This window comes from Bacillus sp. AG4(2022) (assembly GCF_031844465.1).
GTDB classification, from domain to species: Bacteria; Bacillota; Bacilli; order Bacillales; family Cytobacillaceae; genus Bacillus_AB; species Bacillus_AB infantis.
On the sequence record NZ_JAUZVH010000004.1, the window covers coordinates 395218 to 452888 of the forward strand.

At 46.0% G+C, this 57671-nt stretch carries 40 protein-coding genes (2 of these 40 only partly in view); 28 read left to right on the plus strand and 12 right to left on the minus strand.

Going from position 1 to position 57671, the window contains the following annotated elements:
- On the plus strand, window positions 1-335 hold the final stretch of the coding sequence (locus Q9R36_RS13680) for a sodium:solute symporter family protein (protein WP_009792663.1). It extends 1336 nt beyond the left edge of the window; the window shows 335 of its 1671 coding nt (coding positions 1337-1671); its start codon lies beyond the left edge, outside the window; its stop codon occupies window positions 333-335.
- Window positions 336-425: 90 nt separating this feature from the next.
- Here Q9R36_RS13680 and Q9R36_RS13685 read toward each other — a convergent pair whose 3' ends face one another.
- Entirely contained in the window at window positions 426-1106 is a 681-nt protein-coding gene (locus Q9R36_RS13685; RefSeq protein ID WP_311225323.1) for a LysM peptidoglycan-binding domain-containing protein, read from the minus strand.
- Between the two features lie 732 nt (window positions 1107-1838).
- Here Q9R36_RS13685 and spoIIID point away from each other — a divergent pair.
- The 3 genes from spoIIID to mreB all read left to right on the plus strand — a co-directional run bounded on the left by spoIIID (window position 1839) and on the right by mreB (window position 3554).
- The gene (gene spoIIID, locus Q9R36_RS13690) at window positions 1839-2111 is read left to right on the plus strand and encodes a sporulation transcriptional regulator SpoIIID (RefSeq protein ID WP_009792667.1); all 273 of its coding nucleotides are present in this window, start codon (window positions 1839-1841) and stop codon (window positions 2109-2111) included.
- 208 nt (window positions 2112-2319) lie between these two features.
- The gene (locus tag Q9R36_RS13695; RefSeq protein WP_311225324.1) at window positions 2320-2529 is read left to right on the plus strand and encodes a hypothetical protein; all 210 of its coding nucleotides are present in this window, start codon (window positions 2320-2322) and stop codon (window positions 2527-2529) included.
- A gap of 23 nt (window positions 2530-2552) precedes the next feature.
- A complete protein-coding gene (gene mreB / locus Q9R36_RS13700) occupies window positions 2553-3554 on the plus strand; it encodes a rod shape-determining protein (protein ID WP_009792669.1) in 1002 nt (333 codons plus the stop codon).
- Between the two features lie 168 nt (window positions 3555-3722).
- Here mreB and Q9R36_RS13705 read toward each other — a convergent pair whose 3' ends face one another.
- Complete coding sequence (locus tag Q9R36_RS13705; RefSeq protein ID WP_311225325.1) at window positions 3723-3998, minus strand: hypothetical protein; 276 nt, start codon at window positions 3996-3998, stop codon at window positions 3723-3725.
- 166 nt (window positions 3999-4164) lie between these two features.
- On the opposite strand from Q9R36_RS13705, the gene Q9R36_RS13710 reads away from it, so the two are divergent.
- The 6 genes from Q9R36_RS13710 (at window position 4165) to Q9R36_RS13735 (ending at window position 7759) form a co-directional block, all read left to right on the plus strand.
- Complete coding sequence (locus tag Q9R36_RS13710; protein WP_311225326.1) at window positions 4165-5004, plus strand: flagellar hook-basal body protein; 840 nt, start codon at window positions 4165-4167, stop codon at window positions 5002-5004.
- A gap of 49 nt (window positions 5005-5053) precedes the next feature.
- Window positions 5054-5878 carry a flagellar hook-basal body protein gene (locus Q9R36_RS13715; protein ID WP_311225327.1) on the plus strand — a complete coding sequence of 275 codons (825 nt, stop codon included), beginning with the start codon at window positions 5054-5056 and terminating at the stop codon, window positions 5876-5878.
- Window positions 5879-5893: 15 nt separating this feature from the next.
- Complete coding sequence (locus Q9R36_RS13720) at window positions 5894-6160, plus strand: DNA-directed RNA polymerase subunit beta (RefSeq protein ID WP_009792673.1); 267 nt, start codon at window positions 5894-5896, stop codon at window positions 6158-6160.
- Window positions 6161-6257: 97 nt separating this feature from the next.
- A complete protein-coding gene (gene fabZ, locus Q9R36_RS13725; RefSeq protein WP_009792674.1) occupies window positions 6258-6692 on the plus strand; it encodes a 3-hydroxyacyl-ACP dehydratase FabZ in 435 nt (144 codons plus the stop codon).
- A 231-nt stretch (window positions 6693-6923) separates the two neighbouring features.
- Complete coding sequence (locus tag Q9R36_RS13730; RefSeq protein ID WP_009792675.1) at window positions 6924-7259, plus strand: hypothetical protein; 336 nt, start codon at window positions 6924-6926, stop codon at window positions 7257-7259.
- Window positions 7260-7369: 110 nt separating this feature from the next.
- Entirely contained in the window at window positions 7370-7759 is a 390-nt protein-coding gene (locus Q9R36_RS13735; protein WP_306010198.1) for a hypothetical protein, read from the plus strand.
- A 30-nt stretch (window positions 7760-7789) separates the two neighbouring features.
- Here Q9R36_RS13735 and Q9R36_RS13740 read toward each other — a convergent pair whose 3' ends face one another.
- Entirely contained in the window at window positions 7790-8221 is a 432-nt protein-coding gene (locus Q9R36_RS13740; RefSeq protein WP_311225328.1) for a YwpF-like family protein, read from the minus strand.
- A 265-nt stretch (window positions 8222-8486) separates the two neighbouring features.
- Here Q9R36_RS13740 and ssb point away from each other — a divergent pair, with 265 nt between their 5' ends.
- Window positions 8487-8852, plus strand: coding sequence for a single-stranded DNA-binding protein (gene ssb / locus Q9R36_RS13745; protein WP_009792678.1), 366 nt, complete (start codon window positions 8487-8489; stop codon window positions 8850-8852).
- An 80-nt stretch (window positions 8853-8932) separates the two neighbouring features.
- On the opposite strand, the gene Q9R36_RS13750 is transcribed toward ssb, so the two are convergent.
- Window positions 8933-9082, minus strand: coding sequence for a hypothetical protein (locus Q9R36_RS13750; protein WP_156917030.1), 150 nt, complete (start codon window positions 9080-9082; stop codon window positions 8933-8935).
- Window positions 9083-9292: 210 nt separating this feature from the next.
- Here Q9R36_RS13750 and Q9R36_RS13755 point away from each other — a divergent pair, with 210 nt between their 5' ends.
- Window positions 9293-13189 carry a S8 family serine peptidase gene (locus tag Q9R36_RS13755; protein ID WP_311225329.1) on the plus strand — a complete coding sequence of 1299 codons (3897 nt, stop codon included), beginning with the start codon at window positions 9293-9295 and terminating at the stop codon, window positions 13187-13189.
- 129 nt (window positions 13190-13318) lie between these two features.
- Here Q9R36_RS13755 and Q9R36_RS13760 read toward each other — a convergent pair whose 3' ends face one another.
- Complete coding sequence (locus Q9R36_RS13760) at window positions 13319-13729, minus strand: helix-turn-helix domain-containing protein (RefSeq protein ID WP_009792681.1); 411 nt, start codon at window positions 13727-13729, stop codon at window positions 13319-13321.
- Between the two features lie 201 nt (window positions 13730-13930).
- Here Q9R36_RS13760 and Q9R36_RS13765 point away from each other — a divergent pair, with 201 nt between their 5' ends.
- Window positions 13931-14347 (plus strand): hypothetical protein, encoded by a 417-nt coding sequence (locus Q9R36_RS13765; RefSeq protein ID WP_306010196.1) that lies wholly within the window; start codon window positions 13931-13933, stop codon window positions 14345-14347.
- Window positions 14348-14350: 3 nt separating this feature from the next.
- Here Q9R36_RS13765 and Q9R36_RS13770 read toward each other — a convergent pair whose 3' ends face one another.
- On the minus strand, window positions 14351-17179 hold the full coding sequence (locus Q9R36_RS13770) for a DEAD/DEAH box helicase (protein WP_311225330.1): 2829 nt from the start codon (window positions 17177-17179) through the stop codon (window positions 14351-14353).
- Window positions 17172-18794 (minus strand): SWIM zinc finger family protein, encoded by a 1623-nt coding sequence (locus Q9R36_RS13775; RefSeq protein WP_094769185.1) that lies wholly within the window; start codon window positions 18792-18794, stop codon window positions 17172-17174. The genes Q9R36_RS13770 and Q9R36_RS13775 overlap by 8 nt, the downstream gene beginning before the upstream one ends.
- A gap of 427 nt (window positions 18795-19221) precedes the next feature.
- Between Q9R36_RS13775 and Q9R36_RS13780 the strand changes: the two genes are divergently transcribed.
- Window positions 19222-20334: a hypothetical protein gene (locus Q9R36_RS13780; protein WP_311225331.1), complete on the plus strand. Its 1113-nt coding sequence runs from the start codon at window positions 19222-19224 to the stop codon at window positions 20332-20334.
- 136 nt (window positions 20335-20470) lie between these two features.
- Here Q9R36_RS13780 and Q9R36_RS13785 read toward each other — a convergent pair whose 3' ends face one another.
- Window positions 20471-21040: a transposase gene (locus Q9R36_RS13785; protein ID WP_311225332.1), complete on the minus strand. Its 570-nt coding sequence runs from the start codon at window positions 21038-21040 to the stop codon at window positions 20471-20473.
- 357 nt (window positions 21041-21397) lie between these two features.
- Here Q9R36_RS13785 and Q9R36_RS13790 point away from each other — a divergent pair, with 357 nt between their 5' ends.
- The 9 genes from Q9R36_RS13790 (at window position 21398) to Q9R36_RS13830 (ending at window position 43545) form a co-directional block, all read left to right on the plus strand.
- The gene (locus Q9R36_RS13790; protein ID WP_311225333.1) at window positions 21398-26251 is read left to right on the plus strand and encodes a bifunctional 2',3'-cyclic-nucleotide 2'-phosphodiesterase/3'-nucleotidase; all 4854 of its coding nucleotides are present in this window, start codon (window positions 21398-21400) and stop codon (window positions 26249-26251) included.
- 186 nt (window positions 26252-26437) lie between these two features.
- Window positions 26438-27316: a helix-turn-helix domain-containing protein gene (locus Q9R36_RS13795; protein ID WP_009792689.1), complete on the plus strand. Its 879-nt coding sequence runs from the start codon at window positions 26438-26440 to the stop codon at window positions 27314-27316.
- Window positions 27317-27378: 62 nt separating this feature from the next.
- The gene (locus tag Q9R36_RS13800; protein ID WP_022544488.1) at window positions 27379-27510 is read left to right on the plus strand and encodes a hypothetical protein; all 132 of its coding nucleotides are present in this window, start codon (window positions 27379-27381) and stop codon (window positions 27508-27510) included.
- Window positions 27511-27779: 269 nt separating this feature from the next.
- Window positions 27780-32180 (plus strand): S8 family serine peptidase, encoded by a 4401-nt coding sequence (locus tag Q9R36_RS13805; protein ID WP_311225334.1) that lies wholly within the window; start codon window positions 27780-27782, stop codon window positions 32178-32180.
- Between the two features lie 310 nt (window positions 32181-32490).
- Complete coding sequence (locus Q9R36_RS13810) at window positions 32491-33882, plus strand: N-acetylmuramoyl-L-alanine amidase (RefSeq protein WP_022544486.1); 1392 nt, start codon at window positions 32491-32493, stop codon at window positions 33880-33882.
- Window positions 33883-34055: 173 nt separating this feature from the next.
- A complete protein-coding gene (locus Q9R36_RS13815) occupies window positions 34056-35978 on the plus strand; it encodes a S8 family peptidase (RefSeq protein ID WP_311225335.1) in 1923 nt (640 codons plus the stop codon).
- A 198-nt stretch (window positions 35979-36176) separates the two neighbouring features.
- Window positions 36177-37178, plus strand: coding sequence for a C40 family peptidase (locus Q9R36_RS13820; RefSeq protein WP_022544485.1), 1002 nt, complete (start codon window positions 36177-36179; stop codon window positions 37176-37178).
- A gap of 141 nt (window positions 37179-37319) precedes the next feature.
- Window positions 37320-39290, plus strand: coding sequence for an S-layer homology domain-containing protein (locus tag Q9R36_RS13825; protein WP_311225336.1), 1971 nt, complete (start codon window positions 37320-37322; stop codon window positions 39288-39290).
- 448 nt (window positions 39291-39738) lie between these two features.
- Complete coding sequence (locus Q9R36_RS13830; RefSeq protein WP_311225337.1) at window positions 39739-43545, plus strand: S-layer homology domain-containing protein; 3807 nt, start codon at window positions 39739-39741, stop codon at window positions 43543-43545.
- Between the two features lie 98 nt (window positions 43546-43643).
- Here Q9R36_RS13830 and Q9R36_RS13835 read toward each other — a convergent pair whose 3' ends face one another.
- On the minus strand, window positions 43644-47885 hold the full coding sequence (locus tag Q9R36_RS13835) for an S-layer homology domain-containing protein (RefSeq protein ID WP_311225338.1): 4242 nt from the start codon (window positions 47883-47885) through the stop codon (window positions 43644-43646).
- Window positions 47886-48421: 536 nt separating this feature from the next.
- On the opposite strand from Q9R36_RS13835, the gene Q9R36_RS13840 reads away from it, so the two are divergent.
- The 3 genes from Q9R36_RS13840 (at window position 48422) to Q9R36_RS13850 (ending at window position 51943) form a co-directional block, all read left to right on the plus strand.
- Entirely contained in the window at window positions 48422-49903 is a 1482-nt protein-coding gene (locus Q9R36_RS13840) for an S-layer homology domain-containing protein (protein WP_311225339.1), read from the plus strand.
- 296 nt (window positions 49904-50199) lie between these two features.
- Window positions 50200-50751 (plus strand): sigma-70 family RNA polymerase sigma factor, encoded by a 552-nt coding sequence (locus Q9R36_RS13845; RefSeq protein ID WP_148975732.1) that lies wholly within the window; start codon window positions 50200-50202, stop codon window positions 50749-50751.
- Complete coding sequence (locus Q9R36_RS13850; protein ID WP_311225340.1) at window positions 50711-51943, plus strand: DUF4367 domain-containing protein; 1233 nt, start codon at window positions 50711-50713, stop codon at window positions 51941-51943. The genes Q9R36_RS13845 and Q9R36_RS13850 overlap by 41 nt, the downstream gene beginning before the upstream one ends.
- A gap of 41 nt (window positions 51944-51984) precedes the next feature.
- Here Q9R36_RS13850 and murJ read toward each other — a convergent pair whose 3' ends face one another.
- The 3 genes from murJ to csaB form a co-directional block, all read right to left on the minus strand.
- Entirely contained in the window at window positions 51985-53514 is a 1530-nt protein-coding gene (gene murJ, locus Q9R36_RS13855; RefSeq protein WP_148975734.1) for a murein biosynthesis integral membrane protein MurJ, read from the minus strand.
- Window positions 53515-53593: 79 nt separating this feature from the next.
- Window positions 53594-54766 (minus strand): glycosyltransferase family 4 protein, encoded by a 1173-nt coding sequence (locus Q9R36_RS13860; protein ID WP_148975735.1) that lies wholly within the window; start codon window positions 54764-54766, stop codon window positions 53594-53596.
- Window positions 54767-54779: 13 nt separating this feature from the next.
- A complete protein-coding gene (gene csaB, locus Q9R36_RS13865; RefSeq protein WP_311225341.1) occupies window positions 54780-55889 on the minus strand; it encodes a polysaccharide pyruvyl transferase CsaB in 1110 nt (369 codons plus the stop codon).
- Between the two features lie 346 nt (window positions 55890-56235).
- Here csaB and Q9R36_RS13870 point away from each other — a divergent pair, with 346 nt between their 5' ends.
- The gene (locus Q9R36_RS13870) at window positions 56236-57510 is read left to right on the plus strand and encodes a nucleotide sugar dehydrogenase (protein WP_311225342.1); all 1275 of its coding nucleotides are present in this window, start codon (window positions 56236-56238) and stop codon (window positions 57508-57510) included.
- A 24-nt stretch (window positions 57511-57534) separates the two neighbouring features.
- Window positions 57535-57671: the start of a WecB/TagA/CpsF family glycosyltransferase gene (locus Q9R36_RS13875; RefSeq protein ID WP_148975738.1), read on the plus strand. Its footprint extends 577 nt past the window's final position; the window shows 137 of its 714 coding nt (coding positions 1-137); the start codon lies at window positions 57535-57537; its stop codon lies beyond the right edge, outside the window.

Here is a 57671-nt window from a genome sequence, read left to right on the forward strand (position 1 = left end):
CAGGAACCTTCTTCCCGGCACTCGTTCTTGGCGTCTGGTGGAAACGTTCCAATGCAAAAGGGGTCATCTCCGGGCTCCTTGTCGGTCTGGGAGTGACCCTGGCTTATATCTTTGCCGCAAAATACGGCGGCTTCACTATCCTGGGCATTATCGATACAGGAGCGGGCGTCTTTGGGGCAGCAGCAGCCTTCTTGACCAATATTATTGTATCGAAGGCCACCGAAGCTCCATCCAAAAAGATTCAGGAGGAAGTAATCAATCTGCGCTATCCTGAACAGATGATCTATAAAGATGGGGAAGTGTGGATGGATGAGGGGAAATCCAAATCCGTTTAACAGATTGCATAATAAGGCTGTACGGCTCTCTTTTCTAAAAGAGAAGCTGTACGGCTTTTTTTGCGCCATCGACAAATTTCTCGGGAAATATTATTTTTTCATAGAAACAAGAGCGCCGTCTTTAAATGAAATAGAAACTTTTTGTCCTGAGAGCTTCTGATAGTCCAGGGCAGTTCCATATGCCACTTTTAAAGCAATATATCCATCCTCTGTCTTGAATTCCACCGTGAAGTTATCTGCTGCCCCAACCACTTGTGCATCCACATAAGGAGTCTCCTCATGTATGATCAGTCTCTGGCCGATCAAGAGGAAATTGCTGTTCAGGCCGTTAAGCCTTTTGATCGTCTCTATCGGGGTCTGGAAACGCTGTGACAGCTCCCAGAGAGTGTCTCCTGCCTGCACAGTATAGACGGAAACATCTGCACGTGTCTTCCGGTCAGATGCCGGTGGTTCTGCCGTTCTGTCTGCTTCAGGTATCTTCAATTCCTGCCCTGGAAAAATAAGATTAGCATGAAGCTTATTTGCTGTTTTCAGCTCAGAAACAGAAACGTCATAGGTTCTTGCGATTTTATAAAGAGAATCTCCCTTTTTCACGCTGTATACCGTTTGTTCCTCGGCCGCTGCATAGCTGGTGCCAGCCGCCATAAAAGAAGACAAAGTCATGGCCGCTGACAGGGAAATGGCAGCACCCTTCTTTTTGCCTTTATGCTTGTCTTTTTTCCTGCTTGCTTCTATACGTTCCTTTCTCGTTATCGTAATTGTATGTTCCATTGATTAACCCGCCTTTTTATATAGTTTGGATAAGTTTGGATGTGCAACCAAATTTATGAACGCTGAGCCAGAATTCATTTTATGGTAATCAATACCCTCCGGCAATAGGGATAAACTCATGAATAAATGCTGGGCTCTATCCTGCTGGAAGAACCATTCTTTTTCCTGCATAGGAGGATTTATGCCCAGTTCTGAGCAGATTATCTCTAAAAATATAGAGCAAAATGATTAAAGATTTTCCTATTAAGAGGAGCAGGCGGATAAAAGATAGACAATTCACGCAGGGCAGAAACACCCAGAGAAATGTCGGGTTATGTCGAAAAAAGGTTATTTCGCCCTTCATAGTCCAAGGGACAAAGGGAGGAGGAATCTGGATTGTATCTCCAGAGGAGACTTATAAGAGAATAGTGAATGTCCGATTTTTCAAATAATTTCAGGTATGCCTTGTCCTTATTGCCGTAATCGTGCATATAATCTCAACCAAGCTAATAAACTGTTACAAACCTTACACAAAAGAGAGAGTATGAGGTGCAGAGTCGTTTTGACACCAACAAAGAGCAGGCCCCAAAGGACATGTTTATTCCCTGCAGTATTAGAGAGCACAGCTTTCTGCCGCAAAAAAAGCCGATTCTACCAGCTGTTGTATCAGAATGTGCGGAATGGAGAATTTCGAAAAAGCGAAACGGGTCTCATTTTACACTCCTCACAACCAATTTAGGGAGGGCGAGTGGTGTGCACGATTACATCAAAGAGAGAACTATCAAGATTGGAAAGTATATCGTGGAGACGAAAAAAACAGTTCGCGTGATTGCGAAAGAGTTTGGCGTATCCAAAAGTACAGTCCATAAAGATCTGACAGAAAGGCTTCCTGAAATCAATCCTGATCTTGCAAACGAAGTAAAGGAAATACTTGATTACCATAAATCGATCCGCCACCTGCGCGGGGGAGAAGCAACAAAAATGAAATACAAGAAAGAGGAACTGGAAGGCGAGCCTGTTCAGTAGGCTATGAATTGAATATGAGAGAGGAAGAAAGCGCAGCCGACAGGATTTGTGCTTTTTTCTGCTTTATTGGAAATGTAGCGACAAATTTTGCGGGAATGCTACATAATTTTTACAAAATGTTTCTAGTTACGGTTTGATTGTGATAAAATAAACAATTAGGATAGAACTTGGAAAAAAATATTTTGCAGCTTCGTCAGCCGCCGAAACCTTGAATTGGAAAGGCTTCCTTAATGGAAGGATTTACGGCGGTTTAAAGCTATTGCATAAAGGCCGCCTGGCCGAACCTGCTTGGCAGCTTCCGCCAAAAAGCAGGATAGGCGCAGGAGGCATCCATAAAAAATATGAAGCAGCGGCAACTGGCCAGCCAGGAAAAATCGTTATTGACTTCATTCAGGAGCCGGAAGCCCGCGCTGGCTAAGTGCAGGGAGGAAAAAAAGTAAAATGTTTGCTAGAGATATTGGAATTGACCTGGGTACTGCCAATGTACTGATTCATGTAAAAGGCCGGGGAATTGTGTTGAATGAGCCATCTGTAGTGGCGATTGACAGGAACAATAATAAAGTGCTGGCTGTCGGCGAAGAAGCGCGCCGCATGGTAGGGCGTACGCCCGGCAATATTGTCGCCATCCGCCCGCTGAAGGACGGCGTCATTGCCGACTTTGATGTGACTGAAGCTATGCTGAAGCATTTTATCAACAAATTGAATGTAAAAGGATTCTTATCCAAGCCGCGCATCCTGATCTGCTGCCCGACCAATATTACAAGCGTCGAACAGAAAGCAATCAAGGAAGCTGCCGAAAAAAGCGGCGGCAAGAAAGTCTACCTTGAGGAAGAGCCGAAGGTCGCTGCAATCGGCGCCGGCATGGACATCTTCCAGCCGAGCGGAAACATGGTTGTCGATATCGGCGGAGGAACTACAGATGTAGCTGTTCTTTCAATGGGCGATATCGTTACATCTTCTTCCATCAAGATGGCCGGCGACAAATTTGATGCCGAAATCCTCAACTATATCAAGCGTGAGTACAAGCTTCTGATCGGTGAGAGGACTGCCGAAAACATCAAGATCAATATCGCAACTGTATTCCCGGATTCGAGGGATGAAGAAATCGATATCCGCGGCCGTGACATGGTATCAGGCCTCCCAAGGACGATCACAGTCCGTTCCGGCGAAATCGAACAGGCGCTCCGCGAGTCCGTCGCGGTCATCGTCCAGGCTGCCAAAACAGTCCTGGAAAGGACACCGCCTGAGCTCTCAGCCGACATCATCGACCGCGGTGTCATCCTCACAGGAGGCGGAGCCCTTCTGCATGGCATCGACATGCTGCTGGCAGAAGAGCTTAAAGTGCCGGTCCTTGTGGCTGAAAACCCGATGGATTGCGTAGCAATCGGAACCGGCATCATGCTGGACAATATCGATAAACTGCCTAAGAGAAGATTGGGCTAATGGAAAAAGCGTGCGGGGGTCCGTGCGCTTTTTTTTCTGGCTTGGAGCGGGACTTGGGGTGGTATTGAGTCAGACTTGCTGTATTCTGATTGGGAATGGCAGAAATTTGAGCATTTATCGAGGAGATGTCATTAAAATGGGTGGTGTGCATTCCTTCTTGGAGGCGGTTCATCCAACTTGTGAAGAGATTGTGCCGGAATTTCGGATAATCATTCCGGATTTGCTGATAATCATGCCGGTTCCGGCAAAAATCATACCGGTTTTGCCAATAATCATGCCGGTTTCAGCAATAATCATTCCTAATACCATAGATTTACAAATCAACAAGCTGAGCCCGGCATCTGGCCAGCATAAAACAAAAAGCCAATCTCCTGCAAGGTACTGCCTCCCACTGCTCCATCCCCCTCTAAAATTACTCTCCGCTCTGAAAATACCAACCTCCATACCCCAAAATCCCCTGTTTTTTTCACAAATTGACACTTTTCTGCAAAAATCTGCTGTTTCTTGTGCGGATTTTTTTTATAATAGAAAGTAGTGCAAGAATAATTGTATGTCCCTTTTGATGGTGAAATGATGTCCGGTCTTTGCCGGCAATATATAGAGGTGGAACATGTTTAGAGGGTTTTATACGGTAGCTTCCGGGATGCTGTCCCAGCAGCGCAGGACGGAAATGCTGACGAATAATATGGCAAACAGCAATACTCCAGGTTTTAAGGCAGATCAGTCCTCGATGAGGGCATTTCCGGAAATGCTGCTCCAGAGTGCAGGACAGCTGGAAATCCCAGTTCAGAACAGGCTTAAGCTGCCGCTGAACAAGGAAATCGGCAGCATCAACACAGGTGTTTATATGCAGGAGAACACACCTAACTTCCTCCAGGGGGACCTGAGGGAAACCGGGCAGAATACAGACCTTGCTCTTGTGGACGTGAATATGCCGGCTGATGCAGAAACAGGTATCAGCGCTTCGGTATTTTTCAAGGTGTCAGGAGCAGACGGTGAGCCGCGTTATACGCGTAACGGCGACTTCACGCTTGATGGAGAAGGCTTCCTGACAACCGCTTCAGGTTTGTACGTTCTGGACGGGCAGGATAATCGTATTCAGCTGGAAAGCGATCGCTTCACTGTCACCAGCGCAGGTGAAATCACAGGCGAAAACGGCGAAACTGCCCAGCTTGGATTCGGTTTCTCTGAAAATCCGGCAGAGCTGATCAAAGCAGGCGACGGCCTGTTCCGGACTGAAGATGGAGCGCCGCTCGCAGAGGCCGCAGATAATCCGGAAGCCGGCTTCGCGCTGCAGCAGGGATTCCTGGAATCCTCAAATGTAGATGCAAGCAGGACGATGACCGATATGATGACAGCCTACCGGGCTTTTGAAGCTAACCAGAAGGTTTTGCAGGCTTATGACCGCAGTATGGAAAAAATGGCGAATGAGGTCGGCCGCATCGGATGATGGCCGCCATCGGCTTTCCGAATAACAGCAGCCCGATAAGGGGGATATTATGAGCAGAATGATGATTACAGCCACCAATACGCTGGCCCAGCTGCAAAAGCAGATGGATATAACAAGCCACAATATGGCGAATGTCGATACGACCGGCTACAAGCGCAGGGAAGCCACGTTTACAGACCTGCTTGTGCAGCAATTTGCCAATCAGCCGAACTCGGCTGATGAAAACAGGCTGACGCCTAATGGGCTGAGGCAGGGCACCGGGGCGATGCTGGCCCAGTCGCAGATCGTGATGGCGCAGGGCAGCATTAAAACGACGGACCGCCAGCTGGACACGGCTTTTACGAAAGAGAATCAGCTTTATAAAGTTCTTGTCCAGACAGAGACAGGCTCAGAGGTTCAATATACACGGGATGGTGCGTTCTATTTGACGCCGGTATCCGACACAGAAAGCATGCTTGTCACCAGCGCCGGCAACGCATTCCTGGATGAGAATGATAATCCGATTTACATCAATGGGCAGCCCGGTGAATTTGCCATTACAGAGAACGGCATCCTGACAGCAAAGGACAGCACCGGCCAGGAGCAGGAATTCAGCCTCGGCATTGTCAGAGTCAATAAGCCTCAGTTCCTGCAGCAGCAGGGAGGCAATCTGCTGGCACTGGCAGCCGGCGCGGATGGGATCGATGTATTGACTGATTTGACAGGCGCACTGCGCGGCGAGGCAGGTGTCCAGCAAAGGGCGCTTGAGCAGTCGAATGTGAATATGCAAAAAGAAATGACTGATCTTATTACCGTACAGCGTGCCTATCAGTTCCAGTCACGCGCCATTTCAATGGCAGACCAGATGATGGGGCTTGTAAACGGGATCAGGTAAAGGGGATTAAAATTGATGCTAGTGAAGAAAAACCAGGAAGCGGCCAACACGCGTGAACAAAAGAAAAAACAAAAAGCGGAAGAGAAAGCGGCCGGCAAAAGGATCATCCGCATACGCCTTGTCCCGATCTGGCTTCGAGTCATCATTGTGCTGATTTTAATCGCCGGAAGCCTCATCCTCGGAGCATTTGTGGGCTACAGTGTAATGGGCGGCGGCAAAGCATCCGATATTTTTGAAAAATCGACCTGGATGCATATCAAGGATCTGGTTGAAAAAGAATAAATTTTTGCCGGGAAGGGGATTTGCCCTTCCTTTTTTCTGTTCTTTTACAGTACAATAAAGACATATGATACCTATTATTAGTAGGAGGTACTAAATTATGCTGGATATAAACCAAATCAAAGAAATCATTCCCCACCGCTATCCTTTCCTGCTCGTGGACCGCATCCTTGAGGTTGAAGAGGCGCAGAGGGCAATTGGGATAAAAAATGTGACGGCGAATGAGGAATTCTTCAACGGGCATTTCCCGGACTACCCGGTTATGCCAGGAGTGCTGATTGTTGAAGCTTTGGCGCAGGTCGGTGCCGTGGCCATGCTCAAAAAAGAGGAAAACCGCGGGCGCCTCGCCTTCTTTGCAGGCATAGATAACTGCCGTTTTAAAAGACAGGTAAAGCCGGGCGACCAGCTCCGTCTTGAAGTTGAAATGACACGTGTAAGAGGAGCCATCGGAAAAGGGAAAGGCACCGCAACAGTAGATGGGGAGCTTGTCTGCGAAGCAGAGCTGACGTTTGCCCTTGGAGATAAGCAGGAATAAATTCAGAATGTCCGGCTGCCGGACATTCTTTTTTAATATGCCGAAAAAACAAACTAACACGTTTAGCTTGTCCCATATACGTGTATGTATATAATATCCTGGCCAGCAGGTGACAACTTGCATATAAAAATCCCCCTAAAATAATTTTTTATATGCAAGTTGTTTCTTTTTTTGGACATCATATGAAAAGACCAAGGTCAATATAAACAACCAGAAGGGAGCTTTTTACTTATGAAGAAAAGGCTTTTAACATTAATTGGCGGATCGGTGCTTTCAGCTATGGTATTGGCAGGATGCAATAATGACCAGGAGCCGCCTCCGGAAGACGATAACACGCCGCCTGTTGAAGAAGGCGACATGAACGGAGAAAACGGCGACATGAATGGCAATAACGAAGACAATGGCAACATCAGCGAAGATGACAACGGCGTTATCGACGATAATGGCGAAAACGGCGACATCAACACTGACGAAGACAAGGATATGATGGAAGATAATAATGATCCTGGCGAAGATGCGGTCGAAGACGATCTTGACATGCAGGATGACGATAATAAAGATAAATAATGAATGAGAAGGGCAGGGGAACCTGCTCTTTTTTCGTGCAGTTTATACTATGAGGCAAATATGGTATGATGCTTGTGGAGACAGAATTTACTGGGGGGTACTTTATTTCCATGTATAAAGATTTATCACCAGGAGTGAAAATTAGCATATCAAGATCAATCTCAACATCATTCGAACAATATATGAATAAAATCGGCTGGAATGAAGATAAATTCAATCTGCAGGAATTTGTCGACAGCTGGAAGGACTATATTACAAATCATGCCTCCTGGTACGCGCAGCTCAGTGATGAGACAAAGGCAGATCCGGAGTTTCATGAACAGCTTGCCGGTAAAATAAATAAAACGATTGAAAAGATCCTTTCGGAAGAGCCTTCCAAGGAGCAGATGGAAGAAATTGAACATCTCCAGGCTGAAATAGGTGAAGAATACAATTATTCATGTAAGACAGAGGCTAAACAGCTGATTGAGAAACTCAAGAAAAGAACAAAACAGAAATAAAGAAAAAATCTCCTGGCAGAAGGAGATTTTTTATTTTTTAACAGCAGCAAGTCCTGGTTTGCTTTTCATCTTAGTTTTAAATTCACTCAGCAGCACATCGCCCTCCATGCCTGATTGAAGGAGACTGTCCAGCAGCAATTCTGCATAATCACTTTTAGTTCTTTTAAGGCTGCCCTCAAGCAGAACGCTAATGTGATTTTCCAGCTCTTTAATGGATGAAACCTTGGTCAGGAAGGCAGCAGGATCATTTTCCTTTTTTGTGATGACGGCCTGGACAACCAACTCTTTTTGCTGGTCAAGAGCGTCGGAGAAATAACGGGTATAAGATTTGTCTGTATAAGCCTCAATAAGCCAGTTGCTGTACTCATCCTCTTTATTGATGATCAGGCCGTCATCGAGAGCGATTTCCTTCAAGCCATCTTCTTCAACAACCTGCAGTGAGATCAACTTAAAAGTCTTCATAATGGCCTCCCGGTTTTATTAGATTATTTTGTTTTAAATTATAGCATAGCAATATATGAAAGCGAATTTTTCTCCTTGTCGAAAAAAAAATGCCAGATAGGCCAAATTCCCCTTTTTGATAAGAAGAGATTGGTGAAAATTGCATTTTATGCTGATTTTCCTATTTGGGAGGCCGCTAAACTATCACCATAACACCTTTTTATCCTTTTTACGCAGTCAGTGATTCATCATAAACTGGACATATCACAAAGAGAGGAGATGAGACATGATCAACCAGGCTATCTTAGTAGGAAGGCTAACAAGAAATCCAGAGCTGAAAATTACAGCAGAGGGTGTTTCGGTTACAAATATTACTCTGGCTGTGAACAGGCAGTACCGCAATCAGCAGGGTGAAATTGAAGCAGACTTTGTTCAGTGTACTCTATGGAAAAAAACAGCAGAAAACACAGCCCAATATTGCCGGAAAGGATCTCTGATCGGGATAACCGGCCGAATCCAGACAAGAAATTACGATAACCAGGATGGCAGGAAGGTTTATGTGACCGAAGTGATTGCTGAAACAGTAAGATTCCTTGAGCCGAAACGGGAAATTGCCGCCGGCAGCAGCGGGAAGGAGCTGGTAAGCCAGTGAGGCAGCAGCCTGAATGTAAATCCAATACTGAAGCGCTGTTAGAAACTCTGATTAAAATGGTAGGAAGGAGCAATCAAAAATCAGAAGAGCTGGCAATCAGAATTAAACAGCTCGAGTGTATGCTCATTGAAATACACACAGATGCTGAATCCGGAATAAGCAAAGATCTCCGATTGGCTGCATCGCAGTAGCCCGATTTCAACCCCCTCTTCCTCATTATAGAAAATCAATCACCCCCTCCATCACTCCATTTTCCGACATTTTCTGTCGGATTTTTTCTTTTAATGGAAAGGTGTGTAGATTCCTGCGTTAGGAAAAAAGCAAGTGGAAAAATTGTCTAACAAATAGGTATTAATACCCATTTCTACTGTCTTGACACTATGTTAATTTAGTAGAGTATTAAAAAGATTCAGAATAAATAGGATGCAAGGGGGAACGACATGAAGTCTGCTAAGAAAATTTTAGCATTATTCACACTATTTTTATTGGTTTTCTCATCTTCTGTATCAGCAGCCGCTTTGCCTGAGAAGGCAAGAAGCACAAAAGGCCAGCAGAATCAAAAGTCCATTCAGGAAATCAAGAAGGCGGACCTTGAAAAGCAATATAAAAACACGGATATGGTCCGTGTTATTGTTGAAATGAAAGGCGAGCCTGCCATTTCTTATGCACAAAAACAGAATAAGAGATTTAAAGAGCTTCCGGCTGCAACCAAGAAGCAGCTGAGCAGCCAAAAGCTTGCCGAGCAGCAGAAGGTTAAAGACTCGGTCAAGAAAAGCAGGGTAAAGCTTATTGAGCGTGAAAGCTTTACAACTGTAGTCAATGGCTTCAGTGCAGATGTAATGTTCGGAGATATCGAAAAAGTGAAGGAAGTCTCCGGAGTAAAAAGTGTACAGATCGTCCACGAATATACACGCCCTGAAGAAAAGCCTGAGATGCTCTACAGCAAAGAGCTCGTACAGGCCCAGGAAGCATGGAGAGAGTATGATTTCAAGGGTGAGGGAATGATCGTTGGTGTCATTGACACAGGTGTAGATCCGTCCCACCGTGATATGATTCTTTCCGATGAAACTGAAGAGGAATTGTCCAGTGCAGAAGTTCAAACTTTTATTAACACCAATGGACTTCCAGGCAAATTTTATACTGAAAAAGTACCCTATGGCTACAACTATATGGATGAAAATGATACCATCCGCGATATCGGTCCTGATGCTTCCATGCACGGAATGCACGTTGCCGGAACTGTTGGAGCCAATGGTGACGAAGAAAACGGCGGAATCAAGGGTGTGGCGCCTGAAGCCCAGATCCTTGCATTGAAGGTTTTCGGTAATGACCCGGAAATGCCAAGCACTTATAGTGATATCTATGTAAAAGCAATCGATGATGCCATCGTATTAGGCGCAGACGTCCTGAATATGAGCCTTGGTTCTACAGCAGGCTTTGTTTCTCCAGAGGACCAGGAGCAAAAAGCAATCGAGAGAGCTGTGGATAATGGCATTTTAATGTCTATTTCTGCAGGCAACTCAGCTCACTATGGGAATGGCCATGCCAACCCATGGGCTTCTAACCCTGATATCGGGGTGTCAGGTTCCCCAGGTGTGAGTTATGACTCACTTCAAGTAGCTTCCATTGAGAATTCTTACATGGATCTTGATGCAGTGAACTACACATTTGGTGATGAAAGCGGAAAGGCAGCCTTCTTATCAGCCAGCAGCGTACATCCGAATGATGTATCACAAAAGACATATGAAGTAGCTTACGGCGGCTTAGGCAAGCCTGCCGAACTTACAGGAGTGGCGGGAAAGTATGCCCTTATCAAGCGCGGCGAATTGGCGTTCACCGAAAAAGCGCTGAATGCCCAGGCTGCAGGAGCGGTTGGCGTTATTATCTATAACAACGCTGATGGGTATGTAAACATGCAGACAGATCCAGCCATCACCATCCCGCAGCTCTTCATGCTAAAGCAGGATGGAGATAAACTGGCTGAAGCAATTAATGGAGGAGAGACTGTAACAATCTCCTTTAATGGTGAAAAAACAAAATCAGCAAATCCTGAAGCTGGCAAAATGAGTGCCTTCACTTCATGGGGGTTAACGCCTAACCTGGATTTCAAGCCTGAAATCACAGCCCCGGGCGGACAGATTTATTCTACACTTGAAAACAACCAGTACGGAATGATGAGTGGTACTTCCATGGCTGCGCCTCATGTATCTGGAGGATCTGCACTTGTTCTGGAACGTGTTGACAATGAATTTGGCGTAACAGGCTTCGACCGTGTAAACGTAGCGAAAAATCTGTTGATGAACACAGCTAAGCCTGTTATTGATCAAGGGGTTGTTAACAAAGGTGAAGGGTGGGAGCTTCCATACTCGCCACGTCGCCAGGGCTCAGGGATCATGCAACTGAACTCGGCACTTCAAACTCCGGTTATTGTAACGGAAGCAGAAAGCAATGAAGGTAAGGTTGCCCTTAAGGAAGTCGGGGACACTTTCGAATTCACTTTAAAAGCTGAAAACTACAGCGATGAAGAAGCTGTATATGACGTGAAAGCTAATCTCCAGACTGACTTTGCGGCTTATGGAGAGCTTGGCTGGGCAGCAGATGGATTGGAAGCACAGGAAATCCATAATTCGTCAATTAAGGTGGAAGGCCAGGATACAGCAGAAGTCACTGTACCGGCAAATGGATCTGTCACTTTTAAGGTAACGGTTGATGTGAGTGATGCTAAGGTTATAGAGCCTAGTATTACTGGCGACTGGGAAACGAAGGTGGACATTGACGAAGTATTCCCGAACGGCTACTTTGTAGAAGGCTTTGTCACATTGACAGACTCAAATGATGTAAATGCAGAACTGTCTGTACCTTATGTCGGCTTCAAGGGCGAGTGGGATAAAGCGCCAATCCTTGATGGCATGAAATATGATGATCAAGAATCATTCTATGGTATGGCAGGGGCTGTTTATGAAAGTGGAGACAGTTACAGCTATTTAGGCTACAATCCTGTTGCTGATGCATTTGAGAGCGAAGCAATCGCCATTTCTCCAAATGGGGATAAAGTAAAGGAACAATTGATCCCGGTTCTTTCATTCCTGAGAAATGCAAAGAAAGCTGAATTCTCTATTGTTGATGAGAGCGGCAAGGTTCTAAGGAAGCTGAGGACCGAAAACGATCTTCGCAAGCATTATTACGATGGCGGAGCCGCAGCAAATTATTCACTTACTCCTGCCAGAGGCTGGGACGGCAAGCTGAATAACAAAATTGCCGCCGATGGGCAGTATTACTATGAAATCAAGACTAAAATAGACTTCCTTGATGCTGAATGGCAAAGCGTCAAGATTCCTGTTAAAGTCGATACTGTAGTGCCAAGCGTTAAAGCTGATCTAGTGGATGATAATACAAAGCTGTCCATTCAAGCAGCTGATAATGCAGGAGGTTCAGGAATTTCCTATCTTGATATCTATATCAATGACGAATCTATCCTGGAGATTCCTTTAAATGGCGATACTGCTGAGTTCGTTCTTCCGGAAGGACTTGAAGTTGGCGATACAGTAACGGTTGTCGCGGTCGATAATGCAGGCAACTACTCTGAGTCTACTGCTGAAGTTGGCAGCAAAGACAATACGATTCCATATGTTTACCTGACTGAGCCTGCAGCACTGGAAGTGTACAATAAAAATGACTTGAATGTTAAAGGAACAATCAAAGAAGAATCAGGCATAAAAGAATTCACCATTGACGGCAAATCAGTCGATGTCACTTATAATGAAGACAAGAAGCAATATGAGTTCTCTACTACTATGCATTTTGAAGATGGGGTTCATTCGTTTGTGGTTAAAGCAACAGACACAGCGAAAAACTCTATCTCCTTCAAGCGCACGATTCTTGTGGATGCAACCGGACCTTCAGTAGAGGTAAACGGACTACCTTCAACAAAATATGTCAAGCATGATGCCGACAACCCGGTTGTCAATGTCAAGGTAGCAGACAACTTTGATGAACTGCGCTTCTATTTAAATGGCAGCGAGCTCTTCTACAATGAATTTAAAGAGCCCTATGCAATGAGAAGCATTGAGAAAGTCTTTGAAAATATTGAACTAGAACTTGCGGAAGGTGAGAACCAGTTCGTCTTTGAAGCTGTCGACCTGGCAGGGAACAAGACGGCAAGGACAATAGAGCTTTATAAGCTGAAAGAAGGCGAAACACCGCCAGCAAAAGGTGAAACACCAGACAAAGGTAAAGACACGGAAAAAGGCAAGCCAATCAATCCGACACCTGTAAAACCAGATCCGGTCAAGATTAGGAAGCCATTGCCTGTCCAGCCTGGAAAACAAAAAATGTAGCAGTTAATAAGAAACCGGCAGTCTCCGAGTGGGATTGCCGGTTTTTATCATTTCTAATCTCCCTGCTGACTATTAAATCCTCCGCACAAAAAAGCACCCTTCCGCTAAAAGAGCGCCCAAAAATAATATTCACGTCATTCTCCTGAACTTTTTATGCTCTTTAATGACCGCTTTTAAAATTCCGGCAATATATTCATTCGTCCAGTTATCGAATAATGCCAATTCCAGCAAAGGTTCCTTCAAGGAAGGAGTCTGAGCGAGGAGACGGCGAATCATTTCCATGTCCAAATCTTCGGGATTTTCCTTTAGCACATAGGAAGTATTGGCGTTTTTCAGCATTTCATCCAGCTCTTCGATCAAGTATTCCTTATCCACCCCGAATATATCTGCAAATTGAAGGACGATCTGATAGGGAGGTATGCTTTTGCCGTTTTCATACCGGCTGATCGTTGAACGGTCAATCCTCATCAATTCAGCCACATATTCTTGTTTCCAGTTCCTCACATTCCGCAATTCTTTCAATTTATCCGCTAGGCTCATCTTGTCCACCCTCGTTCATCACTTTCCTTTAATCTAACGAGAATCGGGAATGAATAAATCATCTGTGAAAATGGTTCACACTTATAATAGTGAAAATCACGCACGTTAATAAAAGAGAAAAAAGAATAGAGGAAATTTGAAGAAAGCTGTCGAAATAGAAAAATGGAAACGAATACCAATGATAAGGAGTGTATTTTATTTATGGAGAAAAATCCAAAAAGGGTGGAACATCAGCTTTACTTTCAAACAACAGATGCGAGGAAAATCAACATTGATTTTAAACCAGGCTTTTTTGATGCCCTTCAGCTGCTGAAGCCCTACCCATCAGCCCACTTCTGCCAAATCCTCTTTGATCAAAACACCTCACACCGCATCTATTCCAGATTAAATCACACTGATATCAAGCAGCTGCAGTATGACAACGAGCCGGGCGGCCGGGAGAATCTTCTCCGTGAAAATAACGGAATCAACTATCGTCTCCTATCAAGCCTTCTGATAAAAACCAGCCGTAATAGTGTGTCATTTGCGATGCAGGTGCCTGACAGCCGGGTAAAAACCAAAGAAAAAAGCCCGCTGCCATCTCTTGTGGAATACAAAAGACAGAAACGGACTTTATAAAATTTAAGCCAGATGCACAAGATCACGGAGATCATCGGTGGACAGCTCCGTGATCCAGCTTTCGCTTTGGATTACCTGGTCGTTGAGCGTTTGCTTTTTCTCTAGCATCAGATCAATTTTCTCTTCCAAGGTTCCTGTGCAGATCAACTTGTGAACGTGGACGAAACGTTCCTGGCCGATCCGGTAGGCACGGTCTGTCGCCTGGTTCTCTACAGCCGGGTTCCACCAGCGGTCATAGTGGATAACATGGTTCGCTGCTGTCAGATTCAATCCGGTTCCGCCTGCCTTCAGGGACAGCAGGAAGACAGGGAACTCCCCATCCTGGAACCTGGTGATCATGCGGTCGCGCTCATTCTTTGAGACGCTTCCGTTCAGGAATGGCACATCAATTCCGTGCCGCTTTTTCATGATTTTCTGGATCATATGCCCCATTTCAATATATTGGGTGAAAATAAGGCAGCTTTCTTCCTGCTCCAGGACGGCATCGACGAGCTCGTTCAGCTTCTCAAGCTTAGATGACCGTTCGAGCAGATGGGAAGGCTTCTCTTCCTTCAAGTAAAGAGCCGGGTGATTGCAAAGCTGCTTCAGGCGGCTGAGCAGCTGGAGAATAAGCCCTTTGCGCTCAAAGCCTGACAGTTTCTCAATCTCGGCAAAAGTGTCTTTGACCAGCTGCTCGTAAAGCGATGCCTGTTCTGCGGTCAGCGGGCAATATTCCTTCTGCTCCACCTTATCCGGCAGGTTCAAGGCAACTTCTTTGTCCTTCTTCGTCCGGCGCAGAAGGAAGGGGCGGATGATTGCCTGGAGCTGCTGGACTTTTTCTTTTTCATCTTCCTTCTCGATCGGGAGGATGAACCGTTTCTGGAATTGCCCGAGGCTGCCGAGATAGCCATGATTGGTAAAATCGAAAATCGACCACAGCTCGCTGAGACGGTTTTCCATCGGCGTCCCCGTCAGGGCAATATGATGCTTGCCGCGCAGCTTCCGGACTGCCCGGGACTGCTTGGTCTGCGCATTTTTAATATTCTGGGCTTCATCAATGCTGATCGAGCTCCAGGTGACAGCCTCGAAATCAGCCAAATCCAGATGGGTCAGGCCGTAGGATGTCAAAACAATATCTGCTTTCTCAGCCTCTTCCGTGAACATCTGATCCTTCAGGCGATTCTGTCCATAATGGAGATAAACCTTCAGATCAGGGGCAAATCGTTCAATCTCTTTTTGCCAGTTGCCGAGCACCGACGTCGGGCAGATGATGAGAGAGGCACCATCTTGTTCCTGCTCGCGAACCTTTAATAAATAAGAAATGAGCTGGACGGTTTTTCCGAGCCCCATATCATCAGCGAGAATGGCACCAAATCCGTATTTCCTAAGGAATAACAGCCAGCTCATCCCAAGCTGCTGATAGGGACGGAGTTCGCCGTGAAGTGCTTCCGGCGCATCAGCGAGCGGGATATTGTTCACCTCGCGCAGCTGCTTCACCATCTGCTTCCACTGGCGGTTCAATTCAATCTGGATGCGGGCGAATGCTTTCGGATTATCGAGCTCATCTTCTGAATCATCTTCTCCGGACAATTCCTGCTCAATCAAATCACGGACATGCAGCCCCTCTTTTTCCGCTTTTTTCATCAAATCCTGAATCTGGCGGATAAAGCCGTGGTCGAGTTTGATCCAGCGGCCGCGGATATAGACAAGGCGGCGCTTCTCTTCAACCAGTTTATTAAACTCATCCTCTGACAGCTCGACTCCGTTCATGCTGAAGCGCCAGTCATAATCAAGCATTGCCTGCAGTCCGACGAAGGAAGGGCGGTGGCTGCCGGAATTTCCTTTTACCTTCGCCTTCACCTTCATGCTCGCATTCTTCATCGCCTGCCACCAGGAAGGAAGGAGAATCTCGACGCCAAGCGCAAGCAGCGTTTCACTTGCTTCTGTCAGGAAAGTCCATGCTTCGTCTTCCGTCAGGCGGGTTGAAATGCCGCGATTGCCGTTCAGCCAGGGAAATACATTGATCCAGCGATGCTGCTCCCGTTCAATGACCTCCTGATACTTCATCCAGCCCCGCGGATAGTTGCTTTCATCACGGTAATCGACAAACAGATCAGGATCCTTTTTTCCTCGCAGAAAAATAGACAAGTCCCAGAAGCTGTCTATATCAGCAGGCTCTTCAAGCTTCAGTCCGATTGTAAATGGGATATCATTTTCCTTCAGCCCAATCCATTCCTGCCAGCTTTCTTCGTCAAAGTAGGCAGCCAGCTGGCTTGGCGCAATATCTTCATTTTGCAGGCTGTCTATTTTTTTTCCGAACATTTCTTTCATTTCTTTATTGCGGTTCAAATAATCATTCAAAGAGCGGTCAAACCAATGCTGGACGAAGGCTTTGACAGAGCGTTCCTCTTCTCCTTCATCAAGGGGACGCTCCCAGAAGGAATCATCAAACTCGTAAAGCACATTCTCAGGCAGCGCCCAGTGAAATTCATTCCGCTCCCATGCCTTGAAATCAGGGACCCATTCTTTTTCAAGAATCGACTCCTCAAGCGCATGTCCGGCAGCCAGGCAGATCTCGGCCGTTTCGTCCCAGTCCCATTCGATCAGGCGGTTGAACTGCTCGTTCGCAAACAGCGTAGCGAGCTGCCAGCCGTTGACCAGGAGGCCAGGGGCGCCATCCAGCTCAGCCGGTGCAAGCATCGTCCCGAAAAAACTTTCCTTATGATTGTTGAACAGCAGGTTCTGCCATTCGTTTGGCACCATCCATTTGCCTTGCTCATCAGAAGCTCCAATGAAAAAAGTATCATTATCATATTGTTTGACGTTCACTTTTATAAAACGTGTTTTAAGCATCGATCAGCTTACCCCTTTTGCATTCTTCATGAAAGGCACGCAGGCGCCTGGTCTTTTCAAGAATCATTTCCAGAAAAAGCTCCCAATCATTCTGCCGCTTTAATTTTTTATAGATGGTCCGCAGCTTCTTCATCTTGCGGACAGCCTCCCGGTAATGATCCCGGCTCTTCATGTTGATATGGCCCTGCACAGACTGATGGTAAAGCCCAAGCAGGATTTCAGGCTCGGATTGCTGAATCCTTTTGATCCGCTCAGAAGGGAGCATGCTGATATCAAAGCCGATATAAGCCTGCAGCTCTGCCCACTTTTCATAGTTTTCCTGTTCAAAAAGAACATCCTCATATTCCCGGTAACTGTACGGCAGCGTCTGAATCATGGCTTTCTCATACAGATCAGACCGCCGCGTCTCGCCGGTATAGGGGCGCAGTGCCTTCAAAGCCATCCTGGAAAAATCCATGCTCGCATTATATTCATTGTTCCAGCTCAGATACTCCTTCAGCCGTGAGACAAACACCTCAGCAAACGGAGCCATCCGCTTCCATTCCTTAAGGGCGGTGAAATAGTCGAGCCAGTATAACATATATGGCGTCATCTCCGCGTTAGGGACCTGGATATTCCGCATCGCATCTTCATCCTCACGAAGAAGGATATGAAGATGGGTCACCCCGACAACCAGAGGCATTGTTGGCTCATCCTGAAGACTGTTAAGCTTGTTGACTTCCTCTTCCCGCCATTCCTTGCTCTTGAAGAGATGGGTCCAAAGCAGACGGTAGAGATGCGCGCGCTCATATTCAATCTCAAAGTCGTTCGTCAGAAGCTCCGCGGTTTCCTCTTTCAGCTTCCCGATGAATTCATCAAACGCAAAGGGCACAGACTGGACCGTCAGCTTGCCGGTAATGTCAGCCGCTTCTTCGGTCATGAGATGGAAGAGATGGCGGTAATAGCGGTTGATCGTATCCTCGAAATAGCCGAGCTCCATGCTCAGGGAGATAAGCTTTTTAAAAGAAACAATATGCGCAATCAGCATATAAAGGAGCCGCCATTCCTGCTCGACCGGGGCCGCCGCCCTGAGACGGCGCAGGTGGACCTGGAACAGCTCTGCCATCACATAAGGCTTCGGGTCACCCTGGCCAAGCAGGATTTTATCAAAACTTTCCTCTATGGAAGATTTCCAGTTGTCATAATCAGGTTCCTGCTGCTGTTTGTTCGCCTTCAGCAGATCCCTTGCCGTCTTCAGTCCCTGCAGAGCGGCCGTCTTTGTCTCTTTGACCGGCTGGCGCCAGTCATTGAGCCAGGCGGCCACACTGCTGCCCTGGGACAAGAGATAGAAAAACGCAGCCATCCGGTGCCGGCAGAACCCTTCATGCGGACAGGAGCATTCACTATGGTTAATGAAGTCAAGGTCAAGCGATACCTTTGCCGGCGTCACATCCTGGACCACGGCCGTAATCTGGTCACCCTCATACTTCAGCTGATGCACAAGCCCCTGATGATACAAAAGCAGGCCCTTCTGGACCACCTTCTGATCTTCCTGGTCCTCCGGCCTCAGCAGGCTCTTCAGCTCGCCCGCAGCAAACTGCAGCCCCTCCAAATACCGCTCAGGAATCTGCGCCATAACAATCCCCCCTATACTCTAACCCGGCAAAAACCGGATGAAAAAACACAAAAAAGCACACAAAAACAACAGCGTTCCGATAAAATACATATTCCTTTATTATACCGCATTTGGCGGGAGTCTAAAAGGCGGGGGAGAGTTATTGATGGTGACAGGCACCTATACCACTTAGAGGAAGTGGTATAGGTGCCTGTCACCAAACAGTACGAATAAAATGGAAAATTTTTATTATTTTACTTTTAATATGTAAGTTGAACATGTATAATTATTCTATATAACGAACAATAGTGAACTTGACCAAGAAGGGGTCTTTTCAGGAGGAGGGATATTACCGGTGGAGCCAAGAGGAAAGAAAATCAATAGGGAAAGGACAGAAAAGCGCAGAAACCTTTTTAAAGCTTTCTCAGCCAGCACAGCGCTTTCTTCCATGATTCTTGGAGGTGCACAGCTGGCATCGCCTACATATGCACAATTCAATGACAGCCAGGAAGAAGAAATAGAGATTGGAGCTTGCTTCATTTTTCCTAAAGTAATTGAAGAAGATTATCGGGATTTATCGGTTACTTTATCTGATGAAGTTATCTCAAAGGCAAAAGCAGCTATAATGACTGGGGAGCAGCTGAAAGAGAAGAATACGGCAATTTCTCAATTGGCATCTTCTGATGCGAACGGGAAAAATGGCTCTGCTGATAGTACAGTCGCTGCTGATGCAGTGGCGGGAACAAAAGATAATCAACTGGTGTCACAGCAGAAATCACTGGATAGCCAATTGAGCAATGCACAAACCCAATTGAAGGCTGTGAACAGTAAAATACAAGAAATAGAAAAAGAGTACCAAACGCTGAACACCTTTTCACAAAGCATCAGGAGCTATGTGGACATCTCCTTGAAGGAGGCCAAAACAGACGGAAATCAGAAATTAACTGAAATTGAGAATCTAGTTAATAAAATCAATGGTATTAAAGTTGCTGCTATTAATGAATGCACATATGATGAGGCTTACTTCGCTGAAGTGCTTAAACCGATGGAACAAGCTAAAGTGGAGCTGAAGGAAGTACTGAAGGACCTGGAGAGCGAAGAAGTCAATTTTAAGAATCTACTTGATAAATATGAGAAAGATCTCCAATCCTACAAAGATAGCCTGCAAAGTTATAATACTGATAGTGCCCGACTGGAAAGTGAAATTAACGGTATAAAAAGTAATATCAATAAAGTAAAGGAGCAAATTGAAGCAGAAGCAAAGGCGAAAGAAGAAAAAGAGAAGAACAAACAATCCACTCCTGCCGAAAAACCTAATAATAACGAAAAACCTGCTAATCAAGATCCAGCTGCAAAACCGGGAGATTCAAAGTCGGTTCCGCCAGCGGAAGGAGAGAGGGCTGCTCCGCCTGATGGGAAGCCAAAAGACGATCAATCTGATAAAACAGCGGATGGAAATCAAGAAACAGAAAACCAGCCTGATACGGTACCAGAAGCTGAGACAGTTTCGGCTCAAGACAGCAGCAGTGCTGCAGATACATCCGAAGGTTCCGGCAACTAAAACAAAGAGGATGCCAAAAAACATTTGGTGCATCCTCTTTGTTTTATTGTTATTAAGGTGACAGGCACCCGTACCAATTTGGACAACTGGTATAGGTGCCTGTCACCAACCAACTGTCACCCCACACCAAACTAATCTAAACTAAACTCTCTTTATATTTCTTCATCAGCCAAGTACAATAAGCCGTTTTTTTCTGGGCATCCGTCTTTCCAGTGAAAAGATTATACACCTCGGAGATATTCATATAATCGGGAAGATTTCTTCGGCTGGATTCAAAGTAGGGGAAGCTGGACCAGCGATAGTCCAGGGGGTGATCGACAATTGAGGCTTCGACGGGGTTTAAGTGGATATAGCGGCTGACCTCGAGGAGGCCATATGCATCATAAATGGGCTTGCTGAAATACCTCTTCTCAAATACATGTCCCTGCACTCCATAGCGCTTATTAAAATAATCTGCGTAAGCTTTGTTCAAGTTTCTCATCACTCCGGGGAGCGGTGTTTTTTGGGTCCGGAGCAGCAGATGAAAGTGATTGCTCATCAAGCAGTAGCTTGCCAGCTCCAGGCCGGTCTTACGGTGAAAGTAATGCAGAAGATTCATAAAGGATACAAAGTCATGATCTTCCTGGAACAGATCGGCCCGCCAATTTCCCCGGCTTACAACATGGTGGAAGTGATTGGGACTCCAAATTCTTTTTGGTCTTGCCATACATACCTCCCAAAAAAATAATAGATTTCTCTGTTAATTATTTGACCTCAAACCATCTTTTTCCTTCCCGTTCGCACGTAAATTGAACAGAATTAGAAGAAATTTGGAAGCCAGACGGAAAACGATATCCAGCAAAAACATGGTTTTCTGCACCTGATCGTATCCAATCATTGCTTTTCGACAAATTTCGGGAGGTGCCTGTCACCACTATCTACTACTATCTCATTTACAAAATATTTGTAATGCTAAATAATTTTTACACTATTCACTAATTATTTCTGATATATTAATAACTGGGTTGTTACATTTTAGCGAAATTTGTAATGATTCTACTTATTAGTAAAGGGTGAATATGGTATGAAAAAGTCGAAGAAGAGAAGTATAAATAAAGTTCTAACTTCAACAATGGCTTTAAGCCTTGTATCCGTTCCTTTCGTTTCAACTCAAGCAGGTGCTGAGGCGGCTGATAATCAAGCGCTTTCACAATCTGTGCAGAAAGCTTCAATTGTAAATGTTTTGGCTGAAAAACCAGAAGTGAATTACAATACGGCAGTACCGCAGGAGAGCGCTTCAACACTGAACCTTCGAATCATGGAAACAACCGATATTCATACAAACCTTTTAAACTTTGATTATTACAAAAATGCCGCTTCTGAAAAAGTTGGACTGGCTAGAACAGCAACCCTTATAGAAGAGGCCCGCGAAGAAAAACCCAATAGTGTCCTGGTAGATAACGGGGACCTTATCCAGGGAACTCCGCTTGGTACATACGTGGCCAAGATTGATCCGCTTGAAGATGGCGAGCTTCACCCTTCCATTGCCGCTATGAATACCATGGGCTATGACATGGCCACTTTAGGGAACCATGAGTTTAACTATGGCCTGGACTTCCTTGATGAAGCTTATGATGATGCAAATTTTGATTTCGTTAATGCTAATGTGTACACAGATGATCAAGACGACAATCCCGAGAATGATGTTAATGAATTTACACCATATAGAATTGTAGATAAAGAAGTAACTGACGAACAAGGAAATCCTCAAACAATTAAAATCGGCTATATTGGATTTGCTCCTCCTCAGATCAATGATTGGGACAAGGCCAATCTAGATGGGAAAGTAGTTACAAAAGATATTATAGAATCAGCCAATAAATTCATCCCTCAAATGAAGCAAGAAGGTGCTGATGTCATAATTGCAATGGCACACTCCGGCTTTAACGGAAATGAGGAAAACACAGAGGACACTGTATACAGTCTTAGTAAAGTAGAAGGCATTGACGCCATTACTTTTTCACACACCCATAAAGTATTCCCTGCTAAAACTGAAGCCGCCCTTGATATCCTGTTTAAAGACGCTTCTGGCAAGGTGCTGCCTGGAGTTGACAATGCAAAAGGGACAATCAATGGAGTGGCAGCTGTACAGGCTGGATACGGCGGAGGTTCTCTTGGCTTAATCGACCTGACACTGGAGAAGCAGGGTGATTCCTGGACTGTAACGGGATCTCAATCCTCGACACGTGAAGTTTCAACTTCGGTTGCTCTTGATCAAGAGGTGGTTGCTGCAGTTACTGAGGCCCACAATAAGACAATTGAATATGTAAATCAGCCAATTGGAACAACAACAGATGACATTTACAGCTACTTCGCCCTTGTACAGGATGATCCTTCTGTACAAGTTGTAACCAATGCCCAGAAATGGTTTGTAGAAAAGTATATCAACCTTAATAAGCCAGAGTACAAAGATCTTCCAATTTTATCAGTAGGTGCTCCTTTTAAAGCCGGAAGAAACGGTGCAGAAGAATATACTGAGATTAAAAAAGGCAACCTGACGATCCGGAGTGCAGGAGATCTTTACCTTTATGACAACACGCTAAAGGCGGTTAAGGTGAAGGGTTCTGTCGTAAAAGAATGGATTGAGATGACCGCAGGGAAATTCAACACAATTGATCCTGCCAAGACAGAAACGCAGGAGCTTTTAAATCCTTCTTTCCCAGTTTACAACTTCGATGTTATTGATGGAGTTAATTATCAAATCGATGTAACCAAGCCGGCCAAATATGATAAAGATGGAAAAGTGATCAATGCAAACAGCAGCCGTGTCGTTAACCTGACGTACAACGGACAGCCTGTTGATCCTGATCAGGACTTTATCGTTGTAACAAATAACTACCGTGCAGGCGGCGGCGGAAACTTCCCGGGCGTTAAAGGAAGCGAGCTGGTTGTGGACTCTGCAGATGAAAACCGTCAGATTTTGATGGACTACATCACAGAAGAAGAAACAATAACGCCTACTGCTGATAATAACTGGTCAATCGCTCCGATTGATGCAGATGTAAAGGTAACCTTTACTACTTCTCCTAAGGCAGAAGCCTATTTAAAAGAAGATGGAAACATTTCTTATACTGGAGAAAAAAATGATCAAGGCTTCGGTATTTTCAATATTGATCTAAAAGGTACACCGGCTGAACAGCCAAATGATCATGTAAAAGTACAATTGCTGGGATTAAACGACCTTCACGGACAGCTGGACACTACTACTAAGGTAGATGGCATAGCTTCTGGAAGAATTGATTTCACAGCTGCAGCGATGAAGGAAAGGGAAGCTGATAATCAGAATACACTTCTTGTACATGCCGGGGATATGATCGGCGGAAGTCCGCTTGTATCAGCTCTGTTCCAGGATGAGCCGACAGTAGAAATCATGGAAGCAATGGGCTTTGACGTTGGTACACTGGGGAATCATGAATTTGATGAAGGTATCGATGAACTGAAGCGGATGATCAATGGAGGCCAGCATCCAAATGGCACAGAAGACTATGATGGAATGAACTTTCCTGTTGTCGCAGCAAATGTCTACGACGACAGCACTGATGAACTGATTACTGAGCCATATGCTGTTAAAGAAGTAGGCGGCCAAAAGATTGGATTTATCGGGGTTGTGACACAAGAAACGCCTGACATGATTGTACGCAAAGGAAATGAGAACCTTAAGATTACCGACGAAGTAGAAGCAATCAACAAGTATACAAAAGAGCTTCAGGAGCAAGGTGTTGAAGCCATTGTAGTACTGGCGCATAATCCTACATTCCAGGAGCAAAAAGCTGATTTGTATGATGCATCAACTATCGCTGAAAATGTAGATGATGCAGTTGATATTATCTTTGCGGCTCACAACCACGTGAAAGTGAATAAAGTAGTAGACAACAAGCTGATTGTCCAAGCCTATTCTTATGGAACAGCATTTTCTGATGTAGATATCGAAATCGATCCAGCTACAGGCGACATTGTCGGAAAAGCAGCTGAGATTGTTCAGGTTAAACAAAGCGACTATACACCGGATGCCGATGTTGCTGCTATCCTTAAAAAGTATGCGGATAAGGTAGAGCCGATTAAAGCTGTTGTAGTCGGTGAAAATGCCACTGAGCTTGCAAAAGGCTATCCATCTGTGAACAGTGAATATGCTGATAACGGACTGGGTAATCTGATTGCTGATGGAATGATTGCTTCAATGGATGCAGATTTTGCCCTGATGAATGGCGGTGGAGTGCGTGCGAATCTGCCTGCAGGTGATGTAACCTTTGGAAGCCTGTTCGCCATCCAGCCTTTCGGAAATGTTCTGAACAAAGTGAAGCTGAGCGGAGCAGATCTTGAAACAATATTAAATAAGCAGATCACTGAAAAAGGCCTTGATTTCCACATTGCCGGCTTCAAGTACACATATTCTTGGGACAGTGCAGCTAAAAAAGGCAAAGTAGTGGATATTCTTAATGAAGATGGCACACCGATTGATAAGAATAAAGAATATACGGTTGTTATGAATAACTATATGTATGGCAATCTATCATATGGGATTGCAGAACTTGCGACAGACCTTGAAGTTGGGCAAATTGACTTGGATGCAACGGTTGACTTTGTAAAGACGTTGGAAAAGCCGTTCACATATGGTGTGGAAGGAAGGATTCAGAAAGTAGCTGCTCCAACTCCGCCAAGCAATCCTGGTACACCGTCTGCTCCGGAGTTGCCGTATGCAACAGTAGAAAAGCAAACTGTGAATGGACAAGTTTATGCAGTAGCGAAGCTTGATGAGCAGAAAATCCAGAGCTACCTGGCATCTGATAAAAATGCAAAATCAATTGCGATTACTCTTCCAGCAGCTGTTGGGCAGGAAAAAGTAAAAGCAGAAATCTCTGCTGAAATTCTTGAAATGCTGAAAAATCAGCATAAGAAATTCACAATTGAAGTGAATGCAGATAAGGCTGACTACAAGCTTTCTGTAGATGATATTAAAGTAGAAGACATTGCGAAACAGCTGGGTGCCAAAGCTGAAGATGTTAAACTGTCTATCTCTGTTAATGAGGCGGCAGACACTGCTGGTGTAATCAGCAAAAACGCTCTTAAGCCAGTATCTCAACTAGTTGAATTCAATGTTTCAGCTAACGCTGGCGACAAGGTACAGGAAATCAGCCGACTTCCTAAATACAATGAAAGAGTGATTACACTCAATAAGCAGGTTGATCCAAAGCATGCAACAGTTGTAAAGCTGAATGCCGACGGAACTTTCTCAGCAGTACCAACGAAATTCAAGGGTGAAGAAGCAATCTTTAAGAGCCTGACAAACGGCATCTATACAGTTGTGGAAAACTCTGTAAGCTTTAAAGATATCACAAAGATTTGGAACAAAGATGATATAGAAACACTGGCTTCTAAGTATATCGTCCAGGGATATGAAGACGGTACATTCAAGCCGAACACTTCTACAACCAGACTTCAGCTGGCTTTATTGCTGACAAGAAGCTTGGGGCTCTTCCCTGAAGCAGACTACGATGGACGCTTCAAGGACATTGGCAAAAGCAGCAAGTATGCTGAAGAAATCATGGCTGCAGTAGAGGCTGGAATTATCAAAGGAAAGCAGGATGGCAAATTCGATCCAAATGAAACGGTTAACCGTGAGCAGGCAGCTGCCATGATCAAGCGTGCAATGGATTACATGAGCTATGATGCTTCAAAAGCAGATAAGTCCAAGTCACTTGACAGCTTGAAAGATCAGAAGAAGATCAGCAGCTTTGCCAAGGAAGATATTGAATTTCTTCTTCAAGCCGGCGTAATGAGCGGTAAGCTTGACGGCAAGTTTGATCCTAAAGGGAATACAACAAGGGCTCAAATCGTTAAAATGATCCAAAATGCCCTCACTTTCTCTGACATGATGTAAAAGCAGAAAGAAGCTCCCTCCCCAGGGAGCTTATTCTGCTTTAAACAGGCACCTCCCGAAAGAAAACAAAATATATAATTCGACAAATTCCGGGAGGTGCCTGTCACCAAAAAAAGAAGGATTTTCAAAACAAGCACAGAATAGTTATCTAGTAACCAAATACATTCCTGGAATGGAGGCCCGAAAATGGATCTTGGGAGTATCGGCAGAACTTTGCATCGTTTGAGAAAAGCGGCTAATCTTTCGCATGAGGAGCTGGCAGCGAATATTTGTCCTCCGCAGGCAGTAAAAGAAATCGAGGAAGGGAAGTCATATCCGTCCGTGGACATCCTGGAAAAGCTGGGGGAGAAGATGGGCTTGAAGATCAATATTTTCTTTGATGTGAGCGAATCTACCTCATCTACCTACATAGAAGCCGTACAGCAGATAATCCGAAAGTATATCCGGAACAGGGAGTATAAATCCATCGGGCTGATAGTAGAAAGGGAGATGAACAATCCCCTGTTTCAAACGCCTTTTCATCTTCAATTTTTAAAATGGCATGAAGGTATTTCCATTTATTATAATTCTGGGAATGTGCAGCAAGCGATTGATGTATTATGGGAGGCCATCGACCTTACGAAGGTGGACACCAATGTCTGGACAGAAAGGGAAATTGAAATCCTGAACAGCATCGGCGTTATTTATTACGAGGAACAGCGCTTTCACGAAGCGTATGAAACATATTATAAAGCCTACGGCCGCCTTGAGAGCCTGCCTTTTATTAAAAACAGCCAAATCAAAATTCGTGTACTTTACGGATTGTCTCAGACACTGTCGGAGATGGGCAAATATCATGAATCACTTGTCTACAGCAACAGGGGCATTGATATGTGCATTGAATCGGAGACCATGTATCTGCTGGGTGAACTCAATTATCAAAGCGGAGAAAATTACTTCAAAATTGGGGAAGAAGATAAAGGGATTGAGTTTATCGAAAGCTCAAAAACGGTCTTCTCCATACAGCGAAATGAAAAATTCATAGATTTGGTTAATAATGAAATGGCATTGTTATTAAAAAAATGATAACATAATATGTAACAACAGGAATATGCTTACAATATAAAAAGGATAGGAGGAATTCCGGTATGAAAAAATTTATTGCTGGCCTTACTCTTGCAAGTGCACTTGTAACTGGAGTGTTTGGATTAGGATTAGTTGATACATCTGTAACGCCTGGCGGAGGAGTAACAACAACAGGCCTTCCACCACAGCATTAATTTAAAACAGAGTGACAGGCTTCTGCCTGTCGCTTTTTCCTTTTGACCGGCACTTTCTCCTCTCTCCCACCTCTCTGCAGTGAGCCCCCTTCTATGAAAAAAATCCTGAATAAACAATACCTCACTCACCATCAAACAGTACTTTCGACCCCTATGCTAACATTTACATTTCTTTAAAATATTGGTACATTAACAATAATCTACTATTCTGACAAATAAAGAAGGGATATTAGTCTGGAAAAATAGTAAAAGAACATGGGGGGAAGACAGTGATAAAGAAAAGCTTTTCTATTTTGATGATCATGCTCCTTCTTTTTGCAACCGGGGCGATGGGAGCGGCTGCTCCTGCAAAGGCTTCAGCTAAAACGGTTCAGCAGAAATTGATGCTGGACAAGCAATATAAGCGGGATGATAAGGTCCGTGTACTGGTCGAGCTTGATGATGAACCAGCGATAGAATACGCGCGCAGAAGCGGCGTGAAATTCGGTGATTTAGCACCAACTGTTAAAAATAAGCTTCAAAAAGATGCGGTGACTGCGCAAAGCGCGGTTAAAAATGAAATCAAATCCAAAAAAGTCGCAATCAAATATCTCAACAGCTTTACAACGATTGTCAACGGCTTCAGCGCCGAAGTGAAATATGGCGACATGGAAGCCATCGGAAAATTAAAGAATGTGGCGAAAGTACATATCGTCAATGAATATGAACGCCCGGAAGAAAAGCCGGAGATGCTTTACAGCAAGGAATTTATCCAGGCTCAGGAAGCATGGAGGGAATACGGAGTCAAAGGTGAAGGCATGATTGTCGGCGTCATTGATACCGGCATCGACCCTGACCATAAAGATATGGTGCTGACTGACAGCTCTACAGCGGAATTGAAACGAGCTGATACAGAAAGCCTTATCTCTGCCAATCAGCTTCCGGGCAAATTTTATACAGATAAAGTCCCGTATGGCTATAACTATATGGATGATAACGATACAATCCTTGATCTTGGACCTGATGCGAGCATGCACGGAATGCATGTGGCCGGTACAGTAGGGGCTAATGGGGATGAGGAGAATGGCGGAATTAAGGGAGTCGCGCCTGAGGCCCAGCTTTTGGCATTGAAGGTATTCGGAAATGACCCTGAATTCCAGTCAACTTACGGAGATATCTATATAAGAGCTATGGATGATGCCATCAAGCTGGGGGCCGATGTCCTTAATCTGAGCCTTGGCTCAACGGCAGGATTTGTTTCTGCTGATGACCCAGAGCAGATGGCTGTGAAAAGGGCAGTAGACAGCGGTGTCCTTGTGGCTATTTCAGGCGGCAACTCTGCCCATTTTGGCTACGGGTTTGAAAACAATCCTTATGCTTCAAATCCTGATATCGGTGTTTCCGGAGCTCCGGGAGTATCTTATGATTCCCTTCAGGTTGCTTCTTCAGAGAACTCTTTTATGGATCTTGAAGCTGCTTCTGTTTCAATCGGGGAAAAAGAAAGCCTGCTTCCGTTTTTGTCGGCAGGAAGCGTCCATCCAAGTGCATTGGATAAAGAAGAGTTTTCAGTGGTCGATGCAGGACTCGGCAAGCCGGAAGAAACCCGGGCTGCTGATCTTGAAGGGAAATTCGCACTGATCCAGCGCGGAGAAATCAGCTTTGTAGATAAGGCCCTGAACGCACAGGCAGCTGGAGCAGTCGGAGTCATTATCTACAATCATACCGATGGAATGATTGGAATGGCCACTGACAGTGCTGTTGTAATCCCTCAGATAGAGATGCAGATGCAGGATGGGGAAATGCTGAAAACAGCCCTTGATAGCGGTGAGGAAGTGAAAGTTTCCTTTAATGGGGAAAGTGCCAAGGTAGCAAACCCGGAATCCGGGAAAATGAGTGATTTCTCTTCATGGGGGCTTACGCCTAATCTTGATTTCAAACCGGAAATCACAGCTCCCGGCGGACAGATCTACTCTACATTGAATAATAATCAATACGGGATGATGAGTGGTACATCCATGGCAGCGCCTCATGTTGCCGGCGGCTCAGCCCTTATCCTCGAGAGAGTGGACAAGGAATTCAGCCTGGCTGGCTATGAGCGGGCAGCTTTCGCCAAGAACCTTCTTATGAATACGGCAAAGCCGATTGTGGATCAAGGCCCAGCGCAGAGCAAGCTTGCCCAGAATAATTTCTATTCGCCGCGCCGCCAGGGAGCAGGCATGATGCAGCTGAATGCAGCCTTGCACACTCCTGTTGTTGTAACAGAATCAGCGACAAACGAGGCAAAAGTGGCTTTGAAGGAAATTTCAGCTGATCCTATTTCCTTTACGCTTAAAGCCACTAACTACTCAGATGCTGCGGCCGTATACCAGGTTAATGTCAATGCCCAGACAGATCTGGCTGAAGAAGGCTATCTGGGTGTACAGCCAGGCCAGCTGGAAGCACAGGAACTCCAGGGGGCAAAAGTGGCCATCAATGGAGAGGAGGCACCAGTGATCACGGTGCCGGCAAATTCATCCGCAGAAATCAAAGTGGACATCGACCTTTCAGAAGCTAAAGTGCTGAGTGAGGACGGAACAAGCACAGTTTCACCGGAAGAAATTTTCGCAAACGGGTATTTTGCTGAAGGATTTGTAACTTTTACAGATACGGAATATCAAAATCCTCCGCTGACTGTCCCTTATACAGGCTTTAAGGGAGACTGGAATGCCCCTCCGATCCTGGACGGATTTGTATGGGAGGCAGATAGTTTTTATAAAATGGCAGGAATGGTAACCGTGATGGATGGGGAGTATGGCTATCTTGGCTATAATGCATTCACAAAGGCAACCCTCCCTGAGTCCATTGCCATTTCTCCCAATTCAGACGGAATACAGGAACAGGCAATCCCTGTTTTATCTTTCCTGAGAAATGCCAAAACAGCAGAATTCAATATTCTGGATGATGAAGGTAAGCTGCTGAGGAAATTGAGAACAGAAAATAATATTACGAAAAATTATTATGATAGCGGCAGCAGTCCGCTTTACTCTCTTGACCCTGCAAGAAGCTGGGATGGAAAAGTAAATAACAAAATCGCTGAGGGAGACTATTTCTACGAAATCAAGGCAAAAATTGATTATCAGGGAGCAGACTTCCAAAGCTTCAAAATTCCGGTAAAGATTGATAATACAAAACCGCAATTAGAAGCGAGCTACAGCGGACAGAAATTAACATTCAAGGCAGAAGATGACGCGGAAGGAAGCGGCATTGCCTATATTGATATTTTCATTGATGGAGAAACGCTTTTCACAACAGAAGAAACCCCCGGACTGCCGGGCGATGCAGTAGAGTACATCCTTCCTGACAGCCTGGAAGCAGGCCAGGAAATCATTGTAGCTGCCTTTGACTATGCAGGAAACGCAGTAGAAAAAGAGTTCGAGGCTGAAGAAGACAGTGAGGACCCAGGCGACCCGGGTGATCCAGGAGATCCAGACCCTGGTAATCCAGGCAGCCCTGGAGGCGGGGGCGGAACACCGCCGGCACCTCCTGCTGGAGACAGCCAGGGCGACTTAAAGCTTGAAGGAAGCACGGCAACCCTGACAGTTGATGAAGGTAAAATTCTTGCCGCTATCAATGATCCTCTTAAATCATCTGTTACTATTGATCTCTCATCTTCACAGAAGGATGCTTCTTCCTTCCAGGCAGTTATAAAGCCTGAAACGATTAAGAAGATAGCAGACAAAAACAAGTCTCTTACAGTGGCTACAGGTAATGCCAGCATCACCATTCCGGCCAAGGTTCTAAAAGAGGCAGCAGGACTTTCATCAGGAGAGATCAAGTTCAGTGTTTCAGAGCTTCAGCCGAAAAAATCCGAGCTTCCAGCAGCAGAAAAAGGACAGCGGAGAATTTCGGATGTGTATGATTTAAAGATCATCTACACTAAAGATGGCAAGGAACGCTATCTGACAGGCTTCAGCGAGCCGGTGTCAGTAAGCCTTTCAATCAAAGGGGCCGAATTGAATGACAAGCGGAAGGCTGCCGCTTATTACCTGAATGAACAGCAGAACAAATGGGAATACACAGGCGGCAAGGCTGAAGGGGATTCAGTAACATTTTCGGTGAATCACTTCTCCAAGTATGCAGTATTAGAAAACAGCAAAACATTCAACGATATCAAGACGCATTGGGCAAAGGATGAAATCGAGGTGCTGGCTTCCCGCTCCATTACAGGAGGGAAGACGGCAGACAGATTTGCTCCCGGCGATAAGCTGACAAGAGCAGAGTTTGCCGTATTGCTTGTAAGAGCCTTAAATATACCGACAGAATCCTACAGGGGTGTCTTCCCCGATGTTACGGCCAAGCAATCATGGAGTGTGCTCCATATTGAGGCTGCGAGCCGTGCAGGCATTGTACAGGGCGATTTGAAAGGAAAGTATAATCCGGGAGAGGAAATAACGCGTGAGCAGATGGCCGCCATGATCGTTAGGTCCATCCGCTACCTGAATGAAGATCTTTTGGACGGCGTATCCTCCGAAAAGAAATTCAAGGATCAAAGTACAGTGAGTCCTGGTCTGCGGGAAGCAGTATCCCAGGCAGCGGCCCTTGGCATTGTAAAAGGAAAAGCCGGCGGAACCTTTGCTCCGAAAGCGGACACAACAAGGGCGGAAGCTGCAGTTATGCTGTACAGGCAGCTTTCCCTGCTGGATGAGATCTAATAACGCAAAATCTTTGAAATCGAATTGAAATGAAAACGTAAACTAAAAAAGCATCAGCTCCTGGTCCCGGGAACTGATGCTTTTTTAGTTTTTCATATTAAAAGGGGTAATTCTTAATGCCCTTATTTTTTCACAGCCAGAATCAATAGACTCATAAAAAAGGTTCTTAATATAGTAGAAAAAGACACAAAATAAAGAAATTGGAAATATTTTATTACAAAATTTCATGTTTATAGACAAAATGGATTATACAGGTACAGCTTCCAGTGTGTTAAAATGTAGGAAAATGGCGAAAGGAGCAAGCTAGATAATGAGGAAATTTTTTTGTGTGATTTTGCTGGCTTTGATGATGCTGCCGTTCTTTGGCACAACATCTGAAGCAGCTGGATCCTTTAAGGACGTAGGAGCTGATTACAGAGCCTACAAGGAAATCATGTACTTGGCTCAAGGTAATATTGTCACGGGAAGCTCAGACGGATATTTCAGCCCCAACAAGGAGGTAACCCGCGCAGAAGCGGCGGCGATGCTTGGGAGGGCTTTAAACCTTAATGGAGCGAAAAGAGTCACACAATTTAAAGATGTCAACAGTCAGTCGTTTGCTTCTGGATATATTCAATCAGCTGTAGATAAAGGGATCATCTCAGGATATTCCGATGGCTCCTTTAAGCCGGGCAAGCCGGTGACACGGGGAGAAATGGCCCTGCTGATCAGCCGTGCTTTCCAATACGGGGAGAACAGTACGGGCGGTGCAGCGAATGCACTGATGGCCAGGGGGATAGCCCAGGGGATTTCACCAACGAATTTTGGATATGATTCCAATATTAAAAGGGCGGATTTTTCCGTATTCCTCGCCAGATCGGTAGATTACAAGCTTAGGATCGGCGCAAGTGTTTCATTTACAGGTGAACTTACGGTAAACGCAGATTCCCTGAATGTACGGACAGGGCCGAACACAGATTATCCAAAGGTTGATTCTTTAGCACAGGGAACAACCGTACAGGCTGCTTATAATGTAGGAGACTGGGTGTACATAAAGTCCGGCTCTGCTGAAGGGCTGGTACATGGTGCATACTTGGATGGAAGCTATAAGCCGGGGGATGTAAATAATGATCCGATTGCCCTGCAGACAATCGTAATTGATCCTGGACATGGCGGATCCGATCCAGGTGCAGGCGGTTTTGGCATCCTGGAAAAGAATGTAGTGCTGGACACCTCTTTAAAGGTAAAGAGCCTGTTGAGCAGGACTCCGTTTGATGTAAAGCTGACAAGGGAAACCGATGTATTTATCTCCCTGCAGAAAAGGGTAGAATTTGCCAAGGCTGCTAAAGCGAATATATTCCTGAGTGTGCATGCAAATGCATTCAATGGAACAGCCAACGGAACCGAAACCTATTATTATAATTCGGCTGCAACGAATCCAAATACAGCTGAAAGCAAGGCACTGGCAGCAGCAGTCCAAAACAGGCTGCTTAACGCCTGGAAACTCTATGACAGAGGCGTTAAACACGGAAACTTCCACGTAATCCGTGAAAATACCATGCCTGCAGTGCTTGTAGAGCTTGGTTTCATTGACAATCAGAAAGATAATGAAAAACTCAAATCGTCAGCTTGGCGACAGAAAGCGGCAGAGGCGATTTATTTCGGGATTTTAGACTATTATAAGCAAAAAGGGTACAATGTGTCCTCTTACTATAATATCTGATATTTACCCCGACTCTATAAGATATAAACAACAACAGGAGCTGATTAAGCTCCTTTTGTTTTATAGTTCAGCCTTTATATAAGATAATGATAGAATGAAAGAATGATAGCGATTCGGCAGCTTGCTGAAGCCGTTCCCCGCTTTCGTGAATCTAGTAGAACGGAGTCTTGACTATGAAAAAATGGCTGATGCCTGCGGCAGTTATGTTGTTGATAAGCAATATCCTATTTCCGGTCATGAATAATGGCAGCACTGCTGCAAAAGCCGCCCCGGAGACACAGGAGGCTAATTACATCGCGTTTTTTAACGGGGAGATCAATGAAAAGCTGATTGAGTCGGCAGGCGGGGAAGTAACGCGGGAATATGGGCTGATCCATGCCGCTGCAGTTAAGCTGCCTGCCGCCTCGGCAGAAGTACTGCGCCTCTCCGGTGAGCTTGCGGGCCTTGAGAAGGATCAGAAGGTACAGGTGGGCGGACAGGTGATTCCATGGGCGCACGGGAATATAAACCGAACGTCCATGCAGCCGGCAGGCCTGACAGGCAAAGGCGTAAAGATTGCCATTATCGATTCCGGTGCTGCTGAGCATGAGGATCTTTCCATCGCTGGCGGTGCCTGTGTACTGGATCTTAATTATAATCCGCTGGCCTGCAAGGATTCTTATAAGGATGAGAACGGGCATGGAACCCATGTGGCCGGTATCATTGGTGCCCTGGACAATGAGGTCGGCATAGTCGGCGTGGCCCCTGAAGCACAATTATATGCGGTCAAGGCGCTGGACCGCAGAGGGGACGGTACTTCATCCACTGTCATGGCAGGACTGGAATGGGCCATCAAAAACGATGTGGATATCATCAATCTGAGTCTCACTACACCATATGATGATGTTGGTATCCGGACAATGATAGATAAAGCTTATGAAAAAGGAATCCTGATCATTGCTGCAGCCGGAAACTCGGGGAAGGGCGACGATGTGAATACTGTGGAATATCCCGGCAAGTTCCCGAGTGTCATTGCCGTATCCGCCGTCAATAAAGCGAATGTGAAGGTGCCTTCATCCTCCAGCGGGGCTGAAATAGAGCTAGCCGCACCGGGCAGCTCTATTTACAGCACAACGCCTCAAGGGTATGGGTACATGACGGGAACTTCAATGGCATCCCCTTTCGTAGCCGGAATGGCAGCACTATATATGCAGAAATATCCCGGCTACACGAATAAGCAGATCAGGAAGCTTCTGCAGACAAATGCCAAGGACCTTGGCACTCAGGGAAAAGATCATCTTTACGGATACGGCCTCGTTCAGGCAGACACAGCAAAGGTAAACCCGATACCCGTCTCGGCCAAGGCAGACAACAGCGGGAAAATCTCACTGGATATGCAGAATGTCCTGAATGAATTCAAGGCCTATAATGTATATCGTTTCGGCGGACTGATCGCAGAAGGGGCCGCAGAACCAGTTTTTGAGGACTACGGGGTAAAAGGACAGGTCCCTTACATGATTGTGCCCCTGAACGGGAAGGAAGAGAAACTGGACAGAAGCACGCTTGTCTCTGCAGAGATTGCTTCTCCTTACTTCAAGGACATGACAAATTCGCTTTGGTACAGCAGGCACTTAATATACCTCAACAGGGAAGGTATACTGAACGGCTATCAGGAAAAAATGATGGGTCCCGGAAAGCTTGTAACCAGGGCAGAAGCTGTTGCAATGATTGGAAGGGCGCTGGGTATTGAAGGCACCCAGAAGGCTACCAGATTTAAGGATGTTCCATTTGCCAGCTTTGCTTCTGGCTATATTGAAGGAGCTGCAGCCAGCGGGATATTGACCGGGTTCAAAGACGGGACATTCAGGCCGAATGAGCCGGTGACACGCGCAGAAATGGCCATTTTGATAGCGAGAGGCTATAAACTGCCTGAGGCTTCAAATGTCTCATTTTCAGATGTGAGCCCAAGCATAGCCGGTTCAAAGGAAATTCTGAAAATCGCCGGAGCTCATATTTCAGAAGGCTATCCTGATGGTACATTCAAGCCGGGAGAAAAGATGCTCCGCTCCTCCTATGCCGTATTCCTGGCAAGGGCGGAAAATAAAGGTTTAAGATAAAAAAGACGGGCTTTATGCCTGTCTTTTTTATGTTCAGATATGCCAACTTACATATATACCCTCCTTTTTCATCACATATTCCCATCAAACCCATTTGTAACATAATCGTAAAGTAATAGTCCGGAATTATCTGATAAAATAAGCCTATAAAATTCATATTTCGATATTATTTATGAAAAAAAGCCCAGAGGTGAAAAAATGAAACGGTTATTGTCAAAACTACTCATTGCAGTGATGGTTTTTGCTATCCTGCCTGTATCATCAGCGTTTGCATCGTCACAGCAGGAACAGATCGCAGCTATAGCAAAAGACAATCTTGGTGTGCCATATAAATATGGGGGCACTGCTCCAAGCGGTTTTGACTGTTCAGGATTCCTCTTCTATGTTTTTGGAAAAGTGGGCATCACTCTCCCGCGTGTATCGGCTGATCAGTATAATGTCGGCACTCCGGTTTCAAAGTCTGATCTGGCGGTCGGTGACCTTGTCTTTTTTGAAAAAACATATGATAAAGCAGGTATCACCCATTCAGGCATTTACATAGGCGACAATCAGTTCATCAGTGCAACAACGAGCAGCGGCATCAAGATTGATTCATTGAGCAGTACATACTGGGGACCAAAGTTTGCAGGTGCGAAAAGGGTGGTTGCAGCGGCAGCGGCATCACAGCAGTATACAGACCTTGATGCCAATCATCCGGCATATGCAGCAGTCAATGCGCTCAGCAGCCAGAACATCATAAAAGGCTTTGAGAATTCAACCTTCCTTCCAGAGAACCCGGTTACAAGAGGACAGGCTGCGGCCATCATCAACAGAGTGTTGAAAAAGGATGCTTCCAGCCTGAATGCTTTTAAGGATGTATCGCCAAACTATCAATTTGCCAATGATATTGCAGCTATAAGAGAATCCGGGATTATCACCGGCTTTGCCGACGGTACATTCCGTCCAAACAGCAATATGACACGTGCAGAGATGGCCGTCATCATTCAGCGGGCCTTCAATCTCAAGAATAAAGGTGTCACAGCCGCAAGCACCGTGTATACAGATGTCAGTCCTGGCTACTGGGCTTTCAATGCCATCATGGTCATGCACCAGATCGATACGACTTCCATCTTTGGCGGCAGCCAATACCGTTCGTCAAGCAACGCAACAAGAGCCGTCTTTTCAGCGGCAATCTATAACTCTATGAATAATTCCAGATAATTCATGCAAACCAGGAGGATAGTCCCGCAATCCTGGTTTTTTTCTTGCTTTTTTTTCCGAAAACTTGAATTTCATGTTCATTTTGCCATGGTAGTTTTGGTAGAATAAGAGGGAATCTTGTAAAATCTTAGGGGGAGAAAAATGAAGAACAAATTCAGCATGCTTTTCGCTCTTATGCTGGCAGTCAGTCTGTTTTCTTTTACCGGGCAGTCAGCATTTGCCAATGATGATATCTCAGGGATTACTTTGGAGACCGAAATGCGTGCGATGGTAAGTGAAGGCATTATCAACGGATTTGGAGACGGAGTATATAAGCCCGGCGAGATGGTGACCAGGGGGCAGTTTGCTGCGTTTGTAGCAAGGGCCTTGAAGCTTCCTGAAGGACCTGTGTCGTTTGCGGATGTGCCTCTATCCTCAAGTCTGGCGCCGGGAATCAACAGCGCAGGTGCTGCAGGAATTGTGACAGGATATGCCAATGGGAAATTCGGGCCGAATGATCCGGTCACGAGAGAGCAAATGGCGGTCATGATTGACAGGTCGCTTATCTACTTGAATGTGGACAGAACTGAGGCTCCTTTAAGTTTTACAGATGCCGGCCAGATTAATAAAAGCTTCAGGCAGGCAGTAGCAAGAAACGTATATGACCAGATTATAAAGGGCGTGCCCAACGGCGATGGAAGCTTCCGCTTTCTTCCGCAGAAGTCAGCTACCCGCGCAGAGGCAGCAGCCTTTATATACAGGATGATTAAAACAGCTGAATCCTTTGTGGGAGAGGGCCCTGGGGGAGAAGAGCCCGAATCAGGCGCTTTCCGGGTGTCGACAATCGATAGCAGTGGAAACCTTCAGCCGGGATCCCGTTCATACTCAACCTTTGATGCGGCCAATAAAGCTGTATCAAGCTCCAGTCAGGTGGTGACGCTGAATGAACAGATCGTCAAAATGTCAGCGGGACTTGTCATTTCCAGACCGCCGGTAGGCAGCTCTTTAACGTATATATACAGCGATTCAAGCTTTAAGAATAATATTACCTATGTCCCTGCCCAGCAGGAAATGAAATATGTAGATTCTAATGAAAACTATGTAAAAGTGATCATTGCGGGGATGACTGCATATGTAAAGCACACCGAAGCTTATCTGATTCCCAATCAGCAGGTAGCCGGCAGAAACTATTATTCTGTCAATGTGAATGGTGAGCTGGTTCATTCCATCTACACGCCTTCAACCAATACCTATGCTTCATATTCCATGGGCAAGGCTCCTTCATTCCTTACAGCCGGGAACAAGTACTACAGCTGGGATGGAGGTACATTTACGAATACAACCGGACAAACGATCGGGACAGCCTATCAGTACTTCAATTATCTCCCGGCCAGGACAACAACAAATTATACTGCAGATGAGCTGAATCGTTATATCGATATGAAGCTCGGTGAATTGGAGACTTTATACAGAAGCAATCCTGCAGCCTTTGTACGCTATAAGGATGCAGCATCCCTCAGCAAAATCAAAGGGCTTGGCGCTGCCATCAAAGCAGCCGAAGCAAAGCATAGGATCAACGGCCTGCTGATTCTTTCGATGGCTATGCACGAAAGTGATTACGGCATGAGCAGGCTTTCGCAGGAAAGAAACAATCTGTTTGGGTTAAAAGCATATGACAGCAACCTGAATGAGGCAGAGAAATTTGCTGCACCGGCAGAGGCAATCGATGCCCTGGCAACAAGATATCTGAACAAGAACTACATTAACCCGCTCGGCGCTTACGCTAACGGCGGAGCGACAGGAAACAAATCCCGCGGTTTTAATGTGAAATATGCATCAGATCCATTCTGGGGCCAGAAGATCGCCGGGCATATGTACAGGGTGGACAGTTATTTAGGAAAGAAAGATTTTGGATTCTATCAGATCAGCGAAACAACTACTTCAGGCTTGAATGTGCGCAGCACACCTGAGGTTTCAGCACTGAACCTGCAATATACGTACAAAAACGCAGGCATGCCGATTGTAGTCGAGCGCACGAGCAATGGATGGAGCAGAATCATTTCCGATCACAATACAATTGCAGAAGCCTATGTATCGGCTCAGTACATTAAACTGATGCCAATTGCGAAATAATTTTTAGAAGAATTACAGCATCATTGAATAAAAGAAAGAAGTATGGGGATACTTACTATTAATCCCCCTGTAAGGTTTGCCGGCTGCAGCTGATTCGAAATCGCTGCAGCCGGTTTTTTTATGGGAAAATGAGAAAATGCCGGAAGCGGGGAACACGTTGGCCTTACTCGGAGGAATCCCAGCCCCGGCTAAGATTCTTTTTCCCGGAAAATAGCGGCTGTAAACCGGCTGGAAGTGGCAAGCTGGTTTACAGCACCGCTTTTTGCCGTTCCATAAGGGCGGTCAAAATCTATTAGCCAACTCTTTTGAAATATAGTTAATTCGAACTAAAATATACTAAACCCAGAATGAAATCTGCCGATAATTCAATTAGTAGCTGTGTTTATTTTAGGTTTTAATGAATAAGGCTATTATAATTTTGCCATTTTATTATGTTGGAGGAAAACATATGCGGTATAAGCATAGCCCGAATTGGAGATTTTTTTTATCAGCAGCTGCAGGTGTAATGGCGGCAGGCTCAGTTTCGCCTCTGATTCCTTATGCACACGGAATCAGTTTTTCAGATGTGACAAATAAAGATTATTATTTTCAAGCTGTTTCCAGCCTTTCGGAAAGAGGGATTATCAAAGGCTATGGGAATGGCATTTTTAAACCGGAAGAAAGTGTCACCCGGGCCCAGGCGGCCAAAATGCTTGCTCTTGCTTTGAATCTAAGAACAGACCATGTGAAGGACCCGGGGTTTAAAGATGTTTCGAAAAACAACTGGGCATACAGATATATTGCTGCTTTAGCAGAACGGGGCATCATAAAGGGGTATGGAGACCAGTACAAGCCGAATGAACCCATTACACGTGCACAAATGGCAAAAATAATAGCTCTGGGCTATAAATTCAAAGAAAGTCCTCTGAAGGATAAGCGATTTCAGGATGTAAATCCCACCGACTGGTATGCAGGATACTTGCAGCCATTAATAGAAAAAGGCATTACTAATGGAACAACAGCAAAGACTTATTCACCTATTGAGACAGTGAGCCGCGGGCAGATGGCCGCATTCATTTACCGGAGTGAGCTTGCTGCAAAGCCTTTACAAATTACAGCAGCGGTTTCGGGCATTACTGATCATAATGTGGTGACGGATAAAGGTACCTTTTCTTTAAGTGCAAATTTAAAGACGTGGTTTAATGTGGAGAACGCAGGAGCCCTTAAAGGAGCAAATATCACATTCAGCCCTAACGGAGACAGCATTGACAAGTTTTTGTCAGTCGAATTGACAGCGGGCGGACAAGCCGGCTCAAATCCTGATACATATAATCATATAACTCTGAATGGGAAAAATGCTCTGATTGACACCGACCTAATCGTAAATAGTGACTTTACCATTCTGAAAGATATGAAAATAAATGGAAATCTCGAAACCAGAAGTGCAGTCCAGCATTCCTTTTACACAGAAAACATAAGTGTTTCCGGCAAAACCATCGTTTCGGATGGAGCTGCTACGACTCTTGCGAATTCAGATAAATTTTATAACTCCCTTTCTTATAAAATAGCCCAAAACCGCTATGAGGCTGTTGCTGCAAGTGATTTGAAGGCGGCTTCCCGAGTTGTTTTCCGTAATTCGAGCTTAGGCGAATTGGAAATTTCAAAAGGCGGTGCCATCGTTGAAGCCACAGGGGAAACAAAAGCAGATTCTGTGCTGATCCGCAGCAAAACAAGATTCACTGCAGAATCCCAAACGATTATTCCGAAGATCACGATCGAAGCCGGTGTGGAAAGTGTTGAGATTAATTCAAATGTAGAAGAAGTACGTATCATTGGCAATGGAGACATTACGATAAGCGGAAATGCCAGCTTCGGTCAAATGGCTGCCTCTTCAGCTTCTATTGTGAGGGTTGAATCCACTGGCCAAGTTGGACTTTTGAAGACTGTTGATAAGGATTCCAGATTCATTCTTGGCAGATATACAAGGATTGCTGATATGCAGCTTCCTGCTGGAGTGGAGCCAGCCGAGGCCATATCAAACTATGAAAGTGTTAAAAACAATATACAAAAAATCGGTGGCAAGGACAATCCGGATTATGTACCAGGCGGCGCAACTGTCATCCCAAACAGGGCGCCTGCAGTAGCGGCTGAAGTGTCCGATCAAAACTTGACAGCAGGCAGTGCCCCGTTCTCAATTGAATTGGGCTCCGTATTTACCGATCCTGATGGTGATGCCCTTCAATTAACTGCGGTTTCCTCAGCTGCAGATGTAGCAGATGCTTCCCTCCAGGGTGCAACGCTACTGATAACACCTGTTACTGCCGGAGCATCCACTATTACAGTAACCGCTGATGACGGCAGGGGCGGAATTGTCTATGAGAGTTTCATTGTGAATGTTGAGCAGCCAAACAGTATTCCCGTGGTAGCTAATGAAATAGCGGACCAGACGGCTGTGGCTGGAACAGCACCGATCACAGTAGATCTAAGCAATGTATTTATGGATGCCGATCATGATTCATTGACTATTACAGCGGAATCTTCAAATTCAGGGGTAGCGGCTGCAAGTGCGGATGGAACCACTTTAACGCTGACGCCATCTGCCCCGGGAACAGCGGCGATTACCGTAAAAGCGGATGACGGACGCGGGGGAACGGTGGAAGAAAGCTTTACGATAACAGTAGAGCAGCCGAACCGCGCGCCAGTAGTGGCCAAAGAAATGATTGACCAAAAGGTGATGGCAGGAGGACCTCCGATGATACTGGATTTGAGCCAGGTATTTGGAGATGCCGACGGGGACGCCCTCACGATGACAGCAGCCTCATCAGACAGCACAATAGCATCAGCGGAGGTTGCCGGAAATGACCTAAAGGTAACAGTGTTAAGCGCTGGAACAGCCACCATCACGGTAAAAGCTGATGACAGACGCGGTGGAACGGTGGAAGAAAGTTTCACGATAACAATAGAGCAGCCGAACCGTGCTCCAGTAGTGGCCAAAGAAATGATTGACCAAAAGGTGATGGCAGGAGGACCTCCGATGATACTGGATTTGAGCCAGGTATTTGGGGATGCTGACGGGGACGCTCTCACGATGACAGCAGCCTCATCAGACAGCACAATAGCATCAGCGGAGGTTGCCGGAACTGACCTGAAGGTAACAGTGTTAAGCGCTGGAACAGCCACCATCACGGTAAAAGCTGATGACGGACGCGGCGGAACGGTGGAAGAAAGTTTCACGATAACAATAGAGCGTCCGAACCGCGCGCCTGTATTGGCAAAGGAAATAGTCAATCAGACGGCTGTGGCTGGAGAAGCACCGTTTATGATAGATATAAGCAATGTCTTTTCAGATCCTGATGGAGACAAACTTACTCTGACAGCCATCTCCAACAATAGCGGAATTGCAGCAGTGGATGTGAACGGAACATATCTGAAATTAACGCCGTTAAACAAAGGAAGAGCCGTGATCAGTGTTACAGCAGTTGACGGCCGGGGCGGGAGTGAAGAGGAAAGCTTTTATATAACAGTAGAGGAACCGAATCAGGCTCCCGTAGTTAAGAATGGAATTCCGGATCAGACAGTGATGGCAGGCGGAGCCCCAATGATATTGGATTTGAGCCAGGTATTTGGAGATGCTGATGGCGACGCCCTAACATTGAAAGCCAACTCTTCAGATAGAGAAGTTGCTGTTGTGAATATGACAGGAACTGCCTTATCAATCACACCTGTAAATGCAGGAACAGCGGCAATTACAATCACTGCTGAGGATGGCAGAGGGGGAACAGTCAGCAGGATATTCCAATTAACTGTCCAAAGTGCTTCTGCAGATGCTCCAAACCTGTTCATTTCGGAAACGGTCTGGGGAGTATTTGACCTGGCTTTAGAGATTTATAATCCCACTGCAGACGAAGTTGATCTATCCCAGTTAAAGCTGGTGGTTGACGGGGAAAATATTACATTTGAAAGCTTTGGTCTTACCCTGGCTTCTAAAGAAATACTGGCAATTGTAGAGTCTAACTTCTGGTGGACTGATGAAGAAATCCCATCTAAAGTTTTACGCATTCCTTTTCCTATAGAGCCTGAAAGAAGTGTTGAATACGTTGATGTTCAATTGATGTATGGAAATCAGTTAATAGACTCTGTAAAATATTTCAAGGATAAAACACTGGTAAGACAAAGCGGAGTAACACAAGGGTCAGCAGCTTATGATGATAGCCAGTGGATAGAATTACCTACGGATTATATTGATGATATCGGCACATATCCTCCTGCTCCTTAAATAGCATACTGCCTCAAAACAAAGAGCCAGCATCTTTTACAATGCTGGCTCTTTATTATACAAAAAGAAGCTGCCCTTCCAAGGCAGCTTCCAATCCATTAAGGTGTATGGTTACCCAAATTGATATATGTTGTTGGCATCAAGTCGAATTCCCCGCTCAAATTGAAGGAAGTGGACCCTGTGCCAATCCCCTTCTTCCTGATCATCGTGCCAAGTTCCGGCAGGATCTCAGAAGTAGAGCCTGGTGTCCAGTTTTTATCTCCGATAACATCAACAACCTGTCCGTCTTTCAAAAGCTCGAAAGCACAGATAATATAGCCGTCTTTGCCGTTGGAGGTCATGACCATTTCAGCATTGTAGTATGAGACCGGTGCGATATCAAATAAATCATAGAATGTGTGATTGATAATCATTCCATACATGCCTGGAAAGATTTTACCTATATTTGCATAAGGGCTTCCATCGCTGTTCTTCATTATTTCCATCTGGCTGGTTTTCGTATTATACCGATAACCTATTACCTGATACTCCAGCGCACTGTCATTTTTATTAAAAATCTCCAAAGCAATCCTGCCATCCTCTCCCCGGGTGTATTCCGAGAAAAAGACTCCAACGCCTTGCTGTTCCAGGACAGACACCTCAATGAATACGGCTGTTCCATCCTCCGCTGTAATCCACCAATTCTCAATAGATCCTGTCTCACCTGGTACCATCTTAAACACTTTTCCGCTCAGAGGCTGGGTGCCGCTCTGTGTCAGCTGCCCTTTGATCTGGCGATAAACGGTCAGGTTGTTCTGGGCCGGGAAGAATGAAGTCATATCATAAGACACATCTGCAATTCCCTTTTTTGCCGTGATTTTTTTGTATTGAGCGACTTTGGCGACGTTTACTCTAATAGCGGCCGTTGCTGTCCCGCCGTTGCCGTCATCTGCCTGGACAGTGACAGTCGTTTTTCCATAGCCTGTTCCCGGCATAAGGGTCAGGAGATTCCCATTGATGCTGGCATTAACAAGGGCTCCGTCCGCTGCCGTTACTGAATAGGTCAACTGATCGCCGTCGGAGTCAGAGAATAATTGGTCAATTGAAAACTGATTTCCCGGCACCCCTGCCCCAATGACCTGTTCAGGGATAGAGCCGGACACTGAAGGCGCAGCGTTCGATGAAACAGTAACCTTGAAAGTGGTGCTGACCTTGTTGCCGGAAGCATCGGCTGCTGTCACGGTGATGACAGCATTCCCATCCTGGACGCCGGTGACTGTGAGTGTACTGCCGGATATTTCAGCGTCTGAACTAGAGGGATTGGATGATTCTGCCTCATAAGTGAGTTCATCCTGCTCCGGATCGGTGAACACATCAGCAAGATCGATGACAATTTCATCAGCCGGCTTTGACTTCCTATCCCCGATTCCCTGCTGAACAACAGGTGCTTCGTTTGGTTTTACTATTACACTGAAAGCTTGAGAGACAGTTCCTCCAAAAGAATCAGAAGCTGTGACAGTCAAAGTAGTCTCCCCAGTCCCAATCGAAGAGATTTTTAAGACCTTTCCAGTGAGCGCCGCTTGAGCGATGCTGGAGTCCGCTGATACGGCACTTAATGATAATTCATCACCATCAGAGTCAGTGAAATTTTGGGACAAATCAATGATCTTGGCTGCACTCCCCAAGGAAAGCGTCAGGTCTGCAATCGGACTGGCATCAGGATTCCTGTTGATCCGCACAGTAAAGCTTCTGGATGTCTTCCCGCCTTTTCCATCCTCAGCTGTAACAGTAATGACGGAGGTTCCGGCAGTTTCAGGCTTTATTTTCAATAGAGAACCGCTGACGGCTGCACCTGCAATGGAAGCATCCTGTGATTCAGCTTTATAGGTCAAAGCATCTCCATCAGGATCGCTGAATACGCTGGCGAGATCAATTGTTTTTTCTTCAGAACCAAGGGTGAGTATTTGATCAGAGAAAGAAGTCCCCGCTGGTGCCTGGTTGACATTGATTGTAAAAGAAATCTCTGCAGAACCGCCTTTTCCGTCCCAGGCTTTGATGGTTATGGCTGATTTACCGGGTCGGGCAGGATGCAATTTGACAACTGTACCGTCCAGTGAAGCGCCGGCAACGGAAGGGTGGCTTGACGTCACTTCATAGGTTAAAGAATCGCCGTCAGGATCCCGGAAGACATTCTTTATATCTATTTCTATGTCCGGTTCGCCAATCGTCCCGATCTGGTCGATAATGTTCAGAAACGCTTCAGGATCGCGGTTCACCAGCACTTGCAATGTCTTGCTGATGGTTCCACCGCGGCCGTCATCCGCTGTCACTGTGACAGTGGCAGTGCCTGCACTGACAGCAGAAATGGAAAGCGTACTGGCATCGATATCAGCCTCAGCTATAGCCGGATTGTCTGATACAGCTGTATAGGTCAGCGTGTCGCCATCTCCGTCCTGGAAATAAGAGGATAAATCAAGCGTCCCGCCTGCAGAGCCAAGTGTCAGGGTTTGGGCAGGAAGCTCTGTAACGGACGGCTTTGTATTTACAAATACACTAAATCGTGCAACAGCGGACTGCTTTCCGTCAGTTGCAGACATCTGGATGAGTGCTGTACCCGAAGCTGCAGGTGTGATGGTCAGCTGTGTTCCAGTCAGCTGCACGGCAGCCACGCCGGGTGCCCGCGACATGGCTGTAAGGGTAAGGGGCTCTTGATCGGCATCAGTGAAAACCTCTGATACGTCGATTACAATAGGGCCGTCTTCCAGGTTAATGGTTTTATTTGATACCGGGTTTGCCTGCACAGGAGGATTATTCCTTGGTGCAGCGGCCGGATTGGCCGTCCCGTTCAGGTTGGCGACCTGGGACTGGACTGCTTCAAAGTTCTTTACAACCTGCTGAGCCTCCACTTTTGCCGGTGTCACAAGGTTTTGTATCTGCATATTAGACCCGATCGTCAGGCTGGTCTTTGGCTGGGTGATAGATAAGGTCTGCACCTGTCCTATGTGATCCAGTGAAACAGGAACGGTGGAGCTCACCTCTAATTTATTTATATTCCCCGATCCCGTGAGATTCAGTGCTTGGCTGTTGGAAATAGTGAGAGAATCAATATTAGCCTGCAGATTGACCTGGCTTGCGCTGCCTGTAATGGATACCTTCGGAAAAGTCACGCCGGAATCTGCGGTGATAGTAGCATTAGTATGAATAGCAAGCTCTCCAACAGCAGAATGGCCGAGCGATTCGACCCGCACTTCAGGCTTATTCACATCCACAGTTCCTAAACGGGTATCTTTGAACACAACCGTATTTGAATCACCGCCATTAACCAGGGTTTTCCCATGGACAACGGCATCTTCCATATAAAAGTCATTCTCTACTTCTTTTGCAATCTCTAAATTCTCCATGATGGTGAGATTCTTCAGGGACAGGAAATCGCCTGCCACTTTTACATTCCCTTCAATCACAGCGCCTTTCCCGTCAAATAGCAGGTTTCCTGAAAACTCCGCCGCATGTTCGGCAGCAGGCTTCCCGCTGGCCTTGATTTCAACAGAGGCAATTTTCTCTATTACATGATCTTCAGCATGATAGTAAATGACTGCATCTTTAAGAATCAGGGCATTGTCTGGAGTGATCCATTTTTTCTGTTCAGGAGAGAGCAGAAAACTTCCTTTATCTGTAACGAGCTTATCCTCTGTAATCTCTTTAATGACAGCGGCAGACCGAAGGGTTTTGACAGCCTGTTCGCTTCTATATATAAATGCCGCCATCTGGCCGCGGGTCACGATTTGGGAAGGTGAAAAAGTGTTAGCCGTCGTTCCGAGCGTGATTTTGTTTTCAATCAGCGGCTGCACATAGCCTGCAAACCAGTCTTTAGCATGCACATCAGTAAAGCGCTGATCCTTCAGCGGGCTTTCCTGCAGTTTAAAAGCAAGCGTCAGAATTTTTGCCAGCTGTGCCCGGGTAATCGGGTCATTCGGCTTGAACTGGCTGCCATAGCCATGAAGGATTCCGGCATTATTCAGGGCGGTGATATAGCGATAGGCCCAATTGGTCTTTGGTACATCCTTGAATCCTGGATCTTTTATTTGATCGGTCTTTAAATTTAAAGCTAAAGCAACCATTTTGGCAGCCTGAGCCCTTGTAACCATTTCGCCAGGCTTGAATTCCCCCTGTCCGAAGCCCTTCACAATTCCTCTTTTAGAAAGGCTGGTGACCGCTTCGTAGTAATAATCCTTTGGTGCTACATCAGAAAAAAGCACAGGCTGCTGTGCGCCTGCAAACTGGGGTGATATGACACTTGCGACCATAACACCTGTTACAGAAGCCGCCATAAATTTACGGTAAGATTTATGCTTATCTAGCATAGAGTTTTCCCTCACAAGTCATAAGATATAGCAAAAGGTAAAAGACAGATTGATAGAGTCATTTTAGGCATTCACTATAGTAAATATCGGCTGATTCCGGGCGAGATTTAGATGAGAATAGGAAAAATGGCATAGTTTCTGCAAGCCGGCAGACATTAATTGTTTTGGGGATGAAACTTCTTCATTACTCTACCTATGTCTTTCGGATTCTGCTTAAAATTTCGCTGATTGATCCTAAAACTAGCTGATCTTACCCAAAATCAAGCTGGTTCTATTTAATAACTTGATGATTCTACTTAAAATCAAGCTGATTCCCCCTAATTAGCAGCTGATTCACCCTAAAATCAAGCTGATTCTCCCTAAAAATTCAATGATTCGCCCCAAAATTACAATGATTCGCCCCACAATCCCAACTATTCGCCCTTTAATACATTTTTTACCAAAAAACACCTCGAAATAACAACCCTCCCTCCATAATGACAAATATTTCTACCCAATATCTCATTATGTTAAAATACTGGAAGAGGAGGGATAGCATGAAATCTCAAAAACTAGTGAAAATGGCTGCGGCCGGTGTATTTATGCTCAGCCTGGGTGCAGGTGCAGGTACTGGTGTGCAGGCTGAAGGAGTGACAAAGGCATCTTCTTCTGTCCAGCCGCTGATTACGGCAGCAAATGCTCAGGTGAATATTGCCGAGGTGCAGAAGATGCTGCGCGAGGTGGCCGTTCAGAAAGGCATCCCGGCAGAAATTCTGAAGGCAATCGCTTATGTGGAAACAGGCATGATGCAGTTCAACGGCAATGGATCCCCGATCATTTCCAATGACGGCGGAATCGGCATCATGCAGCTGACGCTGACACCGGAAGAAATCAGCCAATATAACGTTGATGTGGAAAGATTGAAAAAGGATACGCGCTACAATATTGAGCAGGGGGCCGACCAGCTGCTGCGCAAGTGGAATAACAGCAATCTTCCGCAGGTGAACAAGCATGAAAAAGAGAAGATTGAAGATTGGTATTTTGCAGTCATGAGCTATAATGGGCTCTCCAAACGAAATGACCCGAACCATGCAGGCGGCAATGCCTACCAGGAGAAGGTATTCCAGACAATCAGGGAAAACAGCCTGGTGGAACTGGGGGAAACGCCGAAGCTGGATATCCGCTATCCGGATGCATCACGTCCTGAGCTGATGACATTCCCTGCAGGAGTAGACTATACGTGGCCTACCAGCACAAAGACAACACAAAACTATAAGAACAAAGCAGTCGCTTATACATATAACACTGCGCGTTCTACCTCCAACCTGCGTGATTCCATCACTGATGCGACGCCGGAAGCAGTCCTGCATTATACACCGGTTGAAATCACAGGCGGACCTTACGAAAGCGGATCGAGCATCTATAACCAATATGTATTCTACAAAGTGAAGGGGACAGGCTTCGAAGGGTATATGGCATCCTCCAATCTTGTCACATCCAATGAGATAACCTATTTCAAGGATGTATATAATAAGGAAGTCTCCCGGGCAGTAACCTTCCTGCAGACGAGGGATACTATCAATGGCTATACTGACGGCACCTATCGCCCTGAAGTGAAGCTGCTGCGCTATCATGCTGCCAAGCTGATTGTCCAGGCGCTGGACCTGAAGCTGCCGGCAGGCTATAAGATGAAAGCTGATGATATGAAGCCGGGCAGCCCGGGCTATGAATATATGCTCATCGCCGAAGCGAACGGCATCATGGGCGCAGGCGGAAAGCTCAAGCCTTATGATCCGCTCACAAGGTCGGACATGGCGAGCATTCTGGTCCGTTCATTCGGCGACACCTATAACCAGCCGCCAGCAGGCTATCATTTCGCTGGAATCGCTCCATTCCATCCAAACCGCACGAATATCAACAAGCTTGCTTATAGCAAAATCACCAACTCGGTTCCATACAACGGAAACAATACAGTCGACCGCGGCCAATACGCGCTCTTCCTCGAACGTTCCGTTAAAATGAAAGAAGCGAAAAACTAGTATCTAAAAAATAGGGTGGAGTATCTTAGGTCTGCTTTCAGACAGCCCAATAAATTACAAAACCCTGTTGATCTTCGTTTCAGGCACGCAGACTCCAGCGGGATTGCAGCGCCGCCCCGCGGAAAGCGAAGTGCCTGCAGCGGAAATCAACAGCTCCATTAAAAATAATAGTTTATATCTTAGCGCCGGCCAAAAAACCGGCGCTTTTCCATGCCCACCCAAAAAAATAAAATCAACCTTCTCCCCCCACGCCTCGTCTAAAAAATAAACAAATCTTCCCGAGAGGAGGGACATGATTGGATAAACATGAAATCATCAGCGATTTGATGGACCGGCATGGCACCGATGTACTCCATCTTGCCTATTCGTATGTCCGCAATCATCAGACCGCAGAAGATCTTGCACAGGAAATCTTCATCAAATGCTATGAGAAGCTGGATACCTTCCAGGGGAATTCATCCATTGATACCTGGCTCTACAGAGTGGCAGTTAATCACTGCAAAGACTATGTCACCAGCTGGCATTACCGGAAAATGCATGCCAGCGATGTGATTTCCTCCTATTTCACGGGCGGCAGCAGCAGTGCCGAACAGGATTTAATCGAACAGGAGGAAAAGACAGAGCTGCTGAATGAAATATTGCAGCTTCCTTTAAAATACCGCGAAATCATTTTCTTATATTATTATCAGCAATGCACCCAGAAAGAGATCGGCGATATATGCGGGCTGAACCTGAATACCGTGAAATCGCGCATGACAAGAGGCAAGGAGCTATTAAAAAAATCTTTAACGAAAAGAGGTGAGTGGAATGGAGAAAGAACTGGAAGAAGTAAAAGATCAAAAGCATAGCGGGAAACTTGCGGAATTCCGATTTACTCCCGATATGAAAGCAAATGTCATGAGAACCATAAGCCAGAAGGAAACAAGGACAGCCCAAAGACATTCCCGAAAGAAGGCGGGAAAATGGGTTCCTGTCATGCTGACAGCCGTGTTTCTTGCCGCTTCCTCTGCAGGGGTCTATTCATTGGTGAACCAGCAGGAAGAAGATCAGCAGCAAACCGCCGAAAAGAAACCTGAGCTGATCACACCTCCCTATATACCGGAAAATTATGTGTTTAAGCATATGCATACAGTAGGAGAGTTATATGAGCATATATTCACCGATTCGGCGAACGAGCAGAATACATTTTCCTATCAGATGCGCAAGGAATTGTCGGACGATCAGCAGTCAGGCTCTGACCTCATGCTGGCAGATAATCTGACCGGCACCTATTATCATGGAGAAGACGGGCTGTCGTATATCATCTGGGAAGCGGAAGGCTTCTATCAGGTCGTTGAGAAGCAGGGAGACCTAAAGGAAGAAGAATTGTTCAAGATTGCAGACTCCATCCTTGAAGCCAAAGGGTATAACAGCCTGCTGCTCGAAAATACAGAAGACACCGAAAAGCAGGAAGATACAGAAGCAGAGGCCCCTAGCAATCAGCCGGACCAGAACGAAAACAATGAACCAGAGGAAAACACAGAACAAGATCCAGAACAGAACAATCCTCCGCCAACAGAGGAAACAGAGGAAGAACAGGAAGAACAGCCTGAAGCAAACGAACCTGAGGATAATCAGCAGGAAGAAGAACCAGTGGAGCAGGGCGGGCTGAGCAAGGCAGAAGCAAGCGGCCTCTCGGCAAGTTCCATGACGCTGTTTGATCAGCAGTTAAAGAAATTTGATGCTAATTTGAAGCATCCAACCTTCAAAACAGAGGAAGAGTTTTACACTGAATTTTCTTCCATTATGACCAAACAGCTCGCAAAGAAAAGATTTGGCTATATAGTTGAAGAAAAGGCGGATGGACTTTATCTTGTTGCTACCGAAGGGCCGATATTCCTGGACACATCACAGCCTTATGAACTGAAGCAGACCAGTCCTTCAGAATATAAAATCACCCAGAAACATAAAAGCGATCTTCACGGTGTCCTCACCATCGTCATCACAATCAGTCAGGTAGAAAACAAGTGGATCATGACTGATTTTGAACATCAATATTGAAAAAAGCGCCAGCAAGATAGCTGGCGCTTTTCGCATTATAATCAACCAGAGCTTCCGCCCCGTTTTTTCCGTACGACAGAAAGCAGCTGAACAAATCCCTGGCGGTAGAAGAAATATAATCCTCCCGCATAAAGGATGGCGCCAAGCGGTACAAGAATGCTCAGCTCGAACAGCGGCAGCCAGTCGGAGACCGGTGTGAACTGCTTGATCAGGTAGAGCGGCACCGCCATGATGACAGATGGCAGCAGCACGCGGATGAACAAGGAGATAAGCTTCCTTCTTTCGCCTGCATCAAAGTCCTTGTAGACCACATAGGTGGATACGCCCAGATAATAGAAGGAGACGACAGAGCTGGTCAAAGCAAGCCCCGGATAGCCGAACGGACCGACAAACAGCCAGTTGAGCAGCACATTCAATAGAATCGTCGTCACACTGATCCGGAGGATGATCGCCGTCTTCCCGCGGGCGTACATCGACTTCGAGACGATGTACTGCAGGCCCTGCGTCACGATCAATGGCAGATACAAGAGAAGTGCAAGATAGGTATTTTGCGTGTCTTCTGCCGTAAATCTCCCGCCTTCATAGATAAAAGCAATGGCCGCATCACCGACAAGCAGGAGCCCGACGGCGATTGGCATCAGGGTGACAAGGGAGATCTGCATGCCCATGAAGAACGTCTGCTGGAATTTTTTATGGTTATCCACCTGCTCTGACAGCAGGGTAAAGATGATCGCAGCAATCGTCGTGCCGTAGATCGCCTGCGGGATGCTCACCAGGAGGGAAGCATTATTCAGATAAGTGACAGCACCGGAAATCGTGCCGGCGGCAAATGTTTTATTGACGAACATATTGATCTGCCCGACGACTGAATTGAGCAAGGCCGGTACAAGAAGGGCAAGAAAAGTGTTGCGGAATACTTTATCAACCTTGATCGTCGGCTCCCAATGAAAACCGCTTTTCCTGAGATAAAAAATCTGCAGGACGGTTCCAAGAAGCGTACCAGCGATAAAGCCGTAAGCAAGGCTGTTGATGCCCCAGGAATCAGAGAATAGCAGAGCGAATACGGCACCCATCAATGTTGCCAGGAGCTTTGAAATCTGGGATGGAACAAACACGCGCCTGCCCTGCAGGTAGGATTCCAGAATTCCGTTCAAGGCAATCGCTGTCATGAAAAGGAAGAAGAATTGCGTGATATCGACAGCGACCTTCTCCTGCACCTCGTTCATCGATCCGTAGATGAATGGGACGATATACGGGACGAAGAAATAGCCGGCAACCGTAACAATCAGGAAAACCAGCACGGTGGCATTCATGATGCCGCTCGCATTCCGTTCGGTGGCGGCTGTGTCAGCATTCCGGTGCTTTATATACAAGGGCAGAAACACATTATTGAATCCGCCTGAAATCATGGCCACAACAAGTGTGATAAAAGAAAAAGCAAGCAAATAGCCGTCTGTGAAGTCGGTTGCGCCGAATTCTCTCGCAATGATGCTCTCGCGCAGGAAGCCTGACAGCTTAAGGACGAGGGCAAGCAGCGTGATCCAGATGGCAGTTTTTTTTAATCCTGACATGGATTCTTCAGTCACTTTCTATTTAAGGGTAGAAGGAAACCCCAGGTAAAGCGGGTGCTCTCCCTGAGGCTCTTCACAATTATTTCTTCAGTGCGCTGAGGTAGATTTCCTCATATTTGGCTGCAGCGGCAAGGTGAGAATATTCCTTCTCAATTTTTTCGCGTGCATTTTTCGCCATTTCCTCGCCTTTTTCCGGATTTTCGAGGAAGTACAGAATAGCTTCGGAAAGCTCCTCTACATTCTTTTCCTCAACCAGTAGGCCGTCCTTGCCGGGATCGACAATCTCCTTCAGGCCGCCGACTGCACAGGCGACAAGCGGAGAGCCGGAGCCCATCGCTTCAAGAGCCGAGATGGAAGTAGCTTCCTCAACGCCGGCAGAGTGGACGCTCGGCACAAGGACGATGTCGGCCAGGGCATAATAGTCTTTTACCTTTTCATGCGGTACGGCACCGAGCAGCGTGACGCGGTCTTCCATTTTATTTTCCGCGACAATCTGCTTGATTTCATTTAACGCTTCGCCGCTTCCGGCATAAATTAATCTGGTGTTTGGATATTTCTCAAGCACAGCAGGCAAAGCCAGGGCAGGGTAGATGACCCCGTTCTTTTTTGTCAGGCGGCGCGGCACGAATAAGACATGCTCGTCTCGTGACACCCCGTACTGGTCGCGAAGCTGGCCTTTTTTATCTTTATCAGGCTTGAAGCTGTGAATATCAATGAAGTTGCGGATGGCGTTGCCTTCCACTCCGGACATTTCCTTTACATAGTCCTTCAGGCGCTGGTCAACGGTAATGATCTTCCGTGTCCCTTTATAGGCCTTGATTTCGATATCCTGCATTTCCTTTGCCTCAGGGCTGCCTTCGATAATGCTGCCTTTGCTGACAGATTCAAACGCCATATAGCCGTGGACAGTCGAGACAGTCGGGATGCCCGTTTCAATGGCAGCAAGCGTGGTGAATGGATCTTGTGCATTGATCAGGTCATACTGCTTATGCTTGTTCTTTTCGATCAGCTTCTGGATCAGCTTCTTCCGGGCATGATGGCTCCACAGGATGCCGCGGCCTTTCTTAAGCTTTTGAATGACAAAGCTTGGCCCCTGGGCATATACCTTGCGGACAGCGGGGCTGATATCAGAAAATGACAGGACATCAACCTCATGTCCGCGCTCTTCAAGTCCGGCCTTTAATGTGGCCACATGAGTGGAAAGTCCACCCGCGTGCGGATAATCGTATGCGGTAGCAATTAATATTTTCATTTTGGCGCCTCCATTAACGTAAAAAGTTTTCTTTCAGCAGCTCAACATTGCGGACAGCTTCTTTTCTCATAGCTTCAGCATTGGTTTTGACCACAGTGCTGTATTTCTCGCGGTTGTCCAGTAGGTGAAGTGAATTCTTTGTGAGCTCTTCAGCCTCCATTTCTTCAAGGACGGCCGAGAATTCCCACATCCCGCTGCGCTTCAGCAGGCTTTCCACCTTTTTATCGTAGCTGAGGCCGATATGCGGTACACCCATAAGTGTTGAGAAAATCAGGGCATGAAGACGCATGCCGATCGTCATCCGGCATTCGCCGATAAAGTTCAAATACTGATTTGGCGTAAATTTTGTTCCAAGGATAAGGCATTTGTCAGCATGCTTCATATGGGCAAGCACCTTTTTGCTCGCTTCATCATCGTGATGGCCTTCCATCGGCACGAACACAGGGGTCACATCACGTTCCTCAATCAGGCGGTCAAGGATCTGGCCAATCTGCTCGAACTGCTTTATCTTTTCAAACCATGGACGCACAGAAACGGCAACCAGATTATCCTTTCGTTCAAGATCAAGGCTGTCGATGCAGCTTGTATCTTTTTTCGGATGGAAAGCAAAGACGATATCTGATGTAACGACCGTTTCTGGCCGTTTGACGCCAAGCTTGTGCAGCAGGTCCTTAGAGAACTGGTCACGGACTGTAACAAAGTCGGCCATATTGGCAAAAACCTTCATGAGTATCTTGCCCCAGGTGGACTTGACAGGTCCGATGCCCTGGGAGAAGAACATGACTTTTGTGCCGCAAAGCTTGGCAAGGAATACAATCAGTAAATAATAAGGAAGCGGTCCGAATATAAACTTGGTCGGATATGTATCCTGCAAAAGTCCCCCGCCGCCGGACACGAGCAGGTCGGCTTCCTTCAGTGCTCTGACCTTGCCTTTAAAATCCTGGCGCCAGCCCCGGTAAACGGTTTTGACATGATGTTCCTTTGCAGTCTGTTCCGGAGACAGTGAAAAAACGGTAATTTCTGGTTCGTTCAATTGATCGCGCAAATTATCGACAATAGATTCCAGGATGGCTTCGTCGCCTGTGTTTCCAAGTCCGTAGAATCCTGAGATGACAATCTTCAAAGAAGTATTTCCTCCTTATAGTGGGTTAAGGCTGCATTTCCTGCCAGAAAGCTTTTCTTTTAGTATGCACATATGCTTTCATCCGGCATTAAAATTAAGCCTCTTGGTAAAAAATTGCGAATGCAAAGCAGAATATTTTCGCAACATAAAAGAAAAGGAGCCGGTGAAAACGCCCCCTAAAAAGCTAAACCATATTTTATCATTATAACTGCTTTCAGACAATGTCAATGATGCAAGGTTTGTCAGGATTTGTTATACTATGTTAGAAATTATTTGAGATTGTTCACCGGGTAACAAGAAAGCCCGGTATATCACTATTGAAGCCTATAAAGAGAGGTCCTATTTGATGGAAAAGATTTGTGTAATTGGATTAGGATATATTGGCCTGCCAACTTCGGCCATTTTTGCAAAAGCCGGCTATGAAGTAGTTGGCATGGATGTCAGCGAACGTGTCGTCAATTCACTGAACAAAGGGGAAGTCCATATAGAAGAAGTCGGCCTTCCGGAGCTTGTGAAAGAAGTAGTGGAGACGGGCAAGCTGCGCGCGTCCACAGCACCTGAGGAAGCAGATGTCTTCATCATTGCCGTACCGACGCCGATCCACGAAGACTATACAGCGAATGTCGACTATGTTGTCAATGCTACAAAGTCAATCGTGCCATTTTTGAAAAAAGGCAATGTCGTCATTGTTGAATCAACGATCCCGCCAAGAACGATGGATGATATTGTGGCACCGATCCTTCAAGAAAGCGGATTTGACACGCAGAATGATATTTATGTGGCTCATTGCCCAGAGCGCGTGCTCCCAGGCCGCATCCTGATCGAGCTGATTGAAAACACCCGCATCGTCGGCGGAACGACACCTGTTGCTGCGAAAAAAGCGGCAGATGTCTATCGTGCCGTCGTCACAGGCGATGTGATTGAAACAGAAGCAGTGACTGCTGAAATGTCCAAGCTGATGGAAAATACCTTCCGCGACGTCAATATCGCACTGGCCAACGAACTGGCGAAAATCAGCCAGAAGCTTGGCGTTAATGCGCATAATGTCATCGAGCTTGCCAACAAGCATCCGCGCGTGAACATCCATACGCCTGGACCAGGAGTAGGCGGCCACTGTCTGGCAGTCGACCCTTACTTCATCGTGGAAAAAGCTCAGGCAGAATCGCCATTAATTCAGGAAGCCCGCCGCATCAACAACTCTATGCCTCATTTTGTGGTGGAGAATATTGAGAAGCTTACCGTCCAGCTGGAAAAGCCGAAGATCGCTGTATTCGGCCTGACGTACAAAGGCAATATCGATGATGTGCGCGAAAGCCCGGCACTCGAAATTTACGAAATGCTGAAAAGCAATCCGCGCTTCGAGGTCCATGCCTATGATCCGCATGTGCAGAACCACCAGGTGGATTTTGAGCTGTCTTCTTTTGAGGAAGCCGTTAACGGGGCCCATGTCGTCGCGATCCTTGCAGACCACTCTGAGTTCCGCGAGCTGAAGGCAGAGGATTTTGCAGGCATGGCTTCGCCGGTTGTGTTTGATACGAAGAACTGTACGGACATGGATGCTGATCATGTAAAGGTATACCGCATCGGCGATCTTTCCATGCTGACGCCCATTACATTATGAGTAAAAAAGAAAGCGATGAGTAGAATGGGAAAAGAGCAATATTTAGGGGTCGATGTTTCCCCTCTTAATTATGAAGAGATTATTGATGATCTCAGAACCAGGATGATGGAAGGGAAACAATCGACCATTATTGCCGTAAATCCTGAAAAAGTCATCAAAGC

What these genes read in the sequence shown, in the direction of transcription:
- Q9R36_RS13685 (WP_311225323.1), bottom strand. Translation starts at nt 1,106, where the DNA reads ATGGAACATACAATTACGATAACGAGAAAGGAACGTATAGAAGCAAGC.
- mreB (WP_009792669.1), top strand. Translation starts at nt 2,553, where the DNA reads ATGTTTGCTAGAGATATTGGAATTGACCTGGGTACTGCCAATGTACTG.
- Q9R36_RS13705 (WP_311225325.1), bottom strand. Translation starts at nt 3,998, where the DNA reads ATGGAGGTTGGTATTTTCAGAGCGGAGAGTAATTTTAGAGGGGGATGG.
- Q9R36_RS13710 (WP_311225326.1), top strand. Translation starts at nt 4,165, where the DNA reads ATGTTTAGAGGGTTTTATACGGTAGCTTCCGGGATGCTGTCCCAGCAG.
- Q9R36_RS13715 (WP_311225327.1), top strand. Translation starts at nt 5,054, where the DNA reads ATGAGCAGAATGATGATTACAGCCACCAATACGCTGGCCCAGCTGCAA.
- Q9R36_RS13720 (WP_009792673.1), top strand. Translation starts at nt 5,894, where the DNA reads ATGCTAGTGAAGAAAAACCAGGAAGCGGCCAACACGCGTGAACAAAAG.
- fabZ (WP_009792674.1), top strand. Translation starts at nt 6,258, where the DNA reads ATGCTGGATATAAACCAAATCAAAGAAATCATTCCCCACCGCTATCCT.
- Q9R36_RS13730 (WP_009792675.1), top strand. Translation starts at nt 6,924, where the DNA reads ATGAAGAAAAGGCTTTTAACATTAATTGGCGGATCGGTGCTTTCAGCT.
- Q9R36_RS13735 (WP_306010198.1), top strand. Translation starts at nt 7,370, where the DNA reads ATGTATAAAGATTTATCACCAGGAGTGAAAATTAGCATATCAAGATCA.
- Q9R36_RS13740 (WP_311225328.1), bottom strand. Translation starts at nt 8,221, where the DNA reads ATGAAGACTTTTAAGTTGATCTCACTGCAGGTTGTTGAAGAAGATGGC.
- ssb (WP_009792678.1), top strand. Translation starts at nt 8,487, where the DNA reads ATGATCAACCAGGCTATCTTAGTAGGAAGGCTAACAAGAAATCCAGAG.
- Q9R36_RS13755 (WP_311225329.1), top strand. Translation starts at nt 9,293, where the DNA reads ATGAAGTCTGCTAAGAAAATTTTAGCATTATTCACACTATTTTTATTG.
- Q9R36_RS13760 (WP_009792681.1), bottom strand. Translation starts at nt 13,729, where the DNA reads ATGAGCCTAGCGGATAAATTGAAAGAATTGCGGAATGTGAGGAACTGG.
- Q9R36_RS13765 (WP_306010196.1), top strand. Translation starts at nt 13,931, where the DNA reads ATGGAGAAAAATCCAAAAAGGGTGGAACATCAGCTTTACTTTCAAACA.
- Q9R36_RS13770 (WP_311225330.1), bottom strand. Translation starts at nt 17,179, where the DNA reads ATGCTTAAAACACGTTTTATAAAAGTGAACGTCAAACAATATGATAAT.
- Q9R36_RS13775 (WP_094769185.1), bottom strand. Translation starts at nt 18,794, where the DNA reads ATGGCGCAGATTCCTGAGCGGTATTTGGAGGGGCTGCAGTTTGCTGCG.
- Q9R36_RS13780 (WP_311225331.1), top strand. Translation starts at nt 19,222, where the DNA reads ATGATTCTTGGAGGTGCACAGCTGGCATCGCCTACATATGCACAATTC.
- Q9R36_RS13785 (WP_311225332.1), bottom strand. Translation starts at nt 21,040, where the DNA reads ATGGCAAGACCAAAAAGAATTTGGAGTCCCAATCACTTCCACCATGTT.
- Q9R36_RS13790 (WP_311225333.1), top strand. Translation starts at nt 21,398, where the DNA reads ATGAAAAAGTCGAAGAAGAGAAGTATAAATAAAGTTCTAACTTCAACA.
- Q9R36_RS13795 (WP_009792689.1), top strand. Translation starts at nt 26,438, where the DNA reads ATGGATCTTGGGAGTATCGGCAGAACTTTGCATCGTTTGAGAAAAGCG.
- Q9R36_RS13800 (WP_022544488.1), top strand. Translation starts at nt 27,379, where the DNA reads ATGAAAAAATTTATTGCTGGCCTTACTCTTGCAAGTGCACTTGTAACT.
- Q9R36_RS13810 (WP_022544486.1), top strand. Translation starts at nt 32,491, where the DNA reads ATGAGGAAATTTTTTTGTGTGATTTTGCTGGCTTTGATGATGCTGCCG.
- Q9R36_RS13815 (WP_311225335.1), top strand. Translation starts at nt 34,056, where the DNA reads ATGAAAAAATGGCTGATGCCTGCGGCAGTTATGTTGTTGATAAGCAAT.
- Q9R36_RS13820 (WP_022544485.1), top strand. Translation starts at nt 36,177, where the DNA reads ATGAAACGGTTATTGTCAAAACTACTCATTGCAGTGATGGTTTTTGCT.
- Q9R36_RS13825 (WP_311225336.1), top strand. Translation starts at nt 37,320, where the DNA reads ATGAAGAACAAATTCAGCATGCTTTTCGCTCTTATGCTGGCAGTCAGT.
- Q9R36_RS13830 (WP_311225337.1), top strand. Translation starts at nt 39,739, where the DNA reads ATGCGGTATAAGCATAGCCCGAATTGGAGATTTTTTTTATCAGCAGCT.
- Q9R36_RS13835 (WP_311225338.1), bottom strand. Translation starts at nt 47,885, where the DNA reads ATGCTAGATAAGCATAAATCTTACCGTAAATTTATGGCGGCTTCTGTA.
- Q9R36_RS13840 (WP_311225339.1), top strand. Translation starts at nt 48,422, where the DNA reads ATGAAATCTCAAAAACTAGTGAAAATGGCTGCGGCCGGTGTATTTATG.
- Q9R36_RS13850 (WP_311225340.1), top strand. Translation starts at nt 50,711, where the DNA reads ATGGAGAAAGAACTGGAAGAAGTAAAAGATCAAAAGCATAGCGGGAAA.
- murJ (WP_148975734.1), bottom strand. Translation starts at nt 53,514, where the DNA reads ATGTCAGGATTAAAAAAAACTGCCATCTGGATCACGCTGCTTGCCCTC.
- Q9R36_RS13860 (WP_148975735.1), bottom strand. Translation starts at nt 54,766, where the DNA reads ATGAAAATATTAATTGCTACCGCATACGATTATCCGCACGCGGGTGGA.
- Q9R36_RS13870 (WP_311225342.1), top strand. Translation starts at nt 56,236, where the DNA reads ATGGAAAAGATTTGTGTAATTGGATTAGGATATATTGGCCTGCCAACT.